Consider the following 56,230-nt stretch of genomic DNA (forward strand, 5'->3'; position numbering starts at 1 on the left):
GTTCCCGCCCTCGGAGTCATCGAGGACGAACAGCGCGGTGTCCAGGTGGTAGAAGTGCGGGTCGACCAGCGTCAGGCTGATCACCGGGTGGCCGAAGAACTCCTGCACCTCGCGGTGAGCCTCCCGGGTCGTACGGAACCCGGTGCCGGCCAGCACGTACCGGCCCGTCCAGACGAGGTCGCCCTCGCCCTCGCAGACCGACGCGGGGCGGTGGACGTCGTAGCCCGCCCGCTTGAACCACAGGTCGTAGTGGGTGGACTCGGGGCGCCGCTCGGGCGCGTGGAACAGGGAGCCGAAGACGCGGCCGCCGACGACGACCGCCGAGTTCGCGGCGAAGACCATGTCCGGGAGACCGGGGACCGGCTCCACGGCGTCGATGTCGTGGCCATGGGTGCGATAGGCGCTGATCAGGGACTGCCACTGCTCCTGGGCCAGGTCCACGTCGACCTGGGTGTCGGGATGCATCCAGGGATTGATCGCGTACTGCACGGCGAAGTGTCTGGGTTCGCAGACGAGGAAACGCCGTCGGCGCGGCACACGGGAGTCGGACACAGAGGGGTTCCTCCGCTTCCTGCGCTGTCGACTGAGGGTTGACACCACGGTAGGAAGTGACGGCCACGCCCGACAAGGAACAAGAATTGCGTGTCCGCGCAGGAATGCTGCGTGTTTTGCCGGTGCAGCGCAGTTCTGGTGCGCATATTTACGGCTCTGTCGGTGCGGGCTGGCTCGCGCCCGCCTCCGGACTTTCCGGAATCAGATGGGACAGCACCATCACGCTGATCGTCTTCCGGATGAACGGCTCGATCCGGATCCGCTCCAGCACCTCCTCGAAGTGCTCCACGTCCCGCGCCCGCACATGCAGCAGCGCGTCCGCGCCACCCGTCACCGTCATCGCCGCGGTGATCTCCGGGTGGTTGCGGACCACCTCCGCGAGCCGCCGCGGCGGCGCCGCCCCCTCGCAGTACACCTCGACGTACGCCTCCGTGCGCCAGCCCAGCGCGGAGGGCCGCACCGTGGCCGTGAACCCGGTGATCACACCGGTCTCCCGCAACCTGTCCACCCGGCGCTTGACCGCCGTGGCGGACAGCCCCACGGCCATGCCGATCTCGGCGAAGCTCGTCCTGGCGTTCGCCATCAGAGCGGTGATGATCTTCCGGTCGAGCTCGTCGAACGGGGTGGGGGCGCTGTGCATGTCGGCACTGTATCCAGCGAGAACGTCCCTGCCCCGGCACGTGTGCAGACGTGCGAATTGCTCCTACACTCCGGGTTCATGCTGCGCGCCCTGGCTGTCGACGACGAACGCCCCTCGCTGGAGGAGCTGCTGTACCTCCTCAACGCCGACCCCCGGATCGGCACCGCGGAGGGCGCCGGGGACGCGACGGAGGCGCTGCGCCGCATCAACCGGGCCCTGGAGTCCGGACCGCACGGCCCCGAGGCGATCGACGTCGTCTTCCTCGACATCAACATGCCCGGGCTCGACGGCCTGGACCTCGCCCGGCTGCTCACCGGGTTCGCCCGGCCGCCGCTGGTCGTCTTCGTCACCGCCCACGAGGACTTCGCCGTCCAGGCCTTCGACCTCAAGGCCGTCGACTACGTCCTCAAGCCCGTCCGCAAGGAACGCCTCGCCGAGGCCGTCCGCCGGGCCGCGGAGATCCGGGCCACCGAGATCCGGGACGCCGCCCCGCGCATCCCGGTGAGCGAGCCGGACCCCGACCAGATACCCGTCGAACTCGGCGGCGTCACCCGCTTCGTCCCCGTCGAGGACATCACCCATGTGGAGGCCCAGGGTGACTACGCCCGACTGCACACCACCAAGGGCAGCCACCTCGTCCGCATCCCCCTGTCCACCCTGGAGGAGCGCTGGCGCTCCCGAGGGTTCGTGCGCATCCACCGCCGCCACCTGGTCGCCCTGCGCCACATCGGCGAACTCCGCCTGGACGCCGGCACCGTCAGCGTCCTGGTCGGCTCCGAGGAGCTCCAGGTCAGCCGCCGCCACGCGCGAGAGCTGCGGGACCTGCTGATGAGGAGGACGTGACGGTGCCCCAGAACCACAGCCCCGCCGACCGCCGGGTCGTCGTCACCGGGCCACCCCGCCAAACCCGCAGCGCCCCCGGCTACTACCGCCCCCGCACCGAGATCGACGAGCAGACCACCCTCGGCCACACCTACGTCCGCTCCCTCATGCGCACCCAACTGCGCGCCGCCCTCGCCGTGTTCGCTGTCCTGGGCCTCCTCGTCGGCCCGCTCCCGCTGCTGTTCGCCGCGATGCCGGACGCCCGCCGCGTGCAGTGGGCCGTCCTCGGCTTCGGCCTGTACGTCCCCCTGGTCCTGCTCGCCCGCTGGTACGTGCGCCGCGCGGAACGCAACGAGCGCGACTTCGTACGCCTCGTCGAGGACCGATGAAGACGTACGAGGAGCCGGGAAGACGTACGAGGACCGATGAAGACGTACGAGGAGCCGTGGAAGACGTACGAGGACCGATGAAGACGTACGGGGAGCCGTGAAAGACGTACGAGAAGCCGTGGAAGACGTAGGCCGATGAACTCCAGCTACGCCGTCCCCGCCGTCGCCCTGGTCGTCGTCGCGACCGTCCTCGTCGGCGCCTTCGGCCTGCGCATCTCCCGCACCACCTCGGACTTCTACGTCGCCTCCCGCACCGTGGGCCCCCGCCTCAACGCGGCCGCCATCAGCGGCGAGTACCTCTCCGCCGCCTCCTTCCTGGGCATCGCCGGCCTGGTCCTCGTCCAGGGCCCGGACATGCTCTGGTACCCGGTCGGCTACACCGCCGGCTACCTCGTCCTGCTGCTCTTCGTCGCCGCCCCCTTGCGCCGCTCCGGCGCCTACACGCTGCCCGACTTCGCCGAGGCCCGGCTCGCCTCCCAGGCGGTACGACGGCTCGCGGGGGCCTTCGTGGTCGGCGTGGGCTGGCTGTACCTGCTGCCCCAACTCCAGGGCGCCGGACTGACACTGACGGTGCTGACCGGGGCGCCCGACGAACTCGGCGGAGTCATCGTGGCCCTCGTCGTGGTCGCCACCGTCGCCGCCGGCGGCATGCGCAGCATCACCTTCGTGCAGGCCTTCCAGTACTGGCTCAAGCTCACCGCGCTGCTCGTCCCCGCCCTCTTCCTGGTCCTCGCCTGGCAGGGCGACGGCGCCCCCGGCCACGCCTTCGAGGAGCCGGCGACCTTCCGCGAGCAGCGCGTGGTCCGCGTCGACGACAGCCTCGACCTGAGGCTGGACCGACCGCTGACCGTCACGGTCGACGGCGCCGTGGACGGCCGCCCCCACCAGGACACCGAACTCCAGTTGCCCGCCGGGACCCACCACATCGAGGCCGGCACCCTGCTGACCTTCGCCGAGGGCGCCCCCGTCCCCGAGGCCGACCGCGGCACCGGGGCCGGTCTGTCACCCTCGCAGGCCGAGACCCGCGGCGAACGCCCGCTGTACGCCACGTACGGACTGATCCTCGCGACCTTCCTCGGCACCATGGGCCTGCCGCACGTGGTGGTCCGCTTCTACACCAGCCCGCACGGCGTCGCCGCCCGCCGCACCACCGTCGCCGTCCTCGGCCTCATCGGCGCCTTCTACCTCCTGCCGCCCGTCTACGGCGCCCTCGGCCGCCTCTACGCCCCCGAACTCACCCTCACCTCGAACGCGGACGCCGCCGTCCTGCTGCTGCCCGACCGGATGATCGGCGGACTCGGCGGCGACCTCCTCGGCGCGCTGGTCGCCGGTGGCGCCTTCGCGGCGTTCCTGTCGACCGCCTCGGGGCTCACCATGGCGGTGGCGGGTGTGCTCGCCCAGGACGTCCTGCCCGCCCGCGGCGTACGGCACTTCCGGCTCGGCACGGTCCTCGCCATGGCGGTCCCGCTGGCCGCCAGCGTCCTGGTCGGCGGGCTGCCGGTCGCCGACGCGGTCGGGCTCGCCTTCGCGGTGTCGGCGTCCTCCTTCTGCCCGCTGCTCGTCCTCGGCATCTGGTGGCGCCCTCTGACCCCGCCCGGGGCGGCCGCCGGAATGCTCGTGGGCGGCGGCTCCGCCCTGGTCGCCGTGGCAGCGACGATGGCCGGCCTCCCGGGCGGCGGCGCCCTGCGCGCCCTGCTCGCCTGGCCGGCGCTCTGGTCGGTGCCGCTGGCCTTCCTCACCATGGTCCTGGTCTCCCTGGCCACCCCGGGCCGGGTCCCGGCGGGGACGGCGGCGATCCTGGCCCGGTTCCATCTGCCGGAGGAACTACGGACGGAGGCGAAGGCATGAGGACACTCCCGCGGTGCCGGGCCGGGACGGCCCCATGAGCGGCTTCCTCGCCGGCCTCTGCGTCGCCGTCCTCCCGCTGCTCGCCGCCGGTTTCTGGCTGGGCCGGCGCACCGCGCGCCCCGAGGGACTGCGCGGCCTCGGCACGCCCGTGGAGCACGCCACCTTCGAGACGCTGCACACCGCCTCCCTCGCCGCGCCGCCCCTCCGGGCGGGCCTCACCGAGGAGACCGCGCGCAAGTCCGCCCGCCGGCTGCGCACGCTGCTCGGCACGGACGCCCTGTGCCTGACCGACCACAAGGACGTCCTGGTCTGGGACGGCATCGGCGGCCACCACCGCGCCGACATCATGGAGCGCCTCGCCGGCCCCCTGGAGACCGGCCGCGGCGAGGCCTTCCCGCTGACCTGCGACCACCTCGACTGCACGGTCCGCTGGGCCGTCGTGACACCCCTGACCGTCGACGACCGCGTGCACGGAACGCTCGTCGCCTTCGCACCCCACGAGTCCGCCGTGCTGGTCCGGGCCGCCGGAGAGGTCGCCCGCTGGATCTCCGTACAGCTCGAACTCGCCGACCTCGACCGCTCCCGCACCCGTCTCATCGAGGCCGAGATCAGGGCCCTGCGCGCCCAGATCTCCCCGCACTTCATCTTCAACTCACTCGCGGTGATCGCCTCGTTCGTGCGCACCGACCCCGAACGCGCCCGTGAACTGCTCCTGGAGTTCGCCGACTTCACCCGCTACTCGTTCCGCAGGCACGGTGACTTCACCACCCTCGCCGAGGAACTCCACGCCATCGACCACTACCTGGCGCTGGTCCGGGCCCGCTTCGGCGACCGCCTCTCGGTCACCCTCCAGATCGCCCCCGAGGTGCTGCCGGTGGCCCTGCCCTTCCTCTGCCTCCAGCCGCTCGTGGAGAACGCCGTGAAACACGGCCTGGAAGGCAAGGCGGTCTCCGACGGCAAGGCCCACATCAGCATCACCGCACAGGACGCCGGCGCCGAGGCCCTCGTCGTCATCGAGGACGACGGCGCGGGCATGGACCCCGCCCTGCTGCGCCGCATCCTCGCCGGCGAGGTCAGCCCCTCGGGCGGCATCGGCCTGTCCAACGTCGACGACCGGCTGCGCCAGGTCTACGGCGACGACCACGGCCTGGTCATCGAGACGGCCGTAGGCGCGGGAATGAAGATCACCGCCCGGCTGCCGAAGTACCAGCCGGGCGTGCACTCCGCCGGACGCCTCACCCGCGACTAGGGCCTGTCACCCCGGCCTGGAACTCACGTGCCGCCGGTGACGATCATCCCGAGGGTGATCAGACCCAGCACGACCCAGCCGAACCACAGCCAGCCGTTGCTGCCTAGCGCCACCGTGTAGGCCGTCACCATGACGAGACCGCCGACGGTGAGCACCCCCATCGTTCTCGTCGAGCCATCCGTGGAACCGGAACCGGGCATCGCAACACCCTCCTCAGGATTCGTCTCCCTCCATGGTGCCCCCGTTCTGCTTCCGCACGGTGCAGACGACGAAATGGGTGCCCGCCTTCCACGGCCCCTCGCTCATCCAGGAGCCGGCCGTGTACACCGACGGATCGAAGCCATAGTCCCGCGGCGGGACCCGGCGCCCGCAGGCCACGTGCGACTCGGTGCGCGCTTCCCGCAAGGTCACGTCGGCGCCCAGACGGGTGAACCCGAGCACCTCCTCGTCGTGCGCCCCGGCACAGGGCACCAGCCGGGCGGACCGGTTGGACCGGACGTCGAGGCAGTCCCGTTTCCGCATGGTGGAGACGTCCGAGAACTCACTGCCCGGGGTCCGGTGCTTCCCGAGCGGCCCGTACACCGGCCGGCGGTGGCGGGCCGCTGCTCGACGCCGGGGGCGGGGAGCTGGGCGGTGGGCCGGACGTCGGCGGCGGTGTGCCGCTGCCCGCCCCGGGACCTCCCGTGCCCGACGGTTCGGATGCCTGGGATCGGTGAGAAATTGCTCGAGCTTGTCGACGTCACAGACCGTCGCTTGCTCAGACCCCCCGGTACAGACCGGGCGGGTCACCCTGCTGGAGACTGCCCCGCACGGGCCGCGACGCGATCTGCGCGTCTTTCCCCAGCCCGCTGTTCTCGTCGAAGCAGGGCGCGAACGAGGGCACCCCGGCCGCGACCGCCTTCACCACCGGCAAGCGCGAGGCCTTTAACGCCCGCGTGCGTTCAATGAGGCCAAATAGGCGTTGTACGCCTCGAGCTCCTTGTCCCCGTCCCGGTCGGCGGCCCGGTCCGTACGCCTGGCCTGCCGTTGTTCCGAGCTGTGCCACTGGAACAGCAGTGCGAGCAGAACGAGGACCGACGGAATCTCACTGAATGCCCAGGCGATCCCGCCCGCGGCATTCTGGTCGGACAACGCGTCGATGCCCAGCGAGGCAGGCGGGTTCTGGAACGTCTCCACCATCGGCGTGGACGCCATCATCAGCGCGATGCCGAAGAACGCGTGGAACGGCATGCCCGCGAACAGCTCCAGCATCCGCATCAGATAGCCGGGCCGGTGCGGGCCGGGGTCGACCCCGATGATCGGCCAGAAGAACACCACACCCACCGCGAGGAAGTGCACCATCATCGCGACGTGCCCCGTCTTCGACCCCATCAGGAAGTCGAAGATCGGCGTGAAGTACAGCGCGTACAGGCTCGCGATGAACAGCGGGATGGTGAACGCCGGATGCGTGACGATCCGCATGTACCGGCTGTGCAGCAGCGAGAGGAGCAGTTCGCGCGGCCCCTTGCGCCCCTTGCCCGCCACCGGCAGCGCCCGCAGGGCCAGCGTGATCGGGGCACCGAGCAGGATGAGGATCGGCGACAGCATGCTGATGACCATGTGCTGCACCATGTGCACGCTGAACATGACCATGCCGTAGTCGTTCAGCCCGGTGCACATCATCAGGCCGATGGACAGCACCCCCGCGACGTAGGACACGGTCCGCCCCCACGACCAGGCGTCCCCGCGCCGCCGCAGCCGTACGACCCCCCACGCGTACAGTGCGAGCCCCACGAGGCAGGCGACGAGGAAGAACGGGTCGGCCGACCATTGAAGACCCCGCCCCAGCGTGAACGGCGGCAGATCCATGGTCATGCCGTGCCCGCTGTGATCCATGACGCCGACTCCTGATTCGTGGGGGTTGTACGAGTCTGTCCGCACCCACACTAGAACTGCCCCCGGCCACATCGTGGACCGGGGGCAGGTTGACCCAGCGAGGGGCGCGGGGCTCTGTCCGCTACGCGGCTCCGCCGCGTGGGCGCGACCAGCCACGACGAACCCGCGGCCAGCGACGCTCGAGCACCCCGACGGCGAGACTCAGAGCACCCCGACGCCGAGACTCAGAGCACGCACTCCGCCTCTTCGTACCGCTCCGCGGGAACCGTCTTCAGGGTCTCCACCGCCTCCGCGAGCGGCACCATCACGATGTCCGTCCCGCGCAGGGCGGTCATGTGACCGAACTCCCCGCGGTGCACGGCCTCCACCGCGTGCCACCCGAAGCGCGTCGCCAGCACCCGGTCGTACGCCGTCGGCGTACCGCCGCGCTGCACGTGTCCCAGGATGACCGGCCGCGCTTCCTTGCCCAGTCGCTGCTCCAGCTCGATGGAGAGCTGGCGGGCGATCCCGGCGAACCGCTCGTGCCCGTAGATGTCCTTGTCGCCCTCGTCGAACGCCATGGTCCCGGCGGCCGGCTTGGCCCCCTCCGCGGCGACCACGATCGCGAACCGCTTGCCCGCCTCGAACCGCGCGCCGACCCGCTTGGCCAGCTCATCGATGTCGAAGGGCCGTTCGGGGACGACGATGGCGTGCGCGCCGGCGGCCATCCCGGAGTGCAGGGCGATCCAGCCGGTGTGCCGGCCCATGACCTCGACGACGAGGACCCGCTGGTGGGACTCGGCGGTGGTCTTGAGCCGGTCCAGCGCCTCGGTCGCGACGCCGACGGCCGTGTCGAAGCCGAAGGTGACATCCGTGACCGCGATGTCGTTGTCGATGGTCTTGGGCACGCCCACGACGGGCAGACCGGCGTCCGACATCAGCCGGGCCGCCTTCAGGGTGCCCTCGCCGCCGATCGGGATGATCGCGTCGAGACCCAGGTCCTGGAGGTGCCCCTTGGCCCGCTCCACACCGTCACGCAGGTGCGAGGGCTGGACCCGGGAGGAACCGAGGATGGTGCCGCCGCGGGCCAGGATGCCGCCCACCGCGTCGAGGTCGAGCTTGAGGTAGTCGCACTCCAGGAGGCCCTTCCAGCCGTCCCGGAAGCCGATGACCTCGTCGCCGTGGTCGACGACGGCGCGGTGCACGACGGACCGGATGACGGCGTTGAGGCCGGGGCAGTCGCCGCCGGACGTGAGGACACCAATGCGCATAGCCCGAAACAACCTTCTCGACGTGGGCCGGGGACCGGACCACGCTGTCCGGCTCGATCCCCGCCACCCTAGCGGCAGGAGGGGGCGGGGCCGTACCGTGCGTCCGCCTGCTGGACGACCCCGCTCAGGTGTGCGGTCACATCGTCAGACGGGCTGGTAAAAGCTGCCTGGAGCGCAGGTGAACCGGCAGCTCAGGCAGGCTGCTCGGCCGCCGCGATGCGCTCCTTGCGCAGCGCCTCGTACCACCGGTCGTCGGTCGGCGGCAGCGCGTTCACATCGAGCGCCAGCTTCAGCAGCAGGTCGGCGATGAGCGGGTTGCGCGCCAGCACCGGGCCGTGCATGTAGGTACCGAAGACGGTGTCGTTGTACGCGCCCTCCGTGCCGTCGCCGGTGCCGTTGCCCTTGCCCAGGCGGACGTTGGCGAAGGGGCGGGCGGTGGGGCCGAGGTGGGTGACGCCCTGGTGGTTCTCGAAGCCGGTCAGCGGGGGCAGGCCGAGGCGCGGGTCGATGTCGGCGAGCACGTCACCGACGCACCGCTCGCCCTCGCCGCGCACCGAGACCACGTCGAGCAGACCGAGGCCGGGCTCGCGCTGGCCGAGGTCGTTGATGAACTCGTGGCCGAGGATCTGGTAGCCCGCGCACACCGAGAAGACGATCGCGCCGTTGCCGACGGCCCGGTGCAGGCCGCCGTCCCGGCGCAGTCGCTCGGCCGCGAGCCGCTGGGGCCGGTCCTCGCCGCCGCCGATCAGGTAGATGTCGCCGGAGGTCGGGATCGGCTGGTCGCTGCGCACGTCGAGCCGGGCCACGTCGAGGCCGCGCTGGCGGGCCCGGCGCTCCACGACCAGGACGTTGCCCTGGTCGCCGTAGGTGCTGAGCAGGTCGGGATAGATCCAGACGACCCGCAGCTGGTTGTCGCTCACAAAAGTCCCCTGAGTGTCAGTTGCCGACGCGGCGGCGCAGGTCCTGGAAGGCGGTGTAGTTCGCGATGACCTCGATCCGGCCCGGCGGGCACAGCTGCACGGCCTGGTCGAGGTTCTCGCAGACCTGGAAGTGCTGGTTCGCGACCTCCAGACGCACCGCGAGGTCCAGCTTCCGGTCGCCGATCACACAGATCGGGTGGCCGGTCAGACGCGTGTAGTCCACGTCCCACAGCCAGGAGGTGTCGGTGCCGTCGGCGCCACGCGCGTTGACCGAGAGGATCACCGGGGTCGGTGGCGGATCGATCAGGCTGAACGTTTCGAGCCAGCCCGCGGGGTTCTTCGCGAGCAGCAGGCGCAGGTCGCGCTGCTGGAACTGCACGACGTCGTAGCGGCCCGCGACGGCCTGCACCTGGTACATGCGCTCCAGGGCGACCTGCGGCGGTACGCCGAACACGGCGGCGACGGCGGCGGAGGAGGCGGCGTTGGCCTTGTTGGCGCGGCCGGGCAGCTGGAGGTGGATGGGCCAGGCGGAGCCGTGCGGGTCGAGCACGTGGTCGCCGGAGAGCGCCCAGCTCGGCGTGGGGCGGCGGAAGCCGCACTCACCGCAGAACCAGTCGTCGCCGGGGCGCTGCATCACACCGCCGCAGGACGGGCAGGACCAGGCGTCGTCCTTCCACATCTGACCGGCGGCGACCCAGACGACGTTGGCGGAGGACGAGGCGGCCCACACGACGAGCGGGTCGTCGGCGTTGGCGACGATGACGGCCTTGCTGCCCGCCAGCCCCTCGCGCCAGTTCTCGGCGAGCATCCGGGTCTCGGCGGCCCGGTCCAACTGGTCGCGGGAGAGGTTGAGCAGGGCGATGCACTTCGGGTCGGTGTCCCGGGCGACGCCGGCGAGGTACTTCTCGTCGACCTCGATGACGCCGTAGCGCGCCTCGGAACTGCCCGCGAGGGCTGAGGTGATGCCGGCCGGCATGTTGGCGCCGAGCGCGTTGGAGACGACGGGGCCGGCCGCCCTGAGCGCCTCGGCGATCAGCCGGGTGGTCGTGGTCTTGCCGTTGGTCGCCGAGACCAGGACGACGTCCAGGTTCTGGGCGAGCCGGGCGAGGAGGTCGGGGTCGAGCTTGAGCGCCACCCGGCCGCCGATCACCGAACCGCTGCCGCGCCCCGCGGCGCGCGACGCCGCCGCGACCGCCTTGCCCGCGGTCACGGCGATCTTGGCCCGCGGCGTGAGCGGGTCCGAGTTGCCTGCCATCAGTTCTCGATCCTCCTTGCGTACGCGCCGCGCCTGACGGCAACGTGGTGGTGGTCAGCCTATCGAGATCCCTTCGCAGTCCCGAATCGCCGTACCCTTGCGGCCATGCGAAACGGCTCCATTCCGGGCACCCGCGGGCGTGTCCGGCCCCTCACGCTGTTCGGCGACCCCGTCCTGCACGCCCCGTGCCGGGACGTCACGGATTTCGGCCCGGAACTGGCGACGCTCGTGGAGGACTTGTTCGCGACGATGTACGCGGCCGAGGGGGTGGGCCTGGCGGCCAACCAGGTCGGGGAGTCGCTGCGGGTGTTCGTCTACGACTGTCCGGACGACGAGGACGTACGGCACGTGGGCCATGTGGTGAACCCACGGCTGGTCGACGCCGACGGTGTGGTGGTCCGCGGCCCGGAGGGCTGCCTGTCCCTGCCGGGCCTGGAGGCGGGGACGGAGCGCTACGACCACGCGGTGGTGGCGGGCTTCACGATGACGGGGGAGCCCGTGACGGTGCACGGCACGGGCTGGTTCGCGAGGTGCCTCCAGCACGAGTGCGACCACGTGGACGGGAAGGTCTACGCGGACCGCGTGACGGGCTGGCGGCACAGCCGCCTGATGCGGCAGGCGAGGCGGGCTTCCTGGTACCGGGCGGGGTGACGCCCTCAGGGGCCCGGGGCTGTGTCGATCTGCGGCTCCGCCGCGCGGGCGCGACCGGCCCCCACCGCCCCGCACGCGGCCTACGGCGGTCAGAAGCCCGGACCGCCGACCTTGTCGCCCGCGGCCGCCAGCCGCCCCCACAGCAGATCGGCCAGGCTCTGCACCAACTCGGCCCGGGAGCAGGGCCGTTCCCCCAGCCACCAGTCGCCGGCGGCGTGCATCATGCCGACGATCCCGTGCCCCCACACCCGGGCCAGCTGCTGGCCGCCGGGTCCCAGATCCAGCCGCTCCCCGATGACCTGCGCCAGCTCCTCGCCCATCCGGCGGAGCAACGGCACCGAGTGCTTGCCGACGTCGAAGCCGGGGTCGCCGGACGGCGCGCCCTCCGCGGGGTGCATCAGGAACCGGTACACCTGGGGCCGGGCCTCGATCGCCGCGAGGTAGGTGTCGAGGGTGGCCGCCACCCGTTCCCGCCGGTCCGCCGGGGCGTCCAGCGCGGCGCGCAGGGAATCCAGCAACGCGTCTGTATGACGTTTGGCCAATGCCGCGTAAAGTCCCCCCTTGTCGCCGAAGTGGCGGTAGAGGATCGGCTTGGTGATGCCCGCTTCCGCGGCGATCGCGTTCATGGAGGCCTGTGGTCCGTCACGCAGGACTACTCGGTCCGCGGCCTCCAGCAGCTCGCGGCGGCGGCGGTCGGCGGACCGTTGCTGATCGGTCCGCTGCGTGGTGTCCATGAGCTCTCCCCACCCGTGCTGATTCGTGGCGCCTGCGCAAACTAACACCCACCATGCCCCATGCATCGAACGGGTTGCCGAGCGGTCTTCGGGAGTTGACTTTTCCTACCGACCGGTAACAGACTCGGGTTACCGCTAGTAACATGCACGTGCGCCGCCGCTGGAGGGGACATGGCCGAGTTCACCATGGAGCTCAACGACGAACAGAAGGAGGTCCGGGACTGGTTGCACGGCTTCGCCGCCGATGTGATCCGCCCCGCGGCCGCCGAATGGGACGAGCGTGAGGAGACTCCCTGGCCGGTCATTCAGGAGGCCGCCAAGGTAGGCATCTACTCGCTCGACTTCTACGCCCAGCAGTACTTCGACCCCACCGGCCTCGGCATTCCCATGGCCATGGAGGAGCTGTTCTGGGGCGACGCGGGCATCGCCCTGTCGATCGTCGGCACCGGCCTCGCCGCCGTCGGCGTCCTCGCCAACGGCACCGAGGAGCAGATCGGCACCTGGATCCCGCAGATGTACGGCGACGCCAACGACGTCAAGGTCGCCGCGTTCTGCTCCTCCGAGCCCGACGCCGGCTCCGACGTGGCCTCGATGCGCACCCGCGCCGTCTACGACGAGGCCAAGGACGAGTGGGTGCTCAACGGCACGAAGACCTGGGCGACCAACGGCGGCATCGCCAACGTCCACGTGGTCGTCGCGGTCGTCGACGCCGAGCTCGGCTCCAAGGGCCACGCGTCCTTCATCATCCCGCCGAACACGCCCGGCCTGTCCCAGGGGCAGAAGTTCAAGAAGCACGGCATCCGCGCCTCCCACACCGCCGAGGTCGTGCTGGAGAACGTCCGCGTTCCCGGCTCCTGCCTCCTCGGCGGCAAGGAGAAGCTGGACGAGCGGCTGGCCCGCGCCCGTGAGCGCGCCAAGGCGGGCGGCGAGCGCGTGAAGAACGCGGCGATGGCGACCTTCGAGGCCTCCCGCCCGGCCGTCGGCGCCATGGCGGTGGGCACCGCCCGCGCCGCGTACGAGGTCGCCCTCGACTACGCCAGGACGCGCGAGCAGTTCGGCCGCCCGATCATCGACAACCAGGGCGTCGCCTTCCAGCTCGCCGACATGCGCACGTCGATCGACGCGGCCCGCCTGCTGGTCTGGCGCGCCTCCTGGATGGCGATCAACGGCAAGCCGTTCACCGCCGCCGAGGGCTCGATGTCGAAGCTCTTCGCGAGCGAGACGGCGAAGAAGGTCACCGCCCAGGCTGTCCAGATCCTCGGCGGCAACGGATACACGCGGGAGTACCCGGTGGAGCGGATGCACCGGGACGCCGCGATCTACACCATCTTCGAAGGCACGAGCGAGATCCAGCGCCTGGTGATCGCCCGGACGCTCTCGGGGATGTCCATCCGGTAGTCCGCGGGCTGAGGGCGCGCGGGAGCCGGACGCACAGTCCCCCGCGCGCCCCGGGCCGTTCAGGTCACCGGTGCCGTAGCGGTGTGAGCTGCTCGATGTCGTACCTCGACCGCAGCTCCTCGATCGCCGCGTGGTCCGGCGGGCCACCGCTGCCCAGGATCTCCAACAGCTCCTCGAAGTACCGCTCGTGATCGGGCGGCGGGGACGCCTGGAAGAACAGCTTGGCGGGGGAGTCCGTCGGGTTCGCGAACGCGTGCGGACAGCCCGGCGGTACGACGATGACCGTGCCCGGCGTCGCACGCACCACCCGGCTGCCCGAAGGCGACTCCCAGCCCTGCCAGTTGTCCGGCGTACGGACCCGCGGCTCGAAGGCGAGCACGTCCAGCTCACCCTCCAGGACGTAGAACAACTCCTCGCTGCGGGTGTGCACATGGGCGCCCACGTCGAACCCGGGCGGCACGATCACCTCGAAGGTCGAGGCGGTCCGCGAGTGCGAGCCCGTCACCTTGAACGTGACGTGCTGGGCCGCGGTCCGCACGACCCGGCCCTGCCCCGGCGGCACCAGGAGCCCTTCGGCAGCCGTCACCACGTCACCGGGAGAGCCTCGGGACCCCGGATCAACGCCCCCTTCCTGAAGGGCACTTGCTCGGCCGGCACCGCGAGCCGCAGATCCGGCAGGCGGTCCAGCAGGGCGTCGACCAGAAGCTCGGACTCCATGCGGGCCAGCATGCCGCCGGGGCAGTAGTGCGGGCCGAAACCGAAGGACACATGGGGGTTGGGGCTGCGCGAGAAGTCGATCGTCTCCGGGTAGGGGAAGACGTCCGGGTCGCGGTTGGCCGACAGGTACGACACGTAGACCGCGTCGCCCGCCCGGATCCGCACGCCCCTGATGCCCACGTCCTCCAGGGCGATCCGGGACAGGCCCACCGCGTTGCGGTGCGGGATGTAGCGCAGCAGCTCGTCGATGGCCCGGGGGCGGATGTCCGGCTCCGCGCGCAGCCGGTCGGCCAGGTCGGGGCGGGTGAGCAGCAGGTAGAACATCTGGCCGCTGTTGTTCGTCACGGCCTCGCCGCCGATCTGGAGCAGGACGGCCAGGCCCACCGCCTCCTGGAGCGTCACCTCGCCGCGGCCCACCGCCGCGCCCAGCAGGGACGCCACGTCCTCGCCGGTGCTGCCCTCCCTGAGCCCGACGAGGTCGGAGAAGTAGGCGCTCATCTCGTTCCTGGCCCTCTCGCTGACCGAGGCGCCGTGCGAGGAGGACAGGATCAGCTGCGTCCAGGTGTGCATCTTCTGCCGGTCGGCGGCCGGGACACCCATCAGCTCGCAGATCACGGCGATGGGGAAGGGGGTGAGGACGGTCGCGGTGAGGTCGGCCGGCGGGCCGTCCTGGACGAGCTCGTCGACCAGTTCGTCCAGCAGCCGCCGGGACTTCTCCCGGACGCGCTCCACCCCCCTCGCGGTGAACGCGGCGGCCACCGAGCGGCGCAGCCGGGTGTGGTCGGGCGGGTCGAGGAAGCCGACGGCGCCGCGGGCCGGGATGAAGTGCGGGGCGAGCCGGGTGACCTCGGGCTGGTCCATGACGGCCTCGCGGCTGAAGCGCGGGTCGTTGGTCACCATGCGGACGTCCTCGTACCGGGTGACCAGCCACGCCCAGCCCTCGCCGTTGGGCAGCTGGATCCGGGTGAGGGGGCCCTCGCGCATCAGTTCGGTCAGCACCGGGTCGAAGTCCACGCCGTTCAGGTCGAGCGCGGGCCAGTGGCGGATCGGGGGCAGGATCTCGGTGATCGTCTCTTCGGTCATCTCATGCCGTCTCTGCGTTGCGCTGCCAGCGGCCCAGGGCCATTTCCGCGGTGATGCCGGGCCCGAACCCGGCGAGCAGTCCGCGCGCCCGGTCGTGCGCCCCGCCCTCGTCGAACAGCCGGCGCAGCGCGTCCAGGACGACGGCGCTGGCGATGTTCCCGTACTCGGTGAGCGTGGCCCGGCTGAACCGGAAGGCGTGCGGGTCTACCTGGAGGTACTTGCTGAGGTCGTCGAGGATGCGCGGACCGCCCGCGTGGACGATGTAGAAGTCCAGGTCGGCGGCGTCCCAGCCGTGCAGCCCCGCGAGGTCCTGGAGGGCCGGGGCGAGCGGCTCCATGGTGGCCGGCACCCGCTTGTCCAGCTGGAAGTGGAATCCGGTGGCCCGGACGTCATACATGATCCAGTCTTCGGTCTTGGGGATCAGGTACGACCCGTTGCGCTCCAGCACGATGCCCTCCCCGCCCCGCCCGCGCACCACGGCGGCGGCGATGCCGTCGCCGAAGAGCCCGTTGGAGAGCAGGTTGCCGATGCCGACGTCGGTGGGCTGGTAGCACAGCGAGCAGAACTCGCAGGCCACGATGAGGGCGTTGGCCTCGGGGTAGGCGGTGCAGAAGTCGTGCGCCCGGTTGATGGCGGCGCCGCCGGCCGCGCAGCCCAGCTGGGCTATGGGTATCTGCCGGGTGGTGCTCCCGAAGTCCAGCTCGTTGATCAGCCAGGCGGTGAGGGAGGGCATCATGAAGCCGGTGCAGGACACATAGATGATGACATCGATGTCACCGGTCAGGAGCTCGGCGTCGTCCAGTGCCCGCTGCACCACGGCCGGCACCCGTGCCTTGGCCTCGGCGACGTAGACCCTGTTGCGCTCTTCGAAGCCCGGGTGCCTCAGGGTCTCCTCGATGGGCTGGACGATGTGCCGTGTGCGGACCCCGGTGTTCTCGATCAGCCGGAGAGCCAGGGGCAGTTGGGGATGGTCGGCGTGCCGGGAGCGGGCCAGCTCCAGCGTCTCCTCCATCGTGATCACGTACTCCGGGACGGACACCGAGGGTCTGCACAATGTCGCCATGAACCGTGCCTGCCTTCACCTCAGGAAGTGGTCCCGTCCACGATCCCCTGAGAGGCCGACGACTTCACGCGGGGCTACTCCGAACGCGCGGTCACTGGACGCGCCCCGAAGGGGCGCGGGGAACCGCGCGAGCAACCACGGACAACCCGCACCCGGCGGCGAGACAGGAACCCCTACGGCGCGGTCCCGCTGCTGTGCGCGATGCACGCCACATCGATACGATCCGCCAGCTTCGCCAGCTCGATCGTCAGTGCGGCGACCGTGTCCTCGTCCAGCCCCTCCTCGCCGGCCTCGACCAGGTGCAGCCACCGTCCGCCAACCGTGCGGAGCAGCTTGCTCACATCGGCCGCCGACACCTGCAGGGTGCCCCGGTCATCGACGATCAGAGGCAAAGTCACTTCGCGGTTCACACCCGGGATGTTAGCCGCGCAAGCGTCACGCTCCGTGCCAAACCGTCGTGATGTTGCAGAACTCGCGGATTCCGTGCCCGGACAGCTCACGGCCGTACCCGGACCGCTTCACGCCGCCGAAGGGGAACGCCGGGTGGGAGGCGGTCATCCCGTTGAAGAACACGCCACCGGCCTCCAGGTCCCGTGCGAAGCGGTCGACCTCGGCCTCATCGCGGGTCCACACGTTCGAACTCAGCCCGAACGGGGTGTCGTTGGCGATCAGCAGCGCCTCGTCGAGGTCACTCGCGCGGTACAGCGTGGCGACCGGCCCGAAGGCCTCCTCGCGGTGGATCCGCATCTCGCGGGTGATGCCGGCGAGGACGGTCGGCGGGTAGTACCAGCCGTCCCCGTCGGGCCGCTCACCGCCGCACAGCACGCTCGCGCCACTGCGCCTGGCGTCGTCGACCAGCTCCTCCAGATCCGCCCGCCCCTGCTCGCTGGCGAGCGGGCCGACGTCCGTCTCCTCCTCCAGCGGGTCACCGACCCTGAGCGCCTTCATGCCCGCGACGAACCGCTCCGCGAAGGCGTCGTAGACGTCGGTGTGCACGATGAACCGCTTGGCGGCGATGCACGACTGCCCGTTGTTCTGGACCCGCGCGGTCACCGCGACCTGGGCGGCCCGGTCGATGTCGGCGGACGGCATGACCACGTACGGGTCACTGCCGCCCAGCTCCAGGACCGTCTTCTTCACCATGTCGCCGGCCACCGACGCGACCGCGCGCCCGGCGGGCTCACTGCCGGTGAGCGTGGCCGCCTTGACGCGTTCGTCGCGCAGGATCTCCTCGACCTCGGCGGAGCCGATGAGCAGGGTCTGGAAGGTGCCCTCCGAGTAGCCCGCCTGGTGGAAGAGGTCCTCCAGGAAGAGGGCGGTCTGGGGCACGTTGGAGGCGTGCTTGAGCAGGCCGACGTTGCCGGCCATCAGCGCGGGCGCGGCGAACCGGATCACCTGCCAGAGCGGGAAGTTCCACGGCATCACGGCGAGCACGGGGCCCAGCGGGCGGTAGCGCACGCTGGCCCGGGTGCCGCCGGAGTCCTTCACGTCGGACGCCGAGGGCTCCTCGTCGGCCAGCAGCGACTCGGCGTGCTCGGCGTACCAGCGCATCGCCTTGGCGCACTTGGCGACCTCGGCGCGGGCCTGCTTGACGGGCTTGCCCATCTCGGTGCTCATGACGCGGGCGACGTCGGACTGGACCTCGTCGAGGACACCCGCGGCCCGGTTCAGCAACCGGGCGCGTTCGTCGAACGACGTCGTCCGGTACGTGCGGAACGTGGCCTCCGCGAGCTGGAGCCTGCGCTCGATCTCCTCGGGCCCCATGGCCTCGTACGTCTTGAGCGTCTCGCCGTTCGCCGGGTTCACCGTCGCGATGGGCATGACCGACCTCCAAAAGAACCGGACTGTGTCTCGACCTTCGCGCGCCGCGGCCGCCGCCGCAACGTCTCAGGGCGAGTGCTCCGCCAGCCGGTCGAGAAACGTGGCCTGCGCCTTGACGATCACCTCGCGGGCGCGCTCGAGAGGGAACCATCGCACGCGGTCCAGCTCGGGGAACTCCCGCTCCTCGCCCGACCTCGGTGGCCACTCCATGCGGAAGGTGCCCGGCACCACGGTCGCCGGATCGAGGTCCGCCCGCACCGCCCACGCGGTGACGACCTTGCCGCCTGTCTGCCTCACCTCGCCGAGCGGTACGGCCCTCCCGTCGGGCGGCGCCAGCCCCAGCTCCTCCTGGAACTCCCGGCGGGCGGCGTCCCAGGCCGACTCCTCCTCGGGGACGTACTCCCCTTTGGGGACGGTCCAGGCGCCGGCGTCGCGGCGCGCGAAGAACGGGCCGCCCATATGGCCGAGCAACACCTCAAGGCCGTCGTCGGTGTGTCGGAACAACAGCAGGCCGGCGCTGGTCCTCACGGCTTCCTCTCGGGGCGCCGCGGGGGCACCGTGGGACGTCCCGCGGGCGCTTCGCGCTGTCTCACGGCTTCACCTCGGGGTGCGCGGCCAGCAGGGTCTCCACCGTGTCGGCCTCCTCCGGCCGCTTGTCCTCGCGGTAGCGCACCACGCGGGCGAAGCGGAGGGTGACGCCGGCCGGGTAGCGGGTGGACCGCTGGAGCCCGTCGTAGGCGATCTCGACGACGAGCTCGGGGCGTACGGTCACCACGTGTCCCTCGGCTCCGGTGGCCAACTGCTGGAGGCGCTCGGTCTGCCAGGTCAGCATCGCGTCGGTCATGCCCTTGAAGGTCTTGCCGAGCATGGCGAAGCCGCCGTCGCCGGTGCGGGCGCCGAGGTGGAGGTTGGAGAGCTTGCCGGTGCGGCGGCCGTGGCCCCATTCGGCGGCCAGGACGACCAGGTCGAGGGTGTGGACGGGCTTCACCTTCAGCCAGGACGCGCCACGGCGGCCCGCGCTGTAGGTGGCGTCGAGGGATTTCACCACCACGCCCTCGTGGCCGCGTTCCAGTGTCTCGGCGAGGAAGGCCTCCGCGGCGCCGGTGTCCTCGGGGCCGGCCACCAGGGTCCGGCGCACCCGCATCGGCTCGGGCACCAGCCGGGCCAGCCGCGCGTGCCGTTCGGCGAAGGGCAGGTCGAGCAGGTCGTGGCCGTCGACGGAGAGGGCGTCGAAGAAGACGGGGGAGACGGGGACCTCGGCGGCGGCCGTGGTCACGTCCACGCGGGAGCCGACGCGCCCCGCCGTCTCCTGGAACGAGCGGGGTCGGCCGGCGGCGTCGAAGGAGAGGACCTCGCCGTCCAGGATGAACCGCTCGCCGTTCAAGTCCCTGGCGGCGGCTGACAGTTCGGGAAGGCGGTCGGTGATCTCGTCGAGGGTGCGGGTGTAGATCCGTACGTCGTCGCCGTCGCGGTGCACCTGGACCCGGATGCCGTCCAGTTTCTCCTCGACCACGCAGGAGCCGAGCTTCTCGACCGCCTCGGCGACCGAGGAGGCGCTGTGCGCGAGCATCGGCAGGACCGGGCGGCCCACGGTGAGGCGGAACCGGTCGAGCGCCTCGGGGCCGTCCGCGAGCAGGGCCTCGGCGACGGTCTGGAGGGAGCCGGCGAGCATCACCGCGCGGCGGACGTCGGCCGAGGGCGTCCCGGTCGCCTGTGCGAGCCCTTCGATGGCGACCGCGTCCAACGCGCCCTGCCGTACCTCCCCGCTGAGCAGCCCGAGCAGGAACCGCTGCTCGTCCTCGGTGGCGGCGCCCATCAACTCCCCGACCAGTCGCACCCGTTCGGCTTGCGAGCCGGTGCCCGAGACCTTGCCCAGGTCGGTGAGGAGGGCGTCCACGTCACGGACGGTCAGGCTCGGTTCGGCGGCCGGGGCGACCGGGCGGCTCAGCACCTTCCAGCCGACGCCGAGCCGCCCCTGCGGCAACCGTCCCGCCAGGTACGGGATGACGACCGGCACGTCGTCCGGCTCGGCCTCCCGGAACAGTTCGGCGAGGAGCGCGGTCTTCTTGGAGCGTGCGGAGGTCGCCGCGACCTCCTGGGACACCTGGGCCAGCCGGGCAAGAAGCATGCCTCCAGGGTGCGGGACGCTTCGCTGGATTTCACGGCGAAAGGCGGGTTGCGTGGTGTCTGCGGGTGCGTCGTGGCTGGTCGCGCCCGCGGCGGAGCCGCTGATCGACACAGCCCCGCGCCCCTTCAGGGGGTTGCTGCGAGGTCGGTCATCAGCAGATCGCCGTTGATCGTCGCCCCGGCCCTGTAGCCGGCTGCCGCCGCGTTGATCACCTGCTCGGCGAAACCGGCCGCGTTGCCTGCCGCCCAGACACCCGGCACGGTCGTCTGCCCGGTCTCGTCGAGCACGGGGTACGCGCCGAAAGGGGTCTCGCGCATCTCGGCGCCGAGCCGCTCCAGCAGGCTGTTCTGCGGGACGGCGCGGGGCGCGACGAACAGCACCTCGCGGTCGTACGAGGTCCCGTCCGCGAGCCGGACACCGGTGAGCCGGTCGTCCTCGATCCGCAGCCCCTCGACCTCGCCCGGCACCATAGCGACCCCGGCCGCGGACAACCTGCGCCGGTCGTCGTCGGACAGGTCGGTCTCGGCGACCGTGTGCAGGAAGAGCGTCACGTCCTTCGACCACTGCGACACCATCAGCGCCTGGTGCATGCTCAGCGGGGTGGTCGCGAGCACGCCGAAGGCCTGGTCGCGGACCTCCCAGCCGTGGCAGTACGGGCAGTGCAGCACGTCCCGGCCGAAGCGTTCCGCGACGCCCGGCACGGTCGGGAGCTCGTCCTTGAGGCCGGTCGCGATCACCAGTCGGCGGGCCCGGACGGTACGGCCGCTCGCCAGGGTCACCGTGAGGTCCTCGGTGACGTCCACGGCGCGGTCCCGCACCAGCTCGACGCCGTACCGCGCGATCTCCTCCCGGCCGAGCGCCAGGAACTCGCCGGGCGGCATACCGTCCCGCGTCAGATAGCCCTGCATGCGGGCGGCGGGCGCGTTGCGCGGCTCGCCCGCGTCGACCACCAGGGTGCGGCGCCGGGCCCGGCCCAGGACGAGAGCCGCCGAGAGCCCCGCGGCACCGCCGCCGATCACGATCACTTCATAGGTATCGGTCATACCGACACCGTCGTCCGGGGATGCGGGATTGACAAACTTCTTTGCCGATTCTGCAATATCAGGCATGACTACCGATGACGTTCTGGCCGAGGTCGGCCCGCGGCTGCGGCGGCTGCGCAAGGACCGGGAGGTGACACTCGCGGCGCTGTCCGAGACGACCGGCATCTCGGTGAGCACCCTGTCCCGGCTGGAGTCCGGGCTGCGCAGGCCCAGCCTGGAGCTGCTGCTGCCGATCGCGCGGGCCCACCAGGTACCGCTGGACGAACTGGTGGGCACCCCGCAGGTGGGGGACCCGCGGGTGCGGGCCAAGCCCCTGGAGCGGCACGGGCGCACCTACTGGCCGCTGACCCGGCAGCCCGGCGGCCTCCAGGCCTTCAAGGTGCTGGTGCCGCAGCGCCAGGAGGAGCCGGAACCGCGGACCCACGAGGGGTACGAGTGGCTGTACGTGCTGTCCGGGCGGCTGCGGGTGGTGCTGGGCGACCACGACGTGGTGATGGCGGCCGGGGAGGCGGCCGAGTTCGACACCCGGGTGCCGCACTGGTTCGGGTCGACGGGGGAGGGGCCCGCGGAGTTCCTCAGCCTGTTCGGGCCGCAGGGGGAGCGGATCCACGTACGAGCCAAACCCAGGCGGTCGTGACGCACGTGACGGTTCCCTGAACGGCAAGCGACCGCTTAGTATGCGATGACCCCGGTCACGACTCCGGTACGACGACGCAGTCCCGTGGAGGCACCGCATGCAGGCATGGCAAGTGCACGAGAACGGCGAGCCGAGCGAGGTGATGCGCCTCGAGGAGGTGGCGGCACCCACGCCGGGCGACGGCCAGGTCCTGCTGAAGGTGCGCGCCGCGAACATCAACTTCCCGGATGTGCTGATGTGCCGCGGCCACTACCAGGTGCGGCCGCCGCTGCCGTTCACCCCGGGCGTGGAGGTCTGCGGCGAGACCGAGGACGGCCGCCGGGTGATCGCCAACCCCGCGCTGCCGTACGGCGGTTTCGCCGAGTACACCGTCGCCGATGCCGCCGCCGTGCTGCCCGCGCCCGAGTCGCTGGACGACGCCGAGGCGGCCGCGCTGCACATCGGGTACCAGACGGGCTGGTTCGCCCTGCACCGGCGGGCCCGCCTGGAGGCCGGTGAGACGCTGCTCGTCCACGCTGCCGCGGGAGGGGTCGGCAGCGCGGCCGTCCAGCTCGGGAAGGCGGCCGGGGCCACCGTGATCGGTGTGGTCGGCGGTGCCGACAAGGCGGCTGTCGCACGGGAGCTGGGCTGCGACGTCGTGATCGACCGGCGGGCCCAGGACGTCGTCGCGGCCGTGAAGGAGGCCACCGGCGGCCGGGGTGCCGACGTGATCTACGACCCGGTCGGCGGCGACGCCTACACGCAGTCCACGAAGGTCGTCGCCTTCGAGGGCCGGATCGTGGTCGTCGGCTTCGCCAGTGGCACCATCCCCAGCCCCGGCCTCAACCACGCGCTGGTGAAGAACTACGCGATCCTCGGCCTGCACTGGGGCCTGTACAACACCAAGAACCCCAAGCTGGTCCAGCACTGCCACGAGCAGCTCACCGAACTGGCCGCCCGCGGCGCCATCAAGCCGCTGGTGAGCGAGCGGGTGCCGCTGAGCGGGGCGGCCGACGCGGTCCAGCGGGTCGGCGACGGGGTCACCACCGGCCGGGTCGCCGTCGTACCGACAGGAGCACAGGCATGATCGACGCCGCCGAACTCAAGCGCCGCACCGCCGAGTTGCTGGCCGCACACCCGCCCGCCACCACGGACCGCCTGGACTTCCTGCGGGCCCGCTTCGACGCCGGCCTCGCGTGGGTGCACTACCCCGAGGGCCTCGGCGGACTCGGTGCCGCGCGCTCCCTCCAGGCCGTCGTGGACACCGAGCTGGAGGCCGCCGGCGCCCCCGACAACGACCCGAAACGCAACGGCATCGGCCTCGGCATGGCCGCGCCGACCATCCTCAAGTACGGCACCGAGGAGCAGAAGCGGCTGCTGCGGCCCCTGTGGACCGGCGAGGAGGTCTGGTGCCAGCTCTTCAGCGAGCCCGGCGCCGGCTCCGACCTGGCCGCCCTCGGCACCCGAGCCGTACGGGAGGGCGACGGCTGGGTGGTCAACGGGCAGAAGGTGTGGACCTCCAGCGCACACAACGCCCGCTGGGCCATCCTCATCGCCCGCACCGACCCGGACGTGCCCAAGCACGCGGGCATCACCTACTTCCTGTGCGACATGACCGACCCCGGCGTCGAGGTCCGGCCGCTGCGCCAGATCACCGGTGAGGCCGAGTTCAACGAGGTCTTCCTCACCGACGTCCGCATCCCCGACTCCCGCCGCCTCGGCGAGATCGGCGACGGCTGGCGGGTCGCGCAGACCACGCTCAACAACGAGCGCGTCGCCATCGGCGGCATGCGGCTGCCCCGCGAGGGCGGCATGATCGGCCCGGTCGCCAGGACCTGGCGCGAGCGCCCGGGCCTGCGCACCCACGATCTGCACCAGCGGCTGCTGAAGCTGTGGGTCGAGGCCGAGGTCGCGCGACTGACCGGCGAACGCCTGCGCCAGCAGCTCGTCGCCGGCCAGCCCGGCCCCGAGGGCGCCGGCATGAAACTCGCCTTCGCCCGCCTCAACCAGGAGATCAGCGGCCTGGAGGTCGAACTCCGGGGCGAGGAGGGCCTGTTGTACGACGACTGGACCATGCGGCGCCCCGAGATGGTGGACTTCGTCGGCCGCGACGCCGGCTATCGCTACCTGCGCTCCAAGGGCAACAGCATCGAGGGCGGGACCAGCGAGGTCCTGCTGAACATCGTCGCCGAGCGCGTCCTGGGCCTGCCCTCGGAACCGCGCACCGACAAGGACGTCGCATGGAAGGACCTGTCCCGATGAAAAAGGCGCCTGACCTGCTGTACTCGGAGGAGGAAGAGGCGCTGCGGTCCGCCGTCCGGGACCTGCTCGCCGACCACTGCGACGCTCCCGGCGTCATCGCCCGCACCGAGTCCGACACCCCGCACGACCTCGCGGCCTGGAAGGCGCTCGCCGACAGCATGGGCCTCGCCGGTCTGCTGGTGCCCGAGGCGCAGGGCGGCCAGGGCGCCACGCACCGCGAAGCCGCCGTCGTCCTGGAGGAGTTGGGGCGCGCGGTCGCCCCGGTGCCCTACCTCACCAGTGCCGTCGTCGCCACCGAGGCGCTGCTGGCCTGCGGTACCGAGGACCTGCTCGCCGAGCTGGCGTCTGGGCGGCGGATCGGCGCCCTCGCGGTCGCGCTGAACGTCGCCGCGGGCGGCGCCTACAAGGTCGTACGCCATGAGGACGGCACCCTGCACGGGGAACTGACCGGGATCGCGGACGCGGCGGTCGCCGACGTGCTGCTGGTCCCGGCGGACGACGGCGGGCTGTACGCGGTGGACGCCTCCCGCGCGGTCGTCACGCCGCAGGTGTCCCTCGACCTGACCCGGCCGCTCGCCACGGTCACCCTGGACGGCGCCCCCGGCCGTCTCCTGGGCGATGCCGAACCCGCCGTACGACGGGCACTGCGGTCCGGTGCCGGACTGCTCGTCTCCGAGCAACTCGGGCTCGCCGACTGGACGTTGACCGAGACCGTGCGTTACCTCAAGGAGCGCAAGCAGTTCAACCGGCCCGTCGGCGGGTTCCAGGCGCTCAAGCACCGGCTCGCCCAGCTGTGGCTGGAGGTCGTCCACCTGCGGGCCGCGGCGCGCAACGCGGCCGACGCGCTGGCGAGCGGCGAGGACGCCGACGTGGCGGTCGCCGTCGCCCAGGCCTACGCGGCGTCCGTCGCCGTGCACGCCGCCGAGGAGGCGCTCCAACTACACGCCGGCATCGGCATGACCTGGGAGCACCCGATCCATCTGTACCTCAAGCGGGCCAAGGCGGACTCGATCGCCTACGGCACCGCCGGCGTCCACCGCGCGGCACTGGCCGAACTGGTGGACCTGCAAGTCCCCTGACGTTCACCAGGAAAAGCCCGCCCCACCTGGGGCGGGCTTTTTCGTGCGCCCCGCGCGGACGCGGTGAACAGACGGCGGCAGTCCGGCCAACTCCCTACGCGAGCATGCCCTTTGAGAGCGGTGCGACCCCATACTCACCGGTGTCCCGTACCACCCTCCCAGGGAGGCAGGCATGGCCCTCACCACCCGTCGCAGAGCCCTCACCACCCTCGGCGCCGCCCTCGCCGGCGCCGTCGCCCTGCCCGCCACCGACGCGTTCGCGGGCGAACGCACGCACCGGCCGCGGCCGTTGTGGCGCGCCCACGCCCACAACGACTACGAGCACCCCCGCCCCCTCCTCGACGCCCTCGACCACCGCTTCGGCAGCGTCGAGGCCGACATCTTCCTCGTCGGGGACCAGCTCCTCGTCGGCCACACCGTGGACGACCTCGACCCGGCCCGCACCCTGGAGTCCCTCTACCTCGGCCCCCTCGCCGCCCGGGTGAGGGCCAACCACGGGTCGGTGTACCGGGGGTACCGCAGGCCGTTGCAGCTGCTCATCGACATCAAGACCGAGGGCTCCTCGACGTATCTCGAACTCGACCGCCATCTCAGGCGCCACAAGCACCTGTTCACCACCTACGCCCACGGCCGGGTGTTCCCGGGCCCGGTCACCGCCGTCATCTCCGGCGACCGCGCCGCCCGCGCTCCCATGGAGGCACAGAGCGTACGGCGGGCCTTCTACGACGGCCGGCTCGCCGACCTCGGCAGCCCGGCGCCCGCCTCCCTCATCTCGCTGATCAGCGACAACTGGACGCTCAACTTCAGCTGGCAGGGCGTGGGGGCCTTCCCCGAGGCCGAGCGGCAGAAGCTGCGCTCCCTCGTGCGGGCCGCCCACGCGCGCGGTCAGCGGGTGCGGTTCTGGGCGACGCCGGACGTGGCCGGGCCCGCCCGGGACGCGCTGTGGGGCGAGTTGCTCGCCGCCGACGTCGACTACCTCAACACCGACGACCTCGCGGGCCTCGAAGCCTTCCTGGACGCCCACCGGCCGGCGTAGACACCACACGTTCGGCGGACAGGTCAGCGGCCCGGACGAACCCTCCGCTACGCCACACTTACGGCCGAATGCCGTGAACCGGACGTTACGGCGTGGCGGAGGAGGCCGACGATGGCGATTTCCATCTCTGTGGTGTTGTTGCTGCTGATCCTGGCGGTGATCTTCCTGCGCAGCGGCGGGTTGAAGGTCTCGCACGCCCTGGTCTGTCTCCTGCTCGGCTTCTACCTGGCCAGTACCAGCGTCGCCCCGACCATCAGCAGCGGTCTCACGGCGACCGCCGACATCGTCAGCAGCCTCAGGCCCTGACCCTCACCCGGTCGAGAAGACCCCGATGCCGTTCGGTACGGGGCGTTCGGCGCCGCCCGACGGGTGGTTGCGCACGGACACGGCCGTCTCGCCGGGGTCGCGGGCGACCAGGGTCGTCGACCCGCCGCCGTCCAGGCTGAAGCCGTCCACCGCGCCCAACCATCGCAGGGTGTCCGCGACTTCGGTGAGGGTCAGCCCCGTGCGGTAGGCGGCCGCACCGTCCACCGCGAGCAGCAGCACCCGCCGACCGCCGTCCGCGACCCCGGCCGCGGTGCGCACGGCCGAGGTCGTGCCGTCGAGGCCGGGCAGCGGCTGTCCGTCGTCGAGGACCGGGTAGCCGCCGATGGCGAAGCGGTAGGAGGTCCGGGCCTCGGAGGCGAGCAACCGGTGCTGGATCCGCACCCGTTCGCCGACGCCGAGCTTCCGCAGCTGCCGGGCCCCTTCCTCCCGGCCGACGAGCACGGTGGAGCCCGTCTCCACGGGGCCGCCGCCCGGGGTGTCGGCGAGGGCCGTGACCCGGCCGTGGCGGACCGTCACCTCGTAGGTGTCCGTGCTGCACGGGGCGGCCCGATCGGTGTCCGTGCCGCAGGTGGCACGCACCCGTGAGGCGCTGCCCCACTTGTCGGTGAAGGCGCCGACGGACCCCACGGGAAGCGCGTACTGGTTGAGCCCGCCCAGCGGCAGGCGTGCCGAGTCCGTCCACACGGACCCGGCCAGGGTGAGGCTGTCCATGCGGGCCCGCCGGTCGAAGCCCATGCCGAACACGTCCCTGGTGGAGGTGCCGGGCGGCAGGGCGGGGCCGAAGCGCTGGCCGTCGGGGACCGCCGCCTTGAGCGTGTGCCCGCTCGCGATCGCCGGGCCCACCGCCGCGCCGGTCGCCTCGACCCCCGGGTGCTGGGTCTCGGTGATGTTGAAGAAGTCGCCGTTGACGCCCGCGACCGCGCCCTGGCCGTCCGCCAGCCTGGAGACGGTCGCCCGCGCGGCCACCGCTCCCGGGTGCAGCAGGTCGAGCCGTACGCGCGGATCGCGCAGGTCGACGGTGAGCACATGGACACGGGTGGGGCCCTTGGCCGCCTCGATGTCGTACTGCCGGTACGTCACTCCCGGCGCGATGCGCTCGGCTGCCTGCGCGGCGCCGGCCGGTGCCGCCCCCGTCAGGGTCGCACCGGCCAGCGCACCGCATGCCGTGAGGAACGTCAGTACCGCTCTGCCTGCTCGGAACCTGTTCTGACGCAGCGTCACAGTCCCCCCTGAGGTCTCGTCAACTGTCCCAGGACTCAGGGGAAGTGCACCAGACGGCGAGGCGTCTAGGCGTCGAGCAGGCGGGAGCGGATCAGGAAACGCACTCCTTCGGGTGCTTCGAGCGAGAAGCCGCTGCCCCGGCCGGCCACGACGTCGACGATCAGCCGGGTGTGGGCCCACAGCTCGTACTGGCTGCGCGACATCCAGAACGTCACCGGCTCACCGACGCCCTCGACCTCCAGCTCCGCGAGCAGCACGTCCGAGCCGCCGGTGCGGAACTCGCCCGCCGGGTAGCACATCGGGGCACTGCCGTCGCAGCAGCCGCCGGACTGGTGGAACATCAGCGGGCCGTGCGCCTCACGCAGCCGGCGCAGCAGACCGGCGGCCGCGGGGGTGAGCTCGACACGCGGGATCTCCTCATCCATGCGCCCCAGCGCACCACACCCCACGTTGCGAGAAGGTTGCGGCCCGGCGCAGGGTGGGGCCATGTACACCACCCGGGTCTCCCGCCATGTGAACGCCCCGCGCGCGGCCGTCTACCGCACCCTGCTGGACGCCGAGGCCCTCGCGAAGTGGCGGGTGCCCGCGGGGATGAGCGGCGAGGTCCACGTCTTCGACGCGCGCGAGGGCGGCGCGTTCCGCGTCTCGCTCACGTACGACCTGCCGACCGACATCGGCAAGTCCGGCTCGCACACCGACACCTACCACGGCCGGTTCCTGAAGCTGGTGCCGGACGAGCTGGTGGTCGAGGAGCTGGTGTTCGAGACCGCCGACCCGGCCCTGCACGGCACGATGACGATGACGACCACGCTCACCGGGACGGTGGACGGCACGGAGGTCGTCCTCCTGCACGAGGGGGTTCCCGACGCGGTGCCGGCCGACCAGAACGAGGCGGGCATGCGGATGGCGCTGGCCAACCTGGCACGGCTCGTCGAGGGCTGAGGGTCACCTCACGGGCACATCACCGGTCACATCGCGCCGACGTTGGTGGTCAGCAGCCGGAGCAACTGCTTGGCCATGGCGTCCTGTTCGGGGGTCAGGCCCATCGCGTCACCGATGGCGAGGGGCACCGCCCGGGCGCGCTCGCGCAACCGGGCCCCCTCGTCGGTGAGGGTGAGGGAGACCGAGCGCTCGTCCTCCGGGCGGCGTTCGCGCCGGAGCAGGCCGTTCGCCTCCAGGCGCTTCAGCAGCGCCGCCGAGGCCGCCATCAACCAGGCCGTCGCGGTCCTGCGCACCGCGCTCGGCACGGTGTGACCCGGTCCTGAACGCCCGCGGCCCGTCTCAGGCAGGCTGCGGCGTCAGGCGCTTGTGGCCCTTGCGGTCGTAGTACAGCGTCATCGCGAAGCCGAACAGGACACCGAGCACCGCGCCGAGGGCGGTCATGGTCCAGGCGCGGGTGAGGCCGGCGTCGCCGCGGGCGTCGAAGTAGAGGATCGCGCGGACGCCGTCGCCGAGCTGGCGCATGGGCTCGAAGTGGGACAGGAAGCGGTAGAACCCCGGGACCGCCTGGAGTGGGACGGTGGCGCCGGACGACGGCAGCCCGAGGACGATGAACACGAACATCGACACGAGCTGTCCGATGCCGCCGAACGCGGCGTTGATGGCCTGCACGCCGAGGCCGACCGCGAGGGACGCGCAGTAGGAGTAGATCCAGAGCAGCGGCAGGTGGGACGCGTCCATGCCGAGGAGGGTGACGCAGGCCAGCATCACCAGGGAGACGGTGAGGAGCGTGATGCCCGCCGTCATCGCCATCTTCAGCAGCAGGGTCTGGGTGCGGGTGATCGGCACGGTGGGCAGCCGGGTGTGCCAGGGCCCGATCTCGTTGTCGGCGTAGCCGAGGGCGGTGTCGACGCCGTTGCTGATGATGTTGCCGCCCATGAAGCCGGCCAGGACCAGCAGCAGCGTGTAGTAGAAGGCGGTCAGGCCCAGGCCGCTGTGGGCACCGACGGGGTGACCCACCTCGGTGGCCACGGTCACGGGGTCGGCGAGCAGCAGTTTCTGTGCGGGGCCCGCCCGTGGGGCCGACCGGGTGAGTTCCTTCCCGATGGTCTGCGAGGCCTGCTGCGCCGTCCGCGTGGAGATCTGGCTCGCGAGGGAGGAGCCGAGGCTGCCCTTGCCGGGGTTGGTCAGCACCGTGAGCGTCGGTCGCTCGGTGGCGGCGTCGGTGGTGAGCGCGCCGACGGAGGCGGTGAAGCCGGAGGGGATGACGAGGGCGCCGTAGACCTTGCCCGCGTCCAGCTCGTCCTGGGCCCGCGCCCGGGTGAGCGGTCGCCAGTCGGCCTTGTCGCTGGAGGTGTCCGACATGATCGCCCCCGCGATCCGCGTCCCCAGGTTCTGCCGCTGCCCGGGCAGCGGCTCGCCGGTGTCGGAGTTGACCAGAGCGATCGGCAGGTCCTTGAGGTCGCCCTGTGGATTGACGATGCCGCCCATGTAGAGCAGGGACAGCAGCAGGGCGAGCAGCCCGCTCAGGGCTGCCGGTACGACCCACAGCCTGGGGCGGCGCAACAGGGCGGAGGCACGGGCCTGGGGAGCGGGGTCGTTGATGGCTCTCCGGTCGTTCATGGCTCTCCGTGGGGTGGGCGGTGACGCGTGCCTTCCCGTGGCGGCGCGTTCTCCTCCAGTCGTAAGCGATCACGGCGTGTCCCGCACGCAGAGCGGTCCCCACCGCCAGGCGCGTCGGCGTCTCCCCGAAGGGCGGCTCCCTCGCCCCGCCGCACCTGCCCGACCCGCGTCCTCGCGCTGTGCGGTCCGGGGTGACGGCCTCATTCCGGGCCGGACCGGGCAGCTGACGTAGGGGCCGAGGCCCCGGTGAACAGCTCGCGGGGCCGACGTCGGGTCAGTCGAGGTCCTGCCCGTCGGCCAGCGGTAGTTCGAACCAGACCACCTTGCCTGTGCTCACCCTGGTCGCCCCCCAGCGCTGCGCGAGCTGGTCGACCAGGAACAGCCCCCGGCCGCCCTCGTCGCTCAGGCGCGCGTGCCGCATCCTCGGCACCACCGTCGAGTCGTCCTCCACCTCGCACCGGAGCACGTCCGTGCGCAGCAACCGCAGCGTGATCGGCCGGCCGGCGAAGCGCACCGCGTTGCCCACCACCTCGCTGACCAGAAGCTCGGTGGACTCCAGCAGGGCCTCCAGACCCCACTGGCGCAGGGTCCTGCGGGTCAGCCGCCGGGCCCGGGCCGCGGTCTGCGGACGCGGGGCCAGGTACCAGTACGCGACGGTGTCCGGCAGGACGCCCTCGAACCGGGCGGCCAGCAGCGCGATGTCGTCGTCCCGGTCACCCTCGCCCAACGTGCCGAGCGCCTGGTCGCACAGCTCCTCCAGCCCCGGCTCCACCGCGTCCGGGGCGCCCGCCCGCAGCCGTGCGCGCAGCCGGTCCACGCCGGTCAGCACATCCGCGTCACGGGACTCGACCAGACCGTCGGTGTACAGCAGCAGGGTCGCGCCGGCCGGAGCGTGCAGCTCGACGGACTCGAAGCCGCCGCTGCCGACACCGATCGGCGCCCCGGGCGGCACCTGGACGACCTCGGTGCCACCGTCGGGGCGCAGCAGCACCGGCGGCAGATGGCCGGCGTTGGAGATCAGCAGCCGCTGCAGCACGGGGTCGTACATGGCATACAGGCAGGTGGCCGTGTGCTCGCTGCCCAGGCGTTCGGCCTGCTCGTCGAGGTGGTGCAGGATCTCGTCGGGGGAGAGGTCGAGGCCGGCCAGGGTCTGCACGATGGTGCGCAGCTGGCCCATGATCGCCGCGGACGTCATGGAGTGGCCCATCACGTCGCCGATGACCAGCGCGACCCGGTTCCCGGGCAGCGGGATCGCGTCGTACCAGTCGCCGCCGACCTGCGCGGTCCGTGAGGCCGGCAGATAGCGGCTGGCCAGCACCACTCCGGTCGGTTCGGGCAGGGACGGCGGGAGCATCGTGCGCTGCAACGCGTCCGCGACGGCCGCCTCACGGGCGTACAGCACCGCCTTGTGGATGCCGAGCGCGGTGTGGGTGGCGAGCTGGGAGGCGACCAGGAGGTCGTCGTAGGTGAAGTCGGGCCGCCCGGGGGAGCGGATGAGGACGACGCTGCCCATGACATGGCTACGGCCGTGCAGGGGCGCGATGATCAACCGGCGCCCGGGCGGCACCGCGCCCGGCGCGTTCGCCGCCCCCAGCAGTTCGGCCACCGCGGCCCGCAGGCCCGGGGTGGAGCCGAACACCGGCCGCCCTGCCTGGAGCAGCTTGACGAGCAGACCGTCCGCGGCCGGCCGGACCACCTCGGCCGCCTGGAGGGTGGCGGCGGACGGGGCCGGGGCGGTGGTGTGCAGCCGCAGGACGCCGGGCTCGGCGGTGCTCTCGTCGCCCACCGGGAGCGGCGCGTACAAATGGACGAACGCGGTGTCGGCGAAGGCCGGGACGGCCGCCCGGCACAGTTCGCCGAGGGTCTCGTCGAGGTTCATGCCGCGGGCGATCTGCCGGGTCGCCGCGTCGAGATAACGCAGCCGGTCGGTCTGCGGCTCGGAGGCGAGCGGCCGTCCGGCGGGCTCCTGCGGGGGCGCGTGCCGGGGCGGCGGGCGTCGGGTGGACTCGCTGTGTGGAGTGTCATCGACCGTGGAGCGCAGTGGGTCGGTCTGCGGTTCGGAGGCGAGGGGCCGTGCGGCGGGCGCGTGCGGGGGCGGCGGGCGTCGGGCGGACTCGCCGTGTGGAGTGTCCTCGGCCGCGCGTGGCGCGCCCGAGCGGGGCGCCGACGCGGGAGGCTCCGGCGGGGACGGGACCGGACGCTCCGGCGGGGAGGGGGCCGGACGCTCCGGCAGGGATGGGGAGGGGCGCTCCGGCGGGGACGGGGCGGCGGCGGGTCCGGGTGCGCGGGCCGGTCGGCCACGGGCACCGCCGTCGGCTCCGAGCTGCTTCGTCACGCCAGTCCTTCCGGCCGGGCGGGCCCGCGCTGAGGCGGGCTGAGGGGGGGGCTGAGGGGGAGCGGTCAGCCACGCCGTCGGCAGCGCAGGAAGATCTGCACCTCGGGCGGGACGTCCACGGAGGAGGGGGCGTACGAGTACGAGGACTCCTCCAGGACCTCCAGGCCCGCAGCCTCCACCACCTCACGCAGGTCGTCCCGTAGGAAGCCGGACACCCGGATGGTGCTGCCGATGAACGGGATCGAGAAGTCGTCCACGTCGGCCTCGACCATCGACAGCGCGAACAGGCCGCCCGGCACGAGCAGATGGCGGACGGTCCGCAGGGCGAGGGGGATCTCGGCCCGCGGCAGCATGAGCAGGGAGAAGAAGGCCGCCACCGCGTCGAAGCGGCCGAGGTCCCGGGGGCCGCCGGGCCGCAGATCGGCGATGTCCGCCTGATGGAACGTCCCGCTCGGCACGTACTCCCGGGCGAGCGCGACCATCCGGTCCGACAGGTCGACGCCCACGACGTCCAGGCCCGCTTCCGCCAGCTGGCGCGCGGTCGGGATCCCGGTGCCGCACCCGAGGTCCAGCACCCGGGCCCCGGCGGGCAGGGACCGGATGAGCCACTCGGCGGACCCGACCTGGCCCTCCTTGTGCGGGAAGGCCTCGTCGTAACGGTCGCCGATGGCGTCGAAGGCCTCGGCCTGGCCGGTGCGGTCCAGCCGCATGCCCCCGTAGTCGAGTCCGTCGGCGGGGCTGCTCACGAGGAACCTCCTTTGGCGGTGTATGGGTAATTTTTTCACAGTTATGCCGATTGGGGCGCCCGATCCGTCCGCCGTGGCAGTGTCCCTTCGAAGCACGCCCAGTCCGTCGCCCCGGGTCCGAGACGTGCAGCAGGTTCTCCAGGACGTTGTAGGGCGTGGTGGGGTAGCGCACGGGACCCCGTCAGCGCGGGGGAGCGCGCGAGGTCGCTCAGCCGTACGCCAGCTGCGCGGCCTCCGGGAACCGGAGCCAGTCCCGGGTGGCCGCCCAGTCGGCTCACGGCGTCGATGACGCGATGCTCCGTGACCCGGCGCTCGCCGCCTGGCCCTCCGGGCGCCTGACGGAGGACTGGCGTGGTCAGGCGCCCTGGGGGGTGGGTGGCGGTGCCGCTCGCGGATGTGGTGCGTGCGGGTGTCGGTCGTGGTGCTGTGCGGGGTGCGAGTCGTGGTCCCTGCGGGGCGTCTAGAAGAACCCCAGCTTCTTCGGTGAGTAGCTGACCAGCAGGTTCTTGGTCTGCTGGTAGTGCTCCAGCATCATCTTGTGGGTCTCGCGGCCGATGCCGGACTGCTTGTAGCCGCCGAACGCCGCGTGTGCCGGGTAGGCGTGGTAGCAGTTCGTCCAGACGCGGCCCGCCTGGATCGCGCGGCCCGCGCGGTAGGCGGTGTTGATGTCCCGTGTCCACACGCCCGCGCCGAGGCCGTACAGGGTGTCGTTCGCGATCTTGATGGCGTCGTCGAAGTCGCCGAAGGGGGCCACGGAGACGACGGGACCGAAGATCTCCTCCTGGAAGATCCGCATCCGGTTGTCGCCCTCGAAGATGGTCGGGCGGACGTAGTAACCGCCCTTCAACTCGCCGTCGTACTCGACGCGTTCTCCGCCCGTGAGGATCTTCGCGCCCTCCTGCCGCCCGATGTCGAGGTAGGAGAGGATCTTCTCCAGCTGGTCGTTGGAGGCCTGGGCGCCGATCATCGTGTCGGTGTCCAAGGGGTGGCCCGGCTTGATGAGTTCGGTGCGGGCGACGGCCGCCTCCAGGAACTCCGCGTAGGTGCCGCGCTGGACCAGCGCCCGGGACGGGCAGGTGCACACCTCGCCCTGGTTGAGCGCGAACATGGTGAAGCCTTCGAGGGCCTTGTCGCGGAAGTCGTCGTCCTGCGCCCAGACGTCGTCGAAGAAGATGTTGGGCGACTTGCCACCGAGCTCCAGCGTGACCGGCTTGATGTTCTCCGAGGCGTACTGCATGATCAACCGCCCCGTCGTGGTCTCGCCGGTGAACGCCACCTTCGCCACTCGGGGGCTCGACGCGAGCGGCTTGCCGGCCTCCACACCGAAGCCGTTGACGATGTTCACCACCCCCGGTGGCAGCAGGTCGGCGATCAGGCTCATCCAGTAGTGGAGGGAGGCCGGGGTCTGCTCGGCCGGCTTGATGACGACCGCGTTGCCCGCGGCGAGGGCGGGCGCGAGCTTCCACACCGCCATCAGGATGGGGAAGTTCCACGGGATGATCTGGGCGACGACGCCCAGCGGCTCGTGGAAGTGGTACGCCACCGTGTCGTCGTCGATCTCGCCGAGCGAGCCCTCCTGTGCGCGGATCGCGCCCGCGAAGTAGCGGAAGTGGTCGATGGCGAGGGGGATGTCGGCCGCCAGCGTCTCGCGCACCGGCTTGCCGTTCTCCCAGCTCTCGGCGACCGCCAGCTTCTCGAGGTTCGCCTCCATACGGTCAGCGATCCGCAGGAGGATGTCGGACCGCGCGGTCACCGAGGTGCGGCCCCAGGCCGGGGCGGCCGCGTGTGCCGCGTCGAGCGCCCGCTCCACGTCCTCCGCCGTGCCGCGCGCGACCTCGGTGAACGGCTGCCCGTTCACCGGCGACGGGTTCTCGAAGTACTGGCCGCGGGCCGGCGGCACGTACTCGCCGCCGATGAAGTGGTCGTAGCGCGCCTGGTAGGAGACGATCGCGCTCTCGGTGCCGGGCGCCGCGTAACGGGTCATGCTGGCCTGCCTCCCTGGAGCAGCGCTGCCCGCCGTTGGGCAGCTCTCGGCGCGAGGCTAGGGAGGGGGACGTTGCAACCACGTTGCCGTCAGCGGTGGGGGTGGGTGGCGGGCAGGGGCGCCGCGGTGGGGCCTTGGTCGGTCAGGGGTGGTTACGGGGACCCGGGTCCTCTGCGGTGCCCCTCCGGTGCGGTCAGTTCCGAGTCCAGGGCCGCGAGGCGGGAGCGGACGGCCGCTGTCGGACGGGCCGCGGCCAGGGCCCGCCAGACGTCGAAGTCGTCCTCGCCCCAGGGCGCGTGCGCCCAGTCCGCCAGCAGGTCCGGGTCCCGGCGAGCGATCAGGGCCGTCCGCAGACCGTCGGCGAGGCGGTTCCTGAGCCGTACGACCGCCGGCGCCTGGGAGGCGGGCAGCAGCGGACCGGTGTACAGCGCCGCCGCCGCGGTGACCGCACCGGCCTCCAGGCGCCGCTCCACGACGGCGACATCGGACGCGACCGGCACGGCGAGCCGGTACGGGCGCGACTCCAGCAGCCCGGGGCCGAGAACCCTGCGCAGCCGGGCGAGTTCCGCCCGCAAGGTCACCGGGGTCACCGACTCGTCCTCGTACAGCGCGCACAGCAACTCGTCTCCGGTCAGTCCCTCCGGATGACGGGACAGCAGCACCACGATCTCGCTGTGCCGACGGCTCAGCCTGATCCCGCGGCCGCCGGCACGCAGCTGCGCCTCGTCACGGCCCAGCGCGGTCAGCTCGGGCAGGTCCGCGGCGGGCTGCTCGGGGGCGAGCAGCGCCAGATGGGACTCCGCGGCCCGCGCGACCGCCTGCACGAACCCCAGGCTGTGCGGATGCGCGAGCCCGTCCCCACCGGTGATGTCCACGGCGCCCAGCACCCGCCCGGTCCGCGGATCGTGCACCGGGGCCGCCGCGCAGGTCCACGGCTGCACCCGCCGGATGAAGTGCTCCGCGGCGAACACCTGCACCGGCCGGTCCAGGGCGACCGCAGTGCCCGGCGCGTTCGTCCCGACCGCCGTCTCCGCCCACCGGGCACCCGGCACGAAGTTCATCAGCCCCGCCTGTCGCCGGGTCGACGCGTGCCCCTCGACCCACAGCAGTCTGCCGTGCGCGTCGCACACCGCCAGCAGATGCTCCCCGTCGGCCGCGAACGTGCCCAGCAACTCCCGGAACAGAGGCATCACCCGGGCCAGCGGATGCTCGGACCGATACGCGCCGAGGTCGCCGTCCAGCAACTCGACGCTCGCCGTCCCGTCGGGTCCGACCCCGGCCCGCGCGGAACGCCGCCACGAGTCCGCCACCACCGGTCGCACCGGCCGCGGCACGGTACCGGCCTCGGTGAACGTCTCGTGCGCGCGCCGCAGCATCCGTGCGCGCTCGGCAGGGTCGGCCCCCGGCTCCAGGGCCACCCACGGATCGGTCAACTCGGCCTCCCCGAAAGGCGATGTGACTGGGGACATCGTCACTCCCGGTACGCGCGCGGACAACCTCTCCGACCGGCGTCATCGGAACGATGTCACCGCCCGGCGCGCTCGACCAGCCGCATGTACCGCTCCCAGTCCCAGTGCGGCCCGGGGTCCGTGTGGTCGGTGCCCGGCACCTCGTGGTGCGCGATGACGTGTGCCCGGTCCGTCGGTATCGCGTACCTGGCGCAGATGTCGGCCGTCAGCCGCGCCGACTGCTCGTACATGACGTCGGTGAAGAACTCGGGCCGCTCGACCCGCCCTTCGTGCTCGATGCCGATACTGCGGGTGTTCCAGTCCCAGTTCCCCGCGTGCCAGGCGATGTCGGCCTCACGGACGCACTGGGCGATGTTGCCGTCCCGGGACCGGACCACGTAATGGGCGGAGACCTTCTTCTCGGAACTCCGGAAGACACCCAGGGTCTTGCGGTAACTGGTCTGCGTCACATGAATGATCACGAGGTCGACGGGATGGCTCGTCGGGCGGTTCGCCGGCGTGCGGTTGGCGGGTGTCGCGGGCTGCCACTCGGCGAGCGGGTGGTCGACGGCGTGGGTGTCCGCACCGGCGCGCGCGTCGGGGAGCAGCGCGTACGGGACGGCGGTCAGGGCGGCGCCCTTCAGGAGCCGCCGTCTGCTCGGCAGCGGTCTTGCCCGTTCCATGGACGATCGCCTTTCGACGGTGCGGTGTTGATCGGGACGCGGGTCAGAGGCGGACGGTTGCCGCGACCTCCCTCAACCGCGCGTGCACGCCACGGTGGGTCTCCCGCTCGGGCAGCCACTCCTTGCGGATCTTCGCCACGCACGTGTAGTTGGTGTCGCACACATTGGCCAGGGGCGACTCGACGACCTGGGTGGCGAACTGGTACGCGTCGAGTTCGCTGAACCCGTAGTCGCGCACCAGCCATCGCACCAGGTCGAGTTGGGATATCCGGAACGCGTCCTCCAACGGGCGCGCGGACCCTGTGGAGATGATGTGCGTGTCCGACTCGATGCGCGGCCAGGGCGTGGCGAGCCCTTTCAACAGCTCCACGATCACCACCGTGTTCATCGCGCACTCGACGGCCACCCCGCACGTCTCGCCCTCACCCTGCCGCGCGTGCCCGTCGCCGAGACTCAGCAGCGCGCCTTCGACGTTCACCCCGAGATAGCAGGTGACACCGGCTCGCATCTCCGGTGTGTCCATGTTCCCGCCGTGCGCGTCGGGTACCAGGGCGGAGCGGACCTCCAGGTTGGCGGGGGCCACGCCCACCGTGCCGTGCATCGGGTCCATCGGCAGCTCGATCTCGATGTCGCTGTCGTGCGCCCGGAACAGGGCCGTGCGGCGGGCCCGGTCCAGCTGCCAGATCCAGACCGTCTCCGGCAGCGGTGGCTGGAGGGTGGCGGTGGTGTGCGTCGAGGTGAGGGCGCCGAAGAGCGGGACCGTCGTCGACGCGGCCCAGTCCCTAGCTGGTTCGATCGAGACGAAGTGCACGGCGACCGTGTCGCCCGGTTCGGCGCCCTCGATGTGGAAGGGGCCGGTCTGCGGGTTCAGGAAGGGGAAGGCGCACACCTCGGACACCAGGTCCTTCTCGGACCGGACCCGGCCGGCGAAACAGTCCTCGGTGTACAGGTCGAGAACGGTGCCGGGCGCGATGCGTGCCACGGGCGGGGCGCCGCCGAACGTCCAGGCGTACTCGCCCGGTTCGGGCCGCACGGTGAGGATGCGGGGGTCGCTCATGGGGCACTGCTCCGATCTGGGGGCGTGGGCACGGGGGGCAGGGTCGGGGGACCCGCACGAACGGGGGCCCGGGGGGCGGGGTGGGCCCGCGGGAGCGTGGCCCGGCGTTCTGGGGGCGACGAGGCGTACCGACGCGTCGGCCGTCCTCACGGCAGTCGTGCCTCGCGTGGATCACGGTACGGCGCCGGTGAGGTGCGCAGAAGGGCACGTGGTGATTCGGTGGACAGCCTCGGACCTGTGGACAAGTCGCTCACCCGTGGGAGTGAAGAGGCCCTGGGCATGTGAGTGAAGAAGCCTGGGCGTGTGAGCGAAGAGGCCTGGGCGTGTGAGCGAAGTCGCCCCAGGATCAAGCCCGTTCGGCCACAGCCGCCGGGTCGTCCAGGACCGCCCGGACCACGGAGTGCGCCGCTCCGAGCAACGGTCCCTCGGGACCCAGACGCGACACCGACACCGGACACGGCGGTCCCGCCGTACGCCCGGCCAGCTCGGCCTCCAGCGACGGCAGCAGCCAGGGTGCGAGGCCGGACAGCTCACCGCCCAGCACCACGCTCTCGGGGTCCAGCAGATTGACCGCTCCGGTCAGCGCGACACCGAGCGCCCGCCCCGCGTCCCGCAGGGCGCGACGTACGTCCTCGTCGCCCTCGGCGGCACGGGTCGCGAGCAGCCCGACCCGGTCGTCCCCGGGCTCCAGCCCCGCCGCGCGCAGTACCGCCTCCTCACCGGCGTACTGCTCCAGGCAGCCGCGCCCGCCACACGCACAGCGCGGCCCCTCCGGCTCCACCGGCACATGTCCCAGCTCGCCGGCGAACCCGCGGGTCCCGCGCAGCAGCCTGCCGGCCACGACGACCGCCGCGCCGATACCGATCTCCGCCGACACATGCAGGAAGTCGGGCGGGGTGGCGTCGCCGAGCCAGAGTTCGGCGAGGGCGCCGAAGTTGGCCTCGTTGTCGACGGTCAAGGGGTACGCCTCGGGCAGCAGGGCGCCGAGGTCGGTGTCGTGCCAGTCGAGGTTCGGGGCGCGGACGACCGTACTGCCGTCGCGGGCGACCAGGCCCGGCACGGCCACCGCGAGTCCGGCCGGCCACAGGCCCTCGCCCGCCGCCTCGGCGACGACACGGTCGATCAGTTCGGTGAGTTCCTCGATGACCGGCGCGGGGGCGCGGCCGCGGTTCACACCGTGGCGTACGGCCCGGGCGCGCACCTCGCCGCGCAGGTCGACCGCGCAGACCGCGAGGTGGTCGACGCCGACCTCGGCGCCGATACCGGCGGGACCGTGGGCGCTGACGGCGAGCGCCGAGCCGGGCCGTCCCACGCGCCCCGGCCGTTCGGGGCCCAGCTCCTGGAGCAGGCCCGAGCGTATGAGCTCGTCGACGAGGGTCGACACGGCCGCGCGCGTGAGCCCGATCCGGGAGGCGACGGCGGCACGGGAGAGGGGGCCGCCCGCGCTGACGGTGTGCATCACCCGGGCCAGGTTGCGGCGGCGCATGCCCTGCTGGGTGTCGGGCAGCGCGCGTCCGGGTCCGGCCGGGTGGGCGCCGTGCAGCGGTGCGGTCATGCCTCCGTCAGTCCTCCGGTGATCGATTTATCTGTCTCTCCGCGATCCGTCTGTCTCTCCGCGATCCAGCTATCCGTCTCTCCGCGACGAGGCGGACGGCGGGGAGCCCTCGGAGGCGCGGTCTCCCTTCCGCGGCGCACCTGAAAGGCCGCCGCCGACCCTTTTCGGTTCACCGGGTCCCGCCCGACGAGTCCCTGCCCCTGCGAACCCCGCCCACCTCTGCGGCGGCCGACTGATCAGCCCTTTCCAGCCGTCCTGTCGAGCAGTGGAGCCGCGTCGGAGAGTACCCCGGAGATCCTCGCCATGGTGGTCTCGTCCCGCTGCACGGCATCCAGGACCGGCCCGGCGGTCGTGTTCCAGCGGCGGGCGACCGCGGCCGGGTCCTCGCCGGTCAGCAGGCCCGCCGCCTGTGCCGCCGCGCCGAGCGCGACCAGTTCCCTGGCCTCGGGGACCTGTACGGGACGGCCCGAGAGCCGGCGTACGGTCTCCTGCCAGGCCCTGCCCCGGGCGCCGCCGCCGATCAGCAGAAGCGGTGTGGAGCGGTCCGCGTCCTCGTCGAGGACCAGGTCGAGCGCGCCGAGGAGCGCGTGGACGGCACCGTCGTAGGCGGCCTGGAGGAGCTGGCCGCCGGTGGTGTCGTGCCGCAGGCCGTACAGCAGCCCGGAGGCGCCCGGCAGCGCGGGGGTGCGCTCGCCGTCGAGGTAGGGCAGCAGCGTGACGCCGGAGTCGGGATCCACCGGGTCCACGGCCTCGCGGTCCAGGCCCAGCAGGGCGGCGACGCGGTCGACGGCGAGTGTGCAGTTCAGGGTGCAGGCGAGCGGCAGCCAGTCGCCGTGGGCGTCGGCGAACCCGGCCACGGTGCCGGTGGGGTCGGCCGGACGCCGTCGCGAGACCGCGTACACCGTGCCCGACGTGCCCAGGCTCAGCACGGGCGTGCCCGGACGCAGCCCGAGGCCCAGTGCCGCGGCCGCGTTGTCGCCGGTGCCGGGGGCGACCAGGGTGCCCTTGGAGAACGGCAGGTCATGGCCGTCGCGCACGGTGCCCGCCACCTCGCCGGGCCGGACCACGCGGGGGAGCAGGGCGGGATCGAGCCCCACATGCGCGAGGGTCTCCTCGTCGTACGCCTCGGTCGCCGACGCCCACCAGCCGGTGCCGGAGGCGTCGCCGCGGTCGGTCGTGCCCTGGCCGGTGAGGCGCTCGGTGAGGTAGTCGTGCGGGAGGCGCACGGCCTTGGTCGCGCGGATCGCCTCGGGCTCGTTCTCGGCCAGCCAGGCCCACTTCGTGACCGTGAAGGACGGGCCCGGCACGCTGCCGGTGCGCTCCGCCCAGGCCTTCGGGCCGCCCAGTTCCTCGATGAGCCGGGCCGCCTGCGGAGCGGAGCGCACGTCGTTCCACAGCAGGGCGGGACGTACCGGCTCGCCCTGGGCGTCCAGGGTGACGAGCCCGTGCTGCTGGCCGCCGATCGACACGGCGGCCGCCTCATGGGCCGCGTCCCCGCACTGGTGCAGGGCCTCGCAGAGCGCGTCCCACCACTGACGTGGGTCGCTCTCGCGGCCTGCCCCGGAGGAGACGGTGTGCGGTGCCTGCCCGCTCGCCACCACCCTTCCGGTGGACGCGTCGACCACCAGGGCCTTGGTGGACTGCGTGGACGTGTCCACGCCGACGACGAGCGGACCCTCGGCAGCTGACATCGGACTCTCCCTCATACGCGCTCAAGCGGCTCGTGTCTCCGTCCGGCGAAGGCCGAAGCCTCCGCGGACGTCCGAGGACTCCGCGGACGTCCCGAAGACTCGGCGGACGTCCGCGGACATCCGAAGACGTCCGGGACACGGTCGGAGACATCTTGTCTCTTCCCAGAGATGCGATCGCATACTAATTTGTAAACCGCCATGACGAAATAGTCGTGCGAAGCAGTCGTCAGCGAGCAAGGAGCCCGTCATGAACTACCAGCCCACCCCCGATGACAGGTTCACCTTCGGCCTGTGGACCGTCGGCTGGCAGGGGAGGGACCCGTTCGGCGATGCCACGCGGGGCGCCCTGGACCCTGTGGAGACCGTGCAGCGTCTGGCCGAGCTGGGCGCCCACGGTGTGACCTTCCACGACGACGACCTGATCCCCTTCGGGGCCTCGGACGGCGCGCGCGAGGGGCACATCAAGCGCTTCCGGGAGGCCCTCGACGCCACCGGCATGAAGGTGCCGATGGCCACCACCAACCTCTTCACGCACCCCGTCTTCAAGGACGGCGCGTTCACCGCGAACGACCGCGACGTACGCCGCTACGCCCTGCGCAAGACGATCCGCAACATCGATCTCGCGGTCGAGCTCGGCGCCGAGACCTACGTCGCCTGGGGCGGCCGTGAGGGTGCCGAGTCCGGCGCCGCCAAGGACGTACGCGTCGCCCTGGACCGCATGAAGGAGGCCTTCGACCTCCTCGGTGAGTACGTGACCGAGCAGGGCTACGACCTGAAGTTCGCGATCGAGCCCAAGCCGAACGAGCCGCGCGGCGACATCCTGCTGCCCACCGTCGGCCACGCCCTGGCGTTCATCGAGCGCCTGGAGCGCCCGGAGCTCTACGGCGTCAACCCGGAGGTCGGCCACGAGCAGATGGCCGGGCTGAACTTCCCGCACGGCATCGCTCAGGCCCTGTGGGCGGGCAAGCTCTTCCACATCGACCTCAACGGCCAGTCCGGCATCAAGTACGACCAGGACCTCCGCTTCGGCGCGGGTGACCTGCGCTCGGCGTTCTGGCTGGTCGACCTGCTGGAGAGCGCCGGGTACGCGGGCCCGAAGCACTTCGACTTCAAGCCCCCGCGCACCGAGGACCTCGACGGTGTCTGGGCGTCGGCCGCGGGCTGCATGCGCAACTACCTCATCCTGAAGGAGCGTGCCGCGGCCTTCCGCGCCGACCCGCAGGTCCAGGAGGCGCTGCGCGCCGCGCGTCTGGACGAGCTGGCGCAGCCCACGGCCGCGGACGGCCTGAAGTCGCTGCTCGCGGACCGTGCGGCCTTCGAGGAGTTCGACGTGGAGGCGGCCGCCGCGCGCGGCATGGCCTTCGAGCAGCTCGACCAGCTGGCGATGGACCACCTGCTGGGGGCACGCGGCTGACCGGCCGCGCCATGAGCGCACGCGCGCGTGGACCCCTCGTGGGTCTTGTCAGGCACGCGCGCGTGCAGGGCACGACCGACCCTCGCGCGGGATGCTCCGGAATGATGCCGTCCATGGCATGAGTCCGTATCAACTTCCCGGCGGGGGTCGCGTCCTGCCCGGCATCCGGCGACTCTGGACGGTATGGCCATGCCGCCCGTACCGCCCCAGCCGCCCGGGCCGCCGGACGACACGCCGCCCTACGGCGGCGGCTTCGGACCCCCTCCCGACGGCTTCGGCCAAGGAGGGGGCTCCGGCCCTCCGGGCGGGTACGGCCCGCCCTCTGGAGGGTCCCGGGGATACGGCACGCCTCCTGGAGGGTCCGATGGGTACGGCGGTGGGTACGGCCCGCCGCCCGGAGGCAACGGTCCGCCCTCGTACGGGGGATGGGACCCGCCGCCTCCGCCCGAGCCGCCGCGCGGCCCGGGCAGGGGCCGCAACCCGCTGTTCATCCTGCTCGCCCTGCTCGTGGCCGGTGCCGCTGTCGCCGCGATCGTCCTGGTGGCCTCGGGCAGGGGAGACGACTCGCCGGACGACAAGCCCAGCGCGAGCACCTCGCCCCGCCCCACGCTGAGCCTGCCGACCGAACTGCCCAGCAAGCTCCCGACCGAGCTGCCGACCCGACTGCCCTCGCAGTTCCCGACCGACCTGCCGAGCGAGTTCCCGAGCGGCCTGGAATCCCTGATCCCGTCCCTGGCGGCCGACGAGGTGCCGTACTACATGCTGCGGACCGGCGACTGCTTCGACACCGACGACAGCCGACCCGGGCAGGCCGCCAGACGCCCCTGCGACAAGCCGCACGACGCCGAGGTCGTGAAGGTGACGGAACTCGAGGGCGACCACCCGTCCGAGGCCGCCCTGCGGAAGGCGGCGTCGGCCCTCTGCGAGCGGACCCTGGACAACAGGGCGGCGGACCAGCCGGACGGGACCGTGCGCGGCATCCTGGTGCAGTACCCCGACCCCGCCGGCTACCGGCTCGGGATCGACAACGTGGCGTGCAGCCTCGCGGCCGACACCGACGGCACCCGGAAGCTCACCGCCCCGCTGAGCTGAGCCACCTCGCCGGCGCGGTTCGGCCCCTCCGACGTGGTCAGATGCCGCGAGGCAGCCGTGCGTACGTGACCGTCGTCCCCACCCCGCTGTCGACCAGTCGGCCCTGCGCGTCGAACGCGCCCGCGCCGTCGGTCATCCCAGGGCCGACTCACGGCGTAGCGGGCACCCGCGCGGTCCGCGCCGGCGACAGGAAGACGACCACGTCCGTCTCCTGCCCGGGCAGTGGTGCGGGCTCGGTCCAGCCCGTGCGCCGGTAGAACGCGAGCGTGTCGTGCGCCTGGTCCCAGGTCAGCAGCCACGCCCGGCCCTCGGGCATGGCGGCGGTCAGGGCCGTCAGCAGCCGACGGCCGAGACCCGTACCGCGAGCGTGCGGCCGTACGCCCAACTCGTCCACCTCGAAGGCGCCGACCAGCAGCTCGTCGACCCGCTCGGCGCCGAGCCGCCGGCTGACCTTGCCGTACGCGCGGTCGCTGCGGAAGGGGGACGCCGTCGTCCAGCCCGTGACGAAACCGTCCACGGCGCCGCCGTCCGACAGGGCCAGCACGGCACGGAAACCGGGCCGACGCGCGTCCTCCTCCAGCCGCTCCCGGAACGCCGAGCGGGTCTCCTCGGCGTTCTGCCCGTCCCAGGGTGGGGCGGTGAAGACCTCGACATACGCCTCGGTGAGCTCGTCCGCGAAGGTGAGGATGTCCTGGCCGAAGTGCCTCATGGCACATCAACCTATCTCCGCGACCTCCTGTGCCGCAGCCAGCGCCGTCGCGGGATCCTGAGCGGCGCCACCGGCGGGCGCCCAGCGGCCCCGCTCCTTCCGGTACGGCCACCACCGGCCGTCCCGCCCGAGGCGCAGCTGGCTCGAAGAGCCCACCGCCGTCCAGCGGTTGCCCCGCGTGCGCCACGTCGGCCGTTCGTCCTCGTCCCACGCCGTGTCGAGCGCGGCACGCGCGCGTGCGAGCGCTTCACCCTCCACGCTCCACTCCTCCTCCAGCACGTCCAGCGCGGCCACACCGCCGTCCCGCCAGGCGCGCACGGCCAGCGCCAGCTCCTCCTCGGTGCGCCCGGATCCTTCCGCCAGCCGTTCCAGTACGGCCCCCTGAGGGTCGCCCGCGGCAAGGCGGACCGCGTCCCGGGCGACGGTCAGCCCGTCCTCCCAGGGGCCCTGTCCGGACAGCAGCCGGTGTGCCTGAGCCGCGGTGCGGGCGGCCAGGAACTCCAGGGCGGCAGGCTCGACGCCGGGCGGGGGCGGTGTCTCGGTGTCCAGGGACGGAGGGACGCCGGGCTCCTCGGGCAGCTCCGGGAGCGCCGGCAGCGGCGGCAGGATGTCGCCGGCCGCGAACGCCTCGGCGGCGTCCACGCCTTCGGCCGGGCCGACGGGTGTCTTGTCGGGTACGGCGGTGCGGTCCTGGAGGTCGTCCAGCAGGGCCCGTTCGCCGCGTCCTCGCATCAGCAGCAGGACGAAGGGGTCCTCGTCCAGCAGCCTGGCCACCTGGTAGCAGAGCGCCGCCGTGTGCGCGCAGTGGTCCCAGGCGCCGCAGTCGCACTCCGGCTCCAGCTCGCCCATGCCGGGCAGGAGTTCGACGCCCGCGGCGGCGGCATCCTCGACCAGGTGCGGAGGCATGTCGCGGTCCAGGAGCGCCGCGACATGACCGGCGCGCTCGACGGCCATGTCCAGGAACCGGTCCCACTGCTCGGCGGAGAGTTCGGCCAGCAGGACGTCGGCCCGGTGCGCGGTGCGGTCGGGGTCCTGGACGACGGCCGTGATGCGACCCGGTCGTACCGACACCGCCCCCACGGCACCGGCACGCGCGAACCGGCGGCCGACCTTGACCTGCCCCGAGTCCAGTGCGGCGTCCTCCAGCGCCTTCAGCCACGCCTGGCCCCACCAGGTCTGCGCGAAACCCCGCCCGTGCGCCGGCGGGAACGCGGCGAACGTACGCTCCGTCCCGTCACTCATCGTGTACCCCCTCGCAGTTCGACCAGATCCGCCAGCTCCGCGTCCGTCAGCTCGGTGAGCGCCGCCTCCCCGGCGCCGAGCACCGCGTCGGCCAACTCCCGCTTGCGGCTCAGCATCTCCGCGATGCGGTCCTCGATGGTGCCCTCGGCGATCAACCGGTGCACCTGGACCGGCCGGTGTTGACCGATGCGGTACGCGCGGTCGGTGGCCTGCGCCTCGACGGCCGGGTTCCACCAGCGGTCGTAGTGCACGACGTGCTCGGCCCGGGTGAGGTTCAGCCCGGTGCCCGCGGCCTTCAACGACAGCAGGAACACCGGCACCTCACCGTCCTGGAAGCGCCGCACCATGTCCTCGCGGTGCGCCACGGGTGTTCCGCCGTGCAGGAACTGCGAGGCCACCCCGCGGTCGGCCAGGTGCCGCTCGATGAGGCGCGCCATCTGCACGTACTGGGTGAAGACCAGCACGCTCGCCCCCTCGGCGAGGATGGTGTCGAGCAACTCGTCCAGCAGCTCCAGTTTCCCGGACCGCCCGACGATCCTCGGCCGTTCCTCCTTCAGGTACTGCGCCGGGTGGTTGCAGATCTGCTTCAGCCCGGTCAGCAGCTTCACGATCAGCCCGCGCCGCGCCATGCTGTCGGCGCCGGAGATCTCCGCGAGCGTCTCGCGCACGACGGCCTCGTACAGAGCGGTCTGTTCCGTGGTGAGCGACACCGCGCGGTCGGTCTCGGTCTTCGGCGGCAGCTCCGGGGCGATGCCCGGGTCCGACTTGCGGCGGCGCAGCAGGAACGGGGCCACCAACCGGGAGAGCCGCTCGGCGGCCCGTGGGTCCCGGCCGCCCTCGACGGCCTGCGCGTACCGCGTACGGAACGTGCCGAGCCGGCCCAGCAGGCCGGGTGTCGTCCAGTCGAGGATCGCCCACAGCTCCGAGAGGTTGTTCTCCACCGGGGTGCCGGTGAGCGCCACGCGTGCGCGTGCGCCGATGGAACGCAGCTGCCGCGCGGTCGCCGAGTACGGGTTCTTCACATGCTGTGCCTCGTCCGCGACCACCATCCCCCACGACACCTCGGCCAGCCGTCCGGCGTCCAGCCGCATCGTGCCGTACGTGGTGAGCACGAACTCCCCGTCGACCAGTGCGTCCAGGTCGCGCCGCGGGCCGTGAAAACGGCGCACGCGCGTGCCGGGGGCGAACTTCTCGATCTCGCGCTGCCAGTTGCCCATGAGGGAGGTGGGGCACACCACGAGCGTGGGTCCGGTGGTCGCCGGGTCCTGCTGCCGGTGCAGGTGCAGGGCGATGAGTGTGATCGTCTTGCCGAGCCCCATGTCGTCGGCGAGACAGCAGCCCAGCCCCAGGGAGGTCATCCGCGCCAGCCAGTTCAGGCCCCGCCGCTGGTAGTCCCGCAGCGTGGCCGCGAGCGCCGCGGGCTGCTCCACCGGCTCCTGCGCCTCGGGGTTCGCGAGCCGCTCCTTGAGGGCCGCGAGCCATCCTGTGGGGTGGACGTCGACCTTGTGACCGTCGATCTCCGTGGAACCCGTCAGGGCGGCTCCGAGCGCGTCGACGGGGGTGAGCTTGCGGTCCTGCTGGGCGCGGGCCCGACGCACCTCCTGCGGGTCGATCAGGACCCACTGGTCGCGCAGCCGCACGACCGGGCGGCTGGACTCGGCGAGCCGGTCGAGCTCCTCGCGGGTGAGCTGCCGGTCGCCCAGTGCGAACCGCCAGTTGAAGGCGAGCAGGGCTTCGGCGGACAGGAACGACGGTGTGTCCGAGGGGAGTCTGCCCGGCCTCGCCTCGTCGTCGGGTGGACCAATCACCGCGCGGGCCGTCAGCTTGCGGGCGAGCTCCTTGGGCCAGTGCACGTCGACACCGGCGAGGGCGAGGGCCCGGGCGCCGGCCGAGAGGAGATCCGTCACCTCCTCGTCGGCGAGTTCGACGGCGTCCGGCACACCGGCCGAGAGCAGGGGCGTGAGCGGCGGCCAGGCGCGGACCGCGCGGCGCAGCGCCAGCAGGGTGTCCATCCGCGCGCGCGAGCCGAAGACCCCGTCGGACCCGGCCCACACCTCGGCGGCGTCCGCGACCGACGCCGGGTCGTTCACACCGTGCACCTGAAGGACGGCACGAAACGCCAGGGCGATGTCGTCCGGTGCCGTGGTCGCCGGGGCGGTGTCGTCCGGTGCCGTGGTCGTCAGGGCGGTGTCGTCCGGCCCCGCAGCCGTCACGGTGGTGTCGTCCGGAACCGCGGTCGTCACGGTGGTGTCGTTCGGCCCCCTGGTCACGGTGGTGCCGTCCGGAACCGCGGTCGTCAGACCGGGCAGTTCGATGCGCAGCGAGAGCCGTACGCCCGCGTCGTGGCCCGCGGCCACGTCGGCCGCCCAGGCCCGTTGACCGGGCACGTGCTGCGGTTCGCGGGCCGCGTAGGCGGCGCCCCCGGTCACGAGTGAGGCCGCGGGGGAGCGGGGGAGGGTGTCGGCGACCGCGTCCAGGAAGGCGCGCACCAGCCGCTCGGGGTCGGGCAGCCGCAGCGGTTCAGCGTCGTCCAGCGGTACGGCATGCGCCTCGGGGGGCATCGCCGCGGCGAGTGCCCGGAGGCGTTCGACGTCCTCGGGGCGCAGCGGACCGGCGCGCCAGGCGTCGTGGTCGCCCTCGGACAGGCCGGGCAGCAGCAGCCCGCGGGCGGCGAGTTGGAGGGCGTGCACGGCGGCCGTACCCCAGAACACGGTCGCCCGGTGTCCGTGCGCGACGGCACGCGCGCGCGTGAGGACGGGCAGCGCGTCGCGCACCGGCATCAGCACCGCCGACACGGTCACCGCCTCGACGCCCTCCTCGACGGGCACGGCCACGGTCAGATCCTCCACGGACCCCGACGCGACGGTCGGCGGCGCTTCGTCCTCGGGGCTCCAGAAGGCGACGGCGCCGGTGCGGGCCGGGTCGCCGGGGACGAACACGGCACAGCAACGGGCCAGTTGCGAGATCTCGGACGGTGTTGCCGCGGGAATCCTGAGCGCAGGAATGGAACGCTCCTCAAATTTGACTACCTGGGCGGAGTGGCCGAGGGTACAGCACGCGGGCGCTCTGCCTGGAATCATCGCTCAGTGATCCGGGTCACGCCGTGGCGAGACTGGGTATGCCCGTCTCAGGGGCGCGTAGGGGTCCGCCTCAGGGACGTCTCAGGGTCGCGGGTCGGAACCGCGGGGAGCGCGGGGCCGTTTTCAGGACAGAGAGCGGCAGTGGCCGCGAAGGAGGCGACAGATGTCGAACACAGCGAAGATCGCCGCGGGAGGTGTGGCGGTCGGCATCCTTCTGTTGATCTGGCTGCCGTGGTGGGCCGCGCTCCTGATCGTCCTGGGAGTACCGGCCGCCGCATACCTCACGCTGGACCCCTCGCAGCGGCGCAGACTGCGCCGCGTCTCGCGCAAGGAGCTCGGTCGCTGAGACCCCGGCTACCGGACCGCGCCGGTCCGGTCGGCCAGGGCGCAGGAGTCGACCACGTCGCCGCTCGCGGGCCTGCTCACGGCATGGTCCGCGGGCGGCGACGTGCCCCGCTCCACCCAGGACACCAGCGCGTCGAACGCCGAGCGGTAACAGGGCAGGATCGGACGCAGCCGGTCGGGATACGTGTCGTACAGCCCGTCGACGTGCGTACCGCCCTCGACCGTGTAGTAACGGTGCAGCCGTCCCCGCCCGCTCGCGTCGATCATGCGCGCGTACACGTCCGAGTCGGCGGCCTTGGGCAGCAGCGCGTCCAGATCGCCGTGCAACGTGATCAGCGGTCGGCCGATCCGCCCCGTCAGCGCCACCCGGGCGACGGCACGATGCACGGACTCCGGGCGTGAGGCGTAGTCGTAGACGGCGTCGTCGGCACAGGGCGCCAGGATCTGCTCGGGGGTGGAACCGGCGCTCGGGCCGGGGCAGCCGGGGTCGTAGGACGGGTCGAACTCGGCACGGTAGATCTTCTGCGTGATTCCCCAGTAGGCCCTCTCGTGGTACGGCCACAGAAACTCCGAGCCGCGCGCGAAGCCCACCGCGTACAGGTCCTCGTCCCGCGCCGAGCCGGTCATACGGGCCACGGCCGCGGGCAAGGAGGTGAGCAGGTTCGGGCCTTCCTCGGTCCACAGCGCGCCTTCCCAGTCCACCCCGCCGTCGTACAGCTCGGGATGGTTCTCCAGCTGCCAGCGCGTCAGATAGCCGCCGTTGGAGATGCCCGTCATGTACGTGCGCCGCGGCGCCTTCCCGTAGCGCTGGGCGACCACGCGCCGGGCCGCGCGGGTCAGCTGGGTGGTGCGCGCGTTCCACTCGGCCACCGCGTCTCCGGGGCGGGTGCCGTCGCGGTAGAAGTCGGCGCCGTTGTTGCCCTTGTCGGTAGCGGCGTAGGCGTAACCGTGCGCGAGTACGTGATCGGAGATCGCGGTGTCCGTGGCGTACTGCCGTCGCGTGCCGGGCGCGCCTGTCACGACGAGTCCGCCGTTCCAGTCGTCGGGCAACCGGATGACGAACTGGGCGTCGTGTCGCCAGCCGTGGGTGGCGTTGAAGCCGGAGGAGTCGGGGAAGTAGCCGTCGATCTGCACCCCGGGAACCCCGGAGGGGGTGCGGGTCGCCCTGGCCGTCAGCCCCGCCTGGTCGGCCATGTCGGTGTACGGAGTACCGGCCAGCCCGGTCGTCGTCAGATCCGCGAGGCAGGCGCTTTGTTGGAAGGCGGCGCCCGGCACCTGGACCCGCCCCTGGCGCGCGCAGTGGTCATCCGGCGCGCCTGCGGCGGGAGTCGGCCAGGTCAGGGCCGTCGCCATCAACGTGGCGGCGAGAAGCGGGACACCGCGGGACACATGCACAGGTACCTCCGGGGGGCGGCGGGGTAGTCGAGGGCTGCCTCATGGTGCGAGGGACGCGCGCTGTCATCCATGGGGTGGGGCCACATGGAACGAGGTCGCCCTATGTGTCGGCGTAGGTGACATCCGTGAGTGGAACCGCAGACCGCGACCGTGAGTAATTCGATTGCGCGGACGATCAGCGCCCCCGCACCATGAGCCTCATGACTTATGGAAAGGGGGCCCAGCGACTCCACGGTGAGCGCTGATGGCCGCACACGAGGCGTCCCCGACGCCGTCCCGACAGCCCCAGAATCCGGCGGCGCCCCTGACGCCCGCCTGGTTGAGGGCCCACTTCGACACCCTGCCCTTCCCGGCCCGCGCGAGCGCCCTGGCGCGTTACGGCCGCGCGCTGACACCGAGCGCCTACGAGACGCTCCACCACGTCCTCGACCACGGCGACGACGCCGACCGGCACACCGCGTTGTTCCTGGCGGTCGTCCGCCGCGACCTGGAACGGGTCGCCGCGGTCCTCGCGGACCCGATGCTCGGACGCCGGGCCGGCGCGGCGGCCATCCGGCTGCCCCTCCCCGAACAGGCCCTGGAACGTCTGGCGCTGAGCGACATCAGGGCCGTGCGCCACGACACCTACCGACTGCTCAGACTGAGCCGCCGTACGGCACTGGCGACCAGGCTGCTGCCGAGCATCCACGAACGCCACGGCGGCCGGGAAGCCGCCGCTCTCCTGACCGCCTGCCCTCCCGAAACCGTGGCCGACTGGCTGCCCCGCGTCGACCCGGCGCCCGGAGTCCTCAACTCCCTCGCCCGCAGCGCCCCTTACGCTGTCGCCGCACACCTGACGACCCAGTTCGCCCACTGGCCGCAGCACAGCACCCGCCGCTACCGCGACGTCGCCTCACTGGCCGCCCTGCGCGACCCCCGCGCGGCGCTGCTGCTCCTTGAGCACACCCCGCTGCTGCTCACCCCGACAGCCGTTCTCTCCGCCCTGTCACGCCCGGCGGAAGCGCTGGCCGTGCTGCGCACACCGCACCCCGGACCCGGCGAGCGCGGCGGGCCACGGCGCGTCCCCGCGGGCCCCGTGCCGCCCTCGTTGCGCCGCACCCTCCTCACCCTGCCCCTGGCCGACCTGGTGGAACTGGCCGAACACTGTTCGAGCGCCGGACGCCGCGCACCGGCCCATGGGCGCATCGACGTCACCCCGGACAGCCTGCTCGCGCTCCTGCCGCCCGCCGAACGGCGCCGCATCGTCGAGAAGCGCGTCAGTGGGCCGCCACGGCCCCTCCCGGTGCCGGTGAGCGCGGTCGCCGCCCTCGAACCCGCCGACCGGGCGGATCTCGTCCGCCCCTTGGCGGTGGGCAGCGAACGCCGCCCGTGGAGCCTGGTCCGAGCGGCCCGGGTGTTGCCGCTCGCCGAGGGCGAGCCCTTGCTGAAGGCGCTCGCGGACAACCACCGCGTCCAGCACCGCTCCTTCGCCTGGCCCGCCCTGCTGGTGTGCGCCGAACTCGAAGGCGATCCGGAACAGTTCGCCCGGGTGACCGCCGACTGCGAACGGGCCTGGCACGACCAGGACGCCGTGCGCGGACCCGCACTGGAGCAACTCGCGGCCACCACGGCCCCCTTGCTGGCCGCCGTACCCGAACGCGTCCTGCGGGACGCCGTCCTGACCACCGTGCAGTCCCGTGACTCGACGGCCGGCACCCTCACGGCCGCGCGGCGGCTGCTTCAGCGGGTCGTCGAGCGGGCGGCGGCAACGGGTCGGACGGACCGCGCGGCCTCGGCCGCCGAACTCCTCGGCCACCTGGTCGCGGGGACCGGGCAGACCGAGGCGCTGCCCCCGCTGCGCGTCGACGAACCGACAGCCCGCGCCATCTGGACGGCGACCGCACCGACGGCCCGGCGCCGACCCGACGTGGGCGTCGTCGTCGCCGAGCTCCTCGCGAGGCACCTGACCGCACTGCCCGAACTGGACGCGGAGACCCGCCGGCTCGCCGTCGAGTGCGACGACCCGCTCCCCGCGGCACGTGCGGCGGCGGTCTGGGTCGGGCCACCGCACCTGCGGGAGCGGCGCTGCGCCGAACTGATCACCCTGGACCCGACCTTCGCCACGGTCCCGGTCGTCCTGCGGACCGTCGCCACCCGCCGCACCGATCTGCTCGACCGCGTCCTGGCCGCGGCGCGCGAAGGGTTCACCGGCCGGCTGCGGGGCCGCCGCATCCCGTGGGCGCCGCGCCTCGCCCCCGGCGTCACCGGACGATGGCTCCCCGCCCAGCGCGACGCCTGGGAGAGGCACCACGCGCGCGTGGCCCTCGACGAATCGGCCCCGTTGCGCACACGGGCCGATGCCGCCGAGGCGCTGCGGGACCCCGCACGGCTGACCGCGCTCGCGCAGAACGCGCCCCAGCCGGTCTCGGCGGCGGCCCTCACAGCCCTCGGCAACGCCATGGACCGTCAGGCGGTCCCCCTCCTGCTGCGGCACGCGGGAACCGGCGGCGTGCGGGGCCGCGCCGCGATGGCCGCGCTACGACAACTGCTCGCCCGGCTGCCTGACGAGGCCGCGGTCCCCCTGCTCGCGCCCGTGGCCTGTGGCGTCGACAGCCCCGTGGGCGTCCGCAAGGAAGCCGTACGGGCCCTGGCCGACCTCGAACGGCCGGACGCCTTCCACGCCCTGCTCGCGGCCTGGGACGAGCCGCGCCAGCACCGGGACGTGCGCGCCGCCCTCGCCCTGGCCCTGCTGCCCGCGATCGATCGCCCAGGCGTGGCCGACCGGCTGGGAGAGGCGGCCCAGGAGCCCGCCGTGCGTGATCGGATCATCCACGCGCGCGTGCGCCTCGGGGCCACGATTCCGAGAGAGCCGTACACGGCTCTGCTCGTACGACTGGTCGAAACCGGCGACGACGACAGCGCGGTCGCCGCCTGCGAGGCGCTCCCGACCTGGCTGGCGCCCGGCGAGGCCCACGGGGCCCAAGTGCTGGCGGACGCCTTCCTCGCGCCGGCACGCCCGTGCAAGGTGTGGGACGCCGCGCTGCGCCGGCTCTTGTCCCTGCCGCCCAGGCCCGTGACCGAGTCGGTGCTGCGAGGCGCCTTCGACGCCCTGGCCGAGCGGACCCGCGAGCCACACACGCGTGCCGAGGCGCTGCGTCGGCTGCACGCGTGCGCGGAGTACGCGGACTACGTGGACCAGGGAGGCGGCGCAGGGCCGTCGGCTGTCCTGGACGTCCTGGCCGACACGCTGGAGACGGTAGGTCTGCGCGCCGACGCCGCGCGCGTGAGCTGGGACACGGCCATGGCGGCCGTCCGCAAGGGCGTGCATGACGCACATCGGTGGGAGAGGCTCGCCCGGCAGTGCGAGGCGGGGGCAGGAAGGCTGCCGACGAGGCACACCGTGCCGATCGATCTGCACCGACCGGGCGTGTCCGCCGCGCTGCTCGCCGCCGCGCGGACGCTCCGCACCCGAGGCACCGCGGTGACCGGCCGGCTCGCGCTGGACCTGGTCCGCGCGGGCGGCCGGGCGACATCCTGGGAGGACCCCTGGCGGGCCGAACTGAACGCGCTCAGGGCCCACCAGGACGCGGACACGGCCGTGGACGCCCTGACGGTAAACCCGGACGCCCACGACCGGAGATGAGCTGTCCGGACGAACGGGGGCGGAGCGCGGTTCCGGACGCCGCGGTTCAGCCTGGCGGGGTCGGAGCACCGGTCGGGCGCCCCGGTTCAGCCCGGCAGGTCCGGGCACCCGTCCGTAGGCCCCGGTTCAGCTGGGGCGTACGGCCATCTTGTCCAGCGCCTCCAGCAACCCGGGCAGCTCCGGGCCCCGCCCGACCGGCAGCACCTCACCGGGCTTGTCGTCGAGGAGCACGAAGGCGATGTCGTCGGTCCTGGCCACCAGGGACCAGCCGGGCCCGTCGGCGCGCAGGGTGCGGGCGTCACCCGGGGCGAAGGACGAGCGGACCCGGCCCAGGGGCGGGGGTGTGTCCACGTAGCCCCGCGCCTCCGCGAGGACGCGCCGGATGCCGTTGTCGCCCCGAGGAGCGTCCTCGGAGCCCTCCACGGCGTCCCCTCGCGCGTCCGGCGCCGGGAAGTCGGCGTCGTCGATCTGCTCGCGCCACACGGCCCACTGGAGGGCGATCTCGTCGGCGCCCAGCCGCCGCTGAGCCGGTCCCCAGACGCTGGTGTCCGGCGGCGCCAGCGGCGGGCCGTCGGCGTCCTGAGGGTCGGGGTCGTGCGGCGCGGGCACGTTCGGGGCCGCGACGGCGACCGCGAGCGGCCAGCCTGGCAGGGCGGCGACGACCGAACGTTCGTCGGGCGAGAGGTCGTACTCCATGCCGCAGTCCCACGACGCGATGGCGACGGCGACCAGCGACACGTCGTCGACGACGACCGTCCAGCGGGAACCGTCACCGTCCTGGCCGAGCACCAGGCCGTACCCGTCGGCGAGCGGCGCGAGACCGAGCGCAGCACAGGCCTCCGGATAGTCGTCGCCCAGCACGCTCGGGAACTTCGCCGGCGTCAGCAGCACCGCCGTGAGCACATAGAGCGCGTCGTCCACGGCGGCGACGGTGTCCTCGTCCGTCCCGGCCATCCCAGCCTCCCCATCGGTATGTCCAACGGCGCGCACCCTAGTGTGCGAGGAAGGTGCTTGTCACGACTCCCCAGCACACCCGGAGCAGCGGTTTTCCGTCCGGACGGGGCGAATCGACCGCGGATGAGGGTTCGGTCAGGCGGCCGGGAGCCCCAGCAGGGAACGGGCCACCGTCTGCGGCGACTCGTCGCGCTCGCGCGCGAGCGCGATGACCGCCCGGCACGCCAGCTCGCTCACCCCGAACGACAGGGCCTCCGGCGACACCCAGCCCGCCGCCTCGTCGATCTGGTCCTGGTCGTCCTCCGCACACGCCGAGACGTAGACCGCGGCGGCCTCG

Annotated in this window: 50 protein-coding genes and 2 pseudogenes (2 of these 52 cut by a window edge); 17 read left to right on the top strand and 35 right to left on the bottom strand. The window is 72.5% G+C overall.

Annotated features, from left to right (window positions below; translation table 11 throughout):
* Window positions 1–552, bottom strand: partial view of a dimethylargininase gene (ddaH, locus tag ACZ56U_RS27085; RefSeq protein WP_469086574.1) — the 5' portion only. 273 nt of this gene lie to the left of the window's left edge; the window shows 552 of its 825 coding nt (coding positions 1–552); it begins with the start codon at window positions 550–552; its stop codon lies off the left edge, out of view.
* Between the two features lie 148 nt (window positions 553–700).
* The gene (locus ACZ56U_RS27090) at window positions 701–1,192 is read right to left on the bottom strand and encodes an Lrp/AsnC family transcriptional regulator (protein ID WP_469086575.1); all 492 of its coding nucleotides are present in this window, start codon (window positions 1,190–1,192) and stop codon (window positions 701–703) included.
* Between the two features lie 78 nt (window positions 1,193–1,270).
* On the opposite strand from ACZ56U_RS27090, the gene ACZ56U_RS27095 reads away from it, so the two are divergent.
* The 4 genes from ACZ56U_RS27095 to ACZ56U_RS27110 all read left to right on the top strand — a co-directional run bounded on the left by ACZ56U_RS27095 (window position 1,271) and on the right by ACZ56U_RS27110 (window position 5,500).
* On the top strand, window positions 1,271–2,035 hold the full coding sequence (locus ACZ56U_RS27095) for a LytR/AlgR family response regulator transcription factor (protein WP_469086576.1): 765 nt from the start codon (window positions 1,271–1,273) through the stop codon (window positions 2,033–2,035).
* The gene (locus tag ACZ56U_RS27100; RefSeq protein ID WP_469086577.1) at window positions 2,032–2,403 is read left to right on the top strand and encodes a hypothetical protein; all 372 of its coding nucleotides are present in this window, start codon (window positions 2,032–2,034) and stop codon (window positions 2,401–2,403) included. Before ACZ56U_RS27095 ends, ACZ56U_RS27100 begins: the two co-directional genes overlap by 4 nt.
* Before the next feature lie 135 nt (window positions 2,404–2,538).
* The gene (locus tag ACZ56U_RS27105; protein WP_469086578.1) at window positions 2,539–4,251 is read left to right on the top strand and encodes a sodium/solute symporter; all 1,713 of its coding nucleotides are present in this window, start codon (window positions 2,539–2,541) and stop codon (window positions 4,249–4,251) included.
* A gap of 34 nt (window positions 4,252–4,285) precedes the next feature.
* On the top strand, window positions 4,286–5,500 hold the full coding sequence (locus tag ACZ56U_RS27110) for a sensor histidine kinase (protein ID WP_469086579.1): 1,215 nt from the start codon (window positions 4,286–4,288) through the stop codon (window positions 5,498–5,500).
* 23 nt (window positions 5,501–5,523) lie between these two features.
* On the opposite strand, the gene ACZ56U_RS27115 is transcribed toward ACZ56U_RS27110, so the two are convergent.
* The 6 genes and pseudogenes from ACZ56U_RS27115 to ACZ56U_RS27140 form a co-directional block, all read right to left on the bottom strand.
* A complete protein-coding gene (locus ACZ56U_RS27115; protein ID WP_391236724.1) occupies window positions 5,524–5,700 on the bottom strand; it encodes a hypothetical protein in 177 nt (58 codons plus the stop codon).
* Window positions 5,701–5,713: 13 nt separating this feature from the next.
* Window positions 5,714–6,085: pseudogene (locus tag ACZ56U_RS27120) on the bottom strand (septum formation family protein); the annotation flags it as partial.
* A 339-nt stretch (window positions 6,086–6,424) separates the two neighbouring features.
* Window positions 6,425–7,375, bottom strand: a complete 951-nt coding sequence (locus ACZ56U_RS27125) for a cytochrome c oxidase assembly protein (RefSeq protein WP_469086580.1) — start codon at window positions 7,373–7,375, stop codon at window positions 6,425–6,427.
* 224 nt (window positions 7,376–7,599) lie between these two features.
* A complete protein-coding gene (locus ACZ56U_RS27130) occupies window positions 7,600–8,625 on the bottom strand; it encodes a 6-phosphofructokinase (RefSeq protein WP_469086581.1) in 1,026 nt (341 codons plus the stop codon).
* Window positions 8,626–8,816: 191 nt separating this feature from the next.
* Entirely contained in the window at window positions 8,817–9,545 is a 729-nt protein-coding gene (locus tag ACZ56U_RS27135; protein WP_391236709.1) for a type 1 glutamine amidotransferase, read from the bottom strand.
* Between the two features lie 16 nt (window positions 9,546–9,561).
* A complete protein-coding gene (locus ACZ56U_RS27140) occupies window positions 9,562–10,800 on the bottom strand; it encodes a MurT ligase domain-containing protein (protein WP_391236706.1) in 1,239 nt (412 codons plus the stop codon).
* Between the two features lie 105 nt (window positions 10,801–10,905).
* On the opposite strand from ACZ56U_RS27140, the gene def reads away from it, so the two are divergent.
* Window positions 10,906–11,451, top strand: coding sequence for a peptide deformylase (def, locus tag ACZ56U_RS27145; protein ID WP_469086582.1), 546 nt, complete (start codon window positions 10,906–10,908; stop codon window positions 11,449–11,451).
* An 89-nt stretch (window positions 11,452–11,540) separates the two neighbouring features.
* Here the strand turns inward: def and ACZ56U_RS27150 are convergent, their stop codons facing one another.
* Window positions 11,541–12,185, bottom strand: a complete 645-nt coding sequence (locus tag ACZ56U_RS27150; RefSeq protein ID WP_469086583.1) for a TetR/AcrR family transcriptional regulator — start codon at window positions 12,183–12,185, stop codon at window positions 11,541–11,543.
* Window positions 12,186–12,356: 171 nt separating this feature from the next.
* Between ACZ56U_RS27150 and ACZ56U_RS27155 the strand changes: the two genes are divergently transcribed.
* Entirely contained in the window at window positions 12,357–13,583 is a 1,227-nt protein-coding gene (locus ACZ56U_RS27155; RefSeq protein WP_469086584.1) for an acyl-CoA dehydrogenase family protein, read from the top strand.
* A gap of 64 nt (window positions 13,584–13,647) precedes the next feature.
* Here the strand turns inward: ACZ56U_RS27155 and ACZ56U_RS27160 are convergent, their stop codons facing one another.
* The 8 genes from ACZ56U_RS27160 to ACZ56U_RS27195 form a co-directional block, all read right to left on the bottom strand.
* A complete protein-coding gene (locus tag ACZ56U_RS27160; RefSeq protein ID WP_469086585.1) occupies window positions 13,648–14,169 on the bottom strand; it encodes a cupin domain-containing protein in 522 nt (173 codons plus the stop codon).
* Window positions 14,166–15,383 carry a cytochrome P450 gene (locus tag ACZ56U_RS27165; protein ID WP_469086586.1) on the bottom strand — a complete coding sequence of 406 codons (1,218 nt, stop codon included), beginning with the start codon at window positions 15,381–15,383 and terminating at the stop codon, window positions 14,166–14,168. The genes ACZ56U_RS27160 and ACZ56U_RS27165 overlap by 4 nt, the downstream gene beginning before the upstream one ends.
* 1 nt (window position 15,384) lies before the next feature.
* Window positions 15,385–16,446: a type III polyketide synthase gene (locus ACZ56U_RS27170; protein WP_469086587.1), complete on the bottom strand. Its 1,062-nt coding sequence runs from the start codon at window positions 16,444–16,446 to the stop codon at window positions 15,385–15,387.
* A 173-nt stretch (window positions 16,447–16,619) separates the two neighbouring features.
* On the bottom strand, window positions 16,620–16,856 hold the full coding sequence (locus ACZ56U_RS27175) for a DUF6213 family protein (protein WP_046257283.1): 237 nt from the start codon (window positions 16,854–16,856) through the stop codon (window positions 16,620–16,622).
* 25 nt (window positions 16,857–16,881) lie between these two features.
* On the bottom strand, window positions 16,882–18,267 hold the full coding sequence (locus tag ACZ56U_RS27180; protein WP_469086588.1) for an NADP-dependent succinic semialdehyde dehydrogenase: 1,386 nt from the start codon (window positions 18,265–18,267) through the stop codon (window positions 16,882–16,884).
* A gap of 66 nt (window positions 18,268–18,333) precedes the next feature.
* A complete protein-coding gene (locus ACZ56U_RS27185) occupies window positions 18,334–18,795 on the bottom strand; it encodes an NUDIX hydrolase (protein ID WP_469086589.1) in 462 nt (153 codons plus the stop codon).
* A 61-nt stretch (window positions 18,796–18,856) separates the two neighbouring features.
* Window positions 18,857–20,395 carry an ATP-dependent DNA ligase gene (locus ACZ56U_RS27190; protein ID WP_469086590.1) on the bottom strand — a complete coding sequence of 513 codons (1,539 nt, stop codon included), beginning with the start codon at window positions 20,393–20,395 and terminating at the stop codon, window positions 18,857–18,859.
* A 125-nt stretch (window positions 20,396–20,520) separates the two neighbouring features.
* On the bottom strand, window positions 20,521–21,438 hold the full coding sequence (locus tag ACZ56U_RS27195) for an NAD(P)/FAD-dependent oxidoreductase (RefSeq protein ID WP_469086591.1): 918 nt from the start codon (window positions 21,436–21,438) through the stop codon (window positions 20,521–20,523).
* A gap of 64 nt (window positions 21,439–21,502) precedes the next feature.
* On the opposite strand from ACZ56U_RS27195, the gene ACZ56U_RS27200 reads away from it, so the two are divergent.
* The 6 genes from ACZ56U_RS27200 (at window position 21,503) to ACZ56U_RS27225 (ending at window position 26,737) form a co-directional block, all read left to right on the top strand.
* The gene (locus ACZ56U_RS27200; RefSeq protein ID WP_469086592.1) at window positions 21,503–22,075 is read left to right on the top strand and encodes a helix-turn-helix domain-containing protein; all 573 of its coding nucleotides are present in this window, start codon (window positions 21,503–21,505) and stop codon (window positions 22,073–22,075) included.
* Window positions 22,076–22,172: 97 nt separating this feature from the next.
* Window positions 22,173–23,141 carry an NADPH:quinone oxidoreductase family protein gene (locus tag ACZ56U_RS27205; protein ID WP_469086593.1) on the top strand — a complete coding sequence of 323 codons (969 nt, stop codon included), beginning with the start codon at window positions 22,173–22,175 and terminating at the stop codon, window positions 23,139–23,141.
* Window positions 23,138–24,316, top strand: a complete 1,179-nt coding sequence (locus ACZ56U_RS27210) for an acyl-CoA dehydrogenase family protein (RefSeq protein ID WP_469086594.1) — start codon at window positions 23,138–23,140, stop codon at window positions 24,314–24,316. Before ACZ56U_RS27205 ends, ACZ56U_RS27210 begins: the two co-directional genes overlap by 4 nt.
* Window positions 24,313–25,395: an acyl-CoA dehydrogenase family protein gene (locus ACZ56U_RS27215; protein ID WP_469086595.1), complete on the top strand. Its 1,083-nt coding sequence runs from the start codon at window positions 24,313–24,315 to the stop codon at window positions 25,393–25,395. The genes ACZ56U_RS27210 and ACZ56U_RS27215 overlap by 4 nt, the downstream gene beginning before the upstream one ends.
* Window positions 25,396–25,567: 172 nt before the next feature.
* A complete protein-coding gene (locus ACZ56U_RS27220; protein ID WP_469086596.1) occupies window positions 25,568–26,431 on the top strand; it encodes a phosphatidylinositol-specific phospholipase C/glycerophosphodiester phosphodiesterase family protein in 864 nt (287 codons plus the stop codon).
* A gap of 111 nt (window positions 26,432–26,542) precedes the next feature.
* Complete coding sequence (locus tag ACZ56U_RS27225) at window positions 26,543–26,737, top strand: hypothetical protein (protein WP_469086597.1); 195 nt, start codon at window positions 26,543–26,545, stop codon at window positions 26,735–26,737.
* Window positions 26,738–26,740: 3 nt separating this feature from the next.
* Here the strand turns inward: ACZ56U_RS27225 and ACZ56U_RS27230 are convergent, their stop codons facing one another.
* Complete coding sequence (locus tag ACZ56U_RS27230) at window positions 26,741–27,979, bottom strand: phosphodiester glycosidase family protein (RefSeq protein WP_469086598.1); 1,239 nt, start codon at window positions 27,977–27,979, stop codon at window positions 26,741–26,743.
* A gap of 65 nt (window positions 27,980–28,044) precedes the next feature.
* Entirely contained in the window at window positions 28,045–28,404 is a 360-nt protein-coding gene (locus tag ACZ56U_RS27235) for a DUF779 domain-containing protein (RefSeq protein WP_391236656.1), read from the bottom strand.
* A 61-nt stretch (window positions 28,405–28,465) separates the two neighbouring features.
* On the opposite strand from ACZ56U_RS27235, the gene ACZ56U_RS27240 reads away from it, so the two are divergent.
* Window positions 28,466–28,921, top strand: a complete 456-nt coding sequence (locus ACZ56U_RS27240; protein ID WP_469086599.1) for an SRPBCC domain-containing protein — start codon at window positions 28,466–28,468, stop codon at window positions 28,919–28,921.
* Between the two features lie 26 nt (window positions 28,922–28,947).
* Here the strand turns inward: ACZ56U_RS27240 and ACZ56U_RS27245 are convergent.
* The 10 genes and pseudogenes from ACZ56U_RS27245 to xylB all read right to left on the bottom strand — a co-directional run.
* A pseudogene (locus ACZ56U_RS27245) lies at window positions 28,948–29,169 on the bottom strand (MarR family winged helix-turn-helix transcriptional regulator); the annotation flags it as partial.
* Between the two features lie 91 nt (window positions 29,170–29,260).
* Window positions 29,261–30,541, bottom strand: a complete 1,281-nt coding sequence (locus tag ACZ56U_RS27250) for a YhgE/Pip domain-containing protein (RefSeq protein WP_469086600.1) — start codon at window positions 30,539–30,541, stop codon at window positions 29,261–29,263.
* A gap of 274 nt (window positions 30,542–30,815) precedes the next feature.
* Window positions 30,816–32,876 carry a SpoIIE family protein phosphatase gene (locus tag ACZ56U_RS27255; protein WP_469086601.1) on the bottom strand — a complete coding sequence of 687 codons (2,061 nt, stop codon included), beginning with the start codon at window positions 32,874–32,876 and terminating at the stop codon, window positions 30,816–30,818.
* Between the two features lie 65 nt (window positions 32,877–32,941).
* A complete protein-coding gene (locus tag ACZ56U_RS27260) occupies window positions 32,942–33,586 on the bottom strand; it encodes a class I SAM-dependent DNA methyltransferase (protein ID WP_469086741.1) in 645 nt (214 codons plus the stop codon).
* 496 nt (window positions 33,587–34,082) lie between these two features.
* A complete protein-coding gene (exaC, locus tag ACZ56U_RS27265) occupies window positions 34,083–35,606 on the bottom strand; it encodes an acetaldehyde dehydrogenase ExaC (protein ID WP_469086602.1) in 1,524 nt (507 codons plus the stop codon).
* Window positions 35,607–35,758: 152 nt separating this feature from the next.
* Window positions 35,759–37,039 (bottom strand): winged helix-turn-helix domain-containing protein, encoded by a 1,281-nt coding sequence (locus ACZ56U_RS27270; protein ID WP_469086603.1) that lies wholly within the window; start codon window positions 37,037–37,039, stop codon window positions 35,759–35,761.
* A 92-nt stretch (window positions 37,040–37,131) separates the two neighbouring features.
* Entirely contained in the window at window positions 37,132–37,737 is a 606-nt protein-coding gene (locus tag ACZ56U_RS27275; RefSeq protein ID WP_469086604.1) for an N-acetylmuramoyl-L-alanine amidase, read from the bottom strand.
* Window positions 37,738–37,780: 43 nt separating this feature from the next.
* Window positions 37,781–38,794 (bottom strand): acetamidase/formamidase family protein, encoded by a 1,014-nt coding sequence (locus tag ACZ56U_RS27280; RefSeq protein ID WP_469086605.1) that lies wholly within the window; start codon window positions 38,792–38,794, stop codon window positions 37,781–37,783.
* A 346-nt stretch (window positions 38,795–39,140) separates the two neighbouring features.
* Window positions 39,141–40,349 (bottom strand): ROK family protein, encoded by a 1,209-nt coding sequence (locus tag ACZ56U_RS27285; RefSeq protein WP_469086606.1) that lies wholly within the window; start codon window positions 40,347–40,349, stop codon window positions 39,141–39,143.
* Between the two features lie 236 nt (window positions 40,350–40,585).
* A complete protein-coding gene (xylB, locus tag ACZ56U_RS27290) occupies window positions 40,586–42,040 on the bottom strand; it encodes a xylulokinase (protein ID WP_469086607.1) in 1,455 nt (484 codons plus the stop codon).
* A 247-nt stretch (window positions 42,041–42,287) separates the two neighbouring features.
* Between xylB and xylA the strand changes: the two genes are divergently transcribed.
* Both xylA and ACZ56U_RS27300 read left to right on the top strand, forming a co-directional pair.
* Window positions 42,288–43,454: a xylose isomerase gene (xylA, locus tag ACZ56U_RS27295; protein ID WP_469086608.1), complete on the top strand. Its 1,167-nt coding sequence runs from the start codon at window positions 42,288–42,290 to the stop codon at window positions 43,452–43,454.
* Between the two features lie 183 nt (window positions 43,455–43,637).
* Complete coding sequence (locus ACZ56U_RS27300; RefSeq protein WP_469086609.1) at window positions 43,638–44,546, top strand: hypothetical protein; 909 nt, start codon at window positions 43,638–43,640, stop codon at window positions 44,544–44,546.
* Between the two features lie 148 nt (window positions 44,547–44,694).
* On the opposite strand, the gene ACZ56U_RS27305 is transcribed toward ACZ56U_RS27300, so the two are convergent.
* Genes ACZ56U_RS27305 through ACZ56U_RS27315 form a run of 3 tightly spaced genes read right to left on the bottom strand, consistent with a single transcriptional unit; the run spans window position 44,695 to window position 49,577 of the window.
* A complete protein-coding gene (locus tag ACZ56U_RS27305; protein ID WP_469086610.1) occupies window positions 44,695–45,255 on the bottom strand; it encodes a GNAT family N-acetyltransferase in 561 nt (186 codons plus the stop codon).
* 6 nt (window positions 45,256–45,261) lie between these two features.
* Complete coding sequence (locus ACZ56U_RS27310; RefSeq protein ID WP_469086611.1) at window positions 45,262–46,497, bottom strand: SWIM zinc finger family protein; 1,236 nt, start codon at window positions 46,495–46,497, stop codon at window positions 45,262–45,264.
* Window positions 46,494–49,577 (bottom strand): DEAD/DEAH box helicase, encoded by a 3,084-nt coding sequence (locus tag ACZ56U_RS27315; protein WP_469086612.1) that lies wholly within the window; start codon window positions 49,575–49,577, stop codon window positions 46,494–46,496. Before ACZ56U_RS27315 ends, ACZ56U_RS27310 begins: the two co-directional genes overlap by 4 nt.
* A 163-nt stretch (window positions 49,578–49,740) precedes the next feature.
* On the opposite strand from ACZ56U_RS27315, the gene ACZ56U_RS27320 reads away from it, so the two are divergent.
* On the top strand, window positions 49,741–49,923 hold the full coding sequence (locus ACZ56U_RS27320) for a hypothetical protein (RefSeq protein WP_469086613.1): 183 nt from the start codon (window positions 49,741–49,743) through the stop codon (window positions 49,921–49,923).
* Window positions 49,924–49,931: 8 nt separating this feature from the next.
* On the opposite strand, the gene ACZ56U_RS27325 is transcribed toward ACZ56U_RS27320, so the two are convergent.
* The gene (locus tag ACZ56U_RS27325; protein WP_469086614.1) at window positions 49,932–51,317 is read right to left on the bottom strand and encodes a tannase/feruloyl esterase family alpha/beta hydrolase; all 1,386 of its coding nucleotides are present in this window, start codon (window positions 51,315–51,317) and stop codon (window positions 49,932–49,934) included.
* Window positions 51,318–51,561: 244 nt separating this feature from the next.
* Here ACZ56U_RS27325 and ACZ56U_RS27330 point away from each other — a divergent pair, with 244 nt between their 5' ends.
* Complete coding sequence (locus ACZ56U_RS27330; RefSeq protein ID WP_469086615.1) at window positions 51,562–54,939, top strand: hypothetical protein; 3,378 nt, start codon at window positions 51,562–51,564, stop codon at window positions 54,937–54,939.
* Window positions 54,940–55,065: 126 nt separating this feature from the next.
* Here the strand turns inward: ACZ56U_RS27330 and ACZ56U_RS27335 are convergent, their stop codons facing one another.
* A complete protein-coding gene (locus ACZ56U_RS27335; protein ID WP_391236580.1) occupies window positions 55,066–55,893 on the bottom strand; it encodes a hypothetical protein in 828 nt (275 codons plus the stop codon).
* 135 nt (window positions 55,894–56,028) lie between these two features.
* Window positions 56,029–56,230 carry the 3' portion of a hypothetical protein gene (locus tag ACZ56U_RS27340; RefSeq protein WP_469086616.1) on the bottom strand. It continues 95 nt past the right edge of the window, so only the last 202 of its 297 coding nucleotides appear in the window; the start codon falls outside the window, past its right edge — the gene reads right to left on this strand; it ends in the stop codon at window positions 56,029–56,031.

The sequence above is a fragment of the Streptomyces sp. NPDC034103 genome, from assembly GCF_055575395.1.

Bases quoted from the DNA above. Each gene is read 5' to 3' on its own strand.
- ACZ56U_RS27090 (WP_469086575.1), bottom strand. From the start codon at position 1,192: ATGCACAGCGCCCCCACCCCGTTCGACGAGCTCGACCGGAAGATCATC.
- ACZ56U_RS27095 (WP_469086576.1), top strand. From the start codon at position 1,271: ATGCTGCGCGCCCTGGCTGTCGACGACGAACGCCCCTCGCTGGAGGAG.
- ACZ56U_RS27105 (WP_469086578.1), top strand. From the start codon at position 2,539: ATGAACTCCAGCTACGCCGTCCCCGCCGTCGCCCTGGTCGTCGTCGCG.
- ACZ56U_RS27110 (WP_469086579.1), top strand. From the start codon at position 4,286: ATGAGCGGCTTCCTCGCCGGCCTCTGCGTCGCCGTCCTCCCGCTGCTC.
- ACZ56U_RS27115 (WP_391236724.1), bottom strand. From the start codon at position 5,700: ATGCCCGGTTCCGGTTCCACGGATGGCTCGACGAGAACGATGGGGGTG.
- ACZ56U_RS27125 (WP_469086580.1), bottom strand. From the start codon at position 7,375: ATGGATCACAGCGGGCACGGCATGACCATGGATCTGCCGCCGTTCACG.
- ACZ56U_RS27130 (WP_469086581.1), bottom strand. From the start codon at position 8,625: ATGCGCATTGGTGTCCTCACGTCCGGCGGCGACTGCCCCGGCCTCAAC.
- ACZ56U_RS27140 (WP_391236706.1), bottom strand. From the start codon at position 10,800: ATGGCAGGCAACTCGGACCCGCTCACGCCGCGGGCCAAGATCGCCGTG.
- def (WP_469086582.1), top strand. From the start codon at position 10,906: ATGCGAAACGGCTCCATTCCGGGCACCCGCGGGCGTGTCCGGCCCCTC.
- ACZ56U_RS27150 (WP_469086583.1), bottom strand. From the start codon at position 12,185: ATGGACACCACGCAGCGGACCGATCAGCAACGGTCCGCCGACCGCCGC.
- ACZ56U_RS27155 (WP_469086584.1), top strand. From the start codon at position 12,357: ATGGCCGAGTTCACCATGGAGCTCAACGACGAACAGAAGGAGGTCCGG.
- ACZ56U_RS27165 (WP_469086586.1), bottom strand. From the start codon at position 15,383: ATGACCGAAGAGACGATCACCGAGATCCTGCCCCCGATCCGCCACTGG.
- ACZ56U_RS27170 (WP_469086587.1), bottom strand. From the start codon at position 16,446: ATGGCGACATTGTGCAGACCCTCGGTGTCCGTCCCGGAGTACGTGATC.
- ACZ56U_RS27180 (WP_469086588.1), bottom strand. From the start codon at position 18,267: ATGCCCATCGCGACGGTGAACCCGGCGAACGGCGAGACGCTCAAGACG.
- ACZ56U_RS27190 (WP_469086590.1), bottom strand. From the start codon at position 20,395: ATGCTTCTTGCCCGGCTGGCCCAGGTGTCCCAGGAGGTCGCGGCGACC.
- ACZ56U_RS27195 (WP_469086591.1), bottom strand. From the start codon at position 21,438: ATGACCGATACCTATGAAGTGATCGTGATCGGCGGCGGTGCCGCGGGG.
- ACZ56U_RS27200 (WP_469086592.1), top strand. From the start codon at position 21,503: ATGACTACCGATGACGTTCTGGCCGAGGTCGGCCCGCGGCTGCGGCGG.
- ACZ56U_RS27205 (WP_469086593.1), top strand. From the start codon at position 22,173: ATGCAGGCATGGCAAGTGCACGAGAACGGCGAGCCGAGCGAGGTGATG.
- ACZ56U_RS27210 (WP_469086594.1), top strand. From the start codon at position 23,138: ATGATCGACGCCGCCGAACTCAAGCGCCGCACCGCCGAGTTGCTGGCC.
- ACZ56U_RS27215 (WP_469086595.1), top strand. From the start codon at position 24,313: ATGAAAAAGGCGCCTGACCTGCTGTACTCGGAGGAGGAAGAGGCGCTG.
- ACZ56U_RS27220 (WP_469086596.1), top strand. From the start codon at position 25,568: ATGGCCCTCACCACCCGTCGCAGAGCCCTCACCACCCTCGGCGCCGCC.
- ACZ56U_RS27225 (WP_469086597.1), top strand. From the start codon at position 26,543: ATGGCGATTTCCATCTCTGTGGTGTTGTTGCTGCTGATCCTGGCGGTG.
- ACZ56U_RS27235 (WP_391236656.1), bottom strand. From the start codon at position 28,404: ATGGATGAGGAGATCCCGCGTGTCGAGCTCACCCCCGCGGCCGCCGGT.
- ACZ56U_RS27240 (WP_469086599.1), top strand. From the start codon at position 28,466: ATGTACACCACCCGGGTCTCCCGCCATGTGAACGCCCCGCGCGCGGCC.
- ACZ56U_RS27250 (WP_469086600.1), bottom strand. From the start codon at position 30,541: ATGAACGACCGGAGAGCCATCAACGACCCCGCTCCCCAGGCCCGTGCC.
- ACZ56U_RS27260 (WP_469086741.1), bottom strand. From the start codon at position 33,586: ATGCGGCTGGACCGCACCGGCCAGGCCGAGGCCTTCGACGCCATCGGC.
- exaC (WP_469086602.1), bottom strand. From the start codon at position 35,606: ATGACCCGTTACGCGGCGCCCGGCACCGAGAGCGCGATCGTCTCCTAC.
- ACZ56U_RS27275 (WP_469086604.1), bottom strand. From the start codon at position 37,737: ATGGAACGGGCAAGACCGCTGCCGAGCAGACGGCGGCTCCTGAAGGGC.
- ACZ56U_RS27280 (WP_469086605.1), bottom strand. From the start codon at position 38,794: ATGAGCGACCCCCGCATCCTCACCGTGCGGCCCGAACCGGGCGAGTAC.
- ACZ56U_RS27285 (WP_469086606.1), bottom strand. From the start codon at position 40,349: ATGACCGCACCGCTGCACGGCGCCCACCCGGCCGGACCCGGACGCGCG.
- xylB (WP_469086607.1), bottom strand. From the start codon at position 42,040: ATGTCAGCTGCCGAGGGTCCGCTCGTCGTCGGCGTGGACACGTCCACG.
- xylA (WP_469086608.1), top strand. From the start codon at position 42,288: ATGAACTACCAGCCCACCCCCGATGACAGGTTCACCTTCGGCCTGTGG.
- ACZ56U_RS27300 (WP_469086609.1), top strand. From the start codon at position 43,638: ATGGCCATGCCGCCCGTACCGCCCCAGCCGCCCGGGCCGCCGGACGAC.
- ACZ56U_RS27305 (WP_469086610.1), bottom strand. From the start codon at position 45,255: ATGAGGCACTTCGGCCAGGACATCCTCACCTTCGCGGACGAGCTCACC.
- ACZ56U_RS27310 (WP_469086611.1), bottom strand. From the start codon at position 46,497: ATGAGTGACGGGACGGAGCGTACGTTCGCCGCGTTCCCGCCGGCGCAC.
- ACZ56U_RS27315 (WP_469086612.1), bottom strand. From the start codon at position 49,577: ATGATTCCAGGCAGAGCGCCCGCGTGCTGTACCCTCGGCCACTCCGCC.
- ACZ56U_RS27320 (WP_469086613.1), top strand. From the start codon at position 49,741: ATGTCGAACACAGCGAAGATCGCCGCGGGAGGTGTGGCGGTCGGCATC.
- ACZ56U_RS27330 (WP_469086615.1), top strand. From the start codon at position 51,562: ATGGCCGCACACGAGGCGTCCCCGACGCCGTCCCGACAGCCCCAGAAT.
- ACZ56U_RS27335 (WP_391236580.1), bottom strand. From the start codon at position 55,893: ATGGCCGGGACGGACGAGGACACCGTCGCCGCCGTGGACGACGCGCTC.